General features: G+C 71.1%; 55 protein-coding genes (2 of these 55 cut by a window edge). 29 read left to right on the top strand and 26 right to left on the bottom strand.

The window, feature by feature from the left end:
• Positions 1–3,160, bottom strand: the 5' portion of a protein-coding gene (locus tag BM272_RS07555; protein WP_093428165.1) for an NAD-glutamate dehydrogenase. Its footprint begins 1,595 nt before the window's first position; the window shows 3,160 of its 4,755 coding nt (coding positions 1–3,160); the start codon lies at positions 3,158–3,160; its stop codon lies off the left edge, out of view.
• Between the two features lie 185 nt (positions 3,161–3,345).
• On the opposite strand from BM272_RS07555, the gene BM272_RS07550 reads away from it, so the two are divergent.
• The 3 genes from BM272_RS07550 to BM272_RS07540 are packed head-to-tail and all read left to right on the top strand — an operon-like array spanning position 3,346 to position 6,366.
• A complete protein-coding gene (locus BM272_RS07550; RefSeq protein WP_093428164.1) occupies positions 3,346–3,645 on the top strand; it encodes a helix-turn-helix domain-containing protein in 300 nt (99 codons plus the stop codon).
• A 53-nt stretch (positions 3,646–3,698) separates the two neighbouring features.
• The gene (locus BM272_RS07545; RefSeq protein WP_093428163.1) at positions 3,699–5,399 is read left to right on the top strand and encodes a YcaO-like family protein; all 1,701 of its coding nucleotides are present in this window, start codon (positions 3,699–3,701) and stop codon (positions 5,397–5,399) included.
• Positions 5,400–5,448: 49 nt separating this feature from the next.
• Positions 5,449–6,366, top strand: coding sequence for an amidohydrolase family protein (locus BM272_RS07540; RefSeq protein ID WP_093428162.1), 918 nt, complete (start codon positions 5,449–5,451; stop codon positions 6,364–6,366).
• Positions 6,367–6,369: 3 nt separating this feature from the next.
• Here BM272_RS07540 and BM272_RS07535 read toward each other — a convergent pair whose 3' ends face one another.
• Positions 6,370–8,874 (bottom strand): ABC transporter permease, encoded by a 2,505-nt coding sequence (locus tag BM272_RS07535; protein WP_093428161.1) that lies wholly within the window; start codon positions 8,872–8,874, stop codon positions 6,370–6,372.
• Positions 8,871–9,557 (bottom strand): ABC transporter ATP-binding protein, encoded by a 687-nt coding sequence (locus tag BM272_RS07530; RefSeq protein ID WP_093428160.1) that lies wholly within the window; start codon positions 9,555–9,557, stop codon positions 8,871–8,873. The genes BM272_RS07535 and BM272_RS07530 overlap by 4 nt, the downstream gene beginning before the upstream one ends.
• Between BM272_RS07530 and BM272_RS07525 the strand changes: the two genes are divergently transcribed.
• The 11 genes from BM272_RS07525 to BM272_RS07480 all read left to right on the top strand — a co-directional run bounded on the left by BM272_RS07525 (position 9,556) and on the right by BM272_RS07480 (position 17,586).
• Positions 9,556–10,206 (top strand): arylesterase, encoded by a 651-nt coding sequence (locus BM272_RS07525; protein WP_240308063.1) that lies wholly within the window; start codon positions 9,556–9,558, stop codon positions 10,204–10,206. The genes BM272_RS07530 and BM272_RS07525 overlap by 2 nt on opposite strands.
• 144 nt (positions 10,207–10,350) lie before the next feature.
• Positions 10,351–10,641 (top strand): DUF6763 family protein, encoded by a 291-nt coding sequence (locus tag BM272_RS07520; RefSeq protein WP_093428159.1) that lies wholly within the window; start codon positions 10,351–10,353, stop codon positions 10,639–10,641.
• Between the two features lie 3 nt (positions 10,642–10,644).
• A complete protein-coding gene (locus BM272_RS13775; protein WP_159433041.1) occupies positions 10,645–10,806 on the top strand; it encodes a hypothetical protein in 162 nt (53 codons plus the stop codon).
• Positions 10,803–11,249, top strand: a complete 447-nt coding sequence (locus BM272_RS07515) for a hypothetical protein (RefSeq protein ID WP_093428158.1) — start codon at positions 10,803–10,805, stop codon at positions 11,247–11,249. The genes BM272_RS13775 and BM272_RS07515 overlap by 4 nt, the downstream gene beginning before the upstream one ends.
• A 106-nt stretch (positions 11,250–11,355) precedes the next feature.
• Positions 11,356–11,667 (top strand): DUF2946 family protein, encoded by a 312-nt coding sequence (locus BM272_RS07510; protein ID WP_093428157.1) that lies wholly within the window; start codon positions 11,356–11,358, stop codon positions 11,665–11,667.
• A 97-nt stretch (positions 11,668–11,764) separates the two neighbouring features.
• Complete coding sequence (locus tag BM272_RS07505; RefSeq protein ID WP_093428156.1) at positions 11,765–13,090, top strand: TonB-dependent receptor; 1,326 nt, start codon at positions 11,765–11,767, stop codon at positions 13,088–13,090.
• Between the two features lie 24 nt (positions 13,091–13,114).
• On the top strand, positions 13,115–13,993 hold the full coding sequence (locus BM272_RS07500; RefSeq protein ID WP_093428155.1) for a metal ABC transporter substrate-binding protein: 879 nt from the start codon (positions 13,115–13,117) through the stop codon (positions 13,991–13,993).
• 7 nt (positions 13,994–14,000) lie between these two features.
• Positions 14,001–14,561 carry an ABC transporter ATP-binding protein gene (locus BM272_RS07495; protein WP_093428154.1) on the top strand — a complete coding sequence of 187 codons (561 nt, stop codon included), beginning with the start codon at positions 14,001–14,003 and terminating at the stop codon, positions 14,559–14,561.
• Positions 14,552–15,361, top strand: coding sequence for an ABC transporter permease family protein (locus BM272_RS07490; protein ID WP_093428153.1), 810 nt, complete (start codon positions 14,552–14,554; stop codon positions 15,359–15,361). The genes BM272_RS07495 and BM272_RS07490 overlap by 10 nt, the downstream gene beginning before the upstream one ends.
• 65 nt (positions 15,362–15,426) lie before the next feature.
• On the top strand, positions 15,427–16,149 hold the full coding sequence (locus tag BM272_RS07485; RefSeq protein WP_093428152.1) for a LytR/AlgR family response regulator transcription factor: 723 nt from the start codon (positions 15,427–15,429) through the stop codon (positions 16,147–16,149).
• 111 nt (positions 16,150–16,260) lie between these two features.
• Complete coding sequence (locus BM272_RS07480) at positions 16,261–17,586, top strand: diguanylate cyclase (protein ID WP_159433040.1); 1,326 nt, start codon at positions 16,261–16,263, stop codon at positions 17,584–17,586.
• On the opposite strand, the gene BM272_RS07475 is transcribed toward BM272_RS07480, so the two are convergent.
• The 3 genes from BM272_RS07475 to BM272_RS07465 all read right to left on the bottom strand — a co-directional run bounded on the left by BM272_RS07475 (position 17,583) and on the right by BM272_RS07465 (position 19,385).
• Entirely contained in the window at positions 17,583–18,536 is a 954-nt protein-coding gene (locus tag BM272_RS07475; RefSeq protein WP_093428150.1) for a tetratricopeptide repeat protein, read from the bottom strand. The genes BM272_RS07480 and BM272_RS07475 overlap by 4 nt on opposite strands.
• A 3-nt stretch (positions 18,537–18,539) precedes the next feature.
• Positions 18,540–19,118, bottom strand: coding sequence for a hypothetical protein (locus tag BM272_RS07470; protein WP_143613204.1), 579 nt, complete (start codon positions 19,116–19,118; stop codon positions 18,540–18,542).
• A gap of 63 nt (positions 19,119–19,181) precedes the next feature.
• Positions 19,182–19,385, bottom strand: coding sequence for a hypothetical protein (locus BM272_RS07465; RefSeq protein ID WP_093428148.1), 204 nt, complete (start codon positions 19,383–19,385; stop codon positions 19,182–19,184).
• Between the two features lie 111 nt (positions 19,386–19,496).
• Between BM272_RS07465 and BM272_RS07460 the strand changes: the two genes are divergently transcribed.
• The 4 genes from BM272_RS07460 (at position 19,497) to BM272_RS07445 (ending at position 23,142) form a co-directional block, all read left to right on the top strand.
• Positions 19,497–19,814 (top strand): helix-turn-helix domain-containing protein, encoded by a 318-nt coding sequence (locus tag BM272_RS07460; protein WP_093428147.1) that lies wholly within the window; start codon positions 19,497–19,499, stop codon positions 19,812–19,814.
• Positions 19,815–19,857: 43 nt separating this feature from the next.
• Positions 19,858–20,817 (top strand): YbgA family protein, encoded by a 960-nt coding sequence (locus BM272_RS07455; protein ID WP_240308057.1) that lies wholly within the window; start codon positions 19,858–19,860, stop codon positions 20,815–20,817.
• A gap of 91 nt (positions 20,818–20,908) precedes the next feature.
• Entirely contained in the window at positions 20,909–22,693 is a 1,785-nt protein-coding gene (locus tag BM272_RS07450) for a FapA family protein (RefSeq protein WP_093428145.1), read from the top strand.
• Positions 22,693–23,142: a YaiI/YqxD family protein gene (locus tag BM272_RS07445; RefSeq protein WP_093428144.1), complete on the top strand. Its 450-nt coding sequence runs from the start codon at positions 22,693–22,695 to the stop codon at positions 23,140–23,142. Before BM272_RS07450 ends, BM272_RS07445 begins: the two co-directional genes overlap by 1 nt.
• A gap of 3 nt (positions 23,143–23,145) precedes the next feature.
• Here the strand turns inward: BM272_RS07445 and BM272_RS07440 are convergent, their stop codons facing one another.
• Positions 23,146–23,844, bottom strand: a complete 699-nt coding sequence (locus tag BM272_RS07440) for a DsrE family protein (RefSeq protein ID WP_093428143.1) — start codon at positions 23,842–23,844, stop codon at positions 23,146–23,148.
• The gene (locus BM272_RS07435) at positions 23,841–24,401 is read right to left on the bottom strand and encodes an RNA polymerase sigma factor (RefSeq protein WP_093428142.1); all 561 of its coding nucleotides are present in this window, start codon (positions 24,399–24,401) and stop codon (positions 23,841–23,843) included. Before BM272_RS07435 ends, BM272_RS07440 begins: the two co-directional genes overlap by 4 nt.
• A 200-nt stretch (positions 24,402–24,601) precedes the next feature.
• Between BM272_RS07435 and BM272_RS07430 the strand changes: the two genes are divergently transcribed.
• The gene (locus tag BM272_RS07430) at positions 24,602–25,567 is read left to right on the top strand and encodes a helix-turn-helix domain-containing protein (RefSeq protein WP_159433039.1); all 966 of its coding nucleotides are present in this window, start codon (positions 24,602–24,604) and stop codon (positions 25,565–25,567) included.
• A 9-nt stretch (positions 25,568–25,576) separates the two neighbouring features.
• Here the strand turns inward: BM272_RS07430 and BM272_RS07425 are convergent, their stop codons facing one another.
• Complete coding sequence (locus tag BM272_RS07425) at positions 25,577–26,362, bottom strand: sulfite exporter TauE/SafE family protein (protein ID WP_093428140.1); 786 nt, start codon at positions 26,360–26,362, stop codon at positions 25,577–25,579.
• Between the two features lie 160 nt (positions 26,363–26,522).
• Here BM272_RS07425 and BM272_RS07420 point away from each other — a divergent pair, with 160 nt between their 5' ends.
• The 4 genes from BM272_RS07420 to BM272_RS13770 are packed head-to-tail and all read left to right on the top strand — an operon-like array spanning position 26,523 to position 31,204.
• Positions 26,523–27,803: a DUF5666 domain-containing protein gene (locus BM272_RS07420; protein ID WP_093428139.1), complete on the top strand. Its 1,281-nt coding sequence runs from the start codon at positions 26,523–26,525 to the stop codon at positions 27,801–27,803.
• Positions 27,804–27,860: 57 nt separating this feature from the next.
• Positions 27,861–28,847, top strand: coding sequence for a DUF4382 domain-containing protein (locus tag BM272_RS07415; RefSeq protein ID WP_093428138.1), 987 nt, complete (start codon positions 27,861–27,863; stop codon positions 28,845–28,847).
• A gap of 55 nt (positions 28,848–28,902) precedes the next feature.
• Positions 28,903–29,739, top strand: coding sequence for a DUF6502 family protein (locus BM272_RS07410; RefSeq protein WP_093428137.1), 837 nt, complete (start codon positions 28,903–28,905; stop codon positions 29,737–29,739).
• Positions 29,717–31,204, top strand: a complete 1,488-nt coding sequence (locus BM272_RS13770; RefSeq protein WP_093428136.1) for a DUF5666 domain-containing protein — start codon at positions 29,717–29,719, stop codon at positions 31,202–31,204. Before BM272_RS07410 ends, BM272_RS13770 begins: the two co-directional genes overlap by 23 nt.
• A gap of 3 nt (positions 31,205–31,207) precedes the next feature.
• Here the strand turns inward: BM272_RS13770 and BM272_RS07400 are convergent, their stop codons facing one another.
• Positions 31,208–32,113, bottom strand: a complete 906-nt coding sequence (locus tag BM272_RS07400) for a DMT family transporter (protein ID WP_159433038.1) — start codon at positions 32,111–32,113, stop codon at positions 31,208–31,210.
• Between the two features lie 86 nt (positions 32,114–32,199).
• On the opposite strand from BM272_RS07400, the gene BM272_RS07395 reads away from it, so the two are divergent.
• Entirely contained in the window at positions 32,200–33,090 is an 891-nt protein-coding gene (locus tag BM272_RS07395; protein WP_275886931.1) for a LysR substrate-binding domain-containing protein, read from the top strand.
• Positions 33,091–33,182: 92 nt separating this feature from the next.
• On the opposite strand, the gene BM272_RS07390 is transcribed toward BM272_RS07395, so the two are convergent.
• From BM272_RS07390 to argH, 7 genes are all read right to left on the bottom strand, one after another.
• Entirely contained in the window at positions 33,183–34,748 is a 1,566-nt protein-coding gene (locus BM272_RS07390) for a BCCT family transporter (RefSeq protein WP_093428212.1), read from the bottom strand.
• A gap of 54 nt (positions 34,749–34,802) precedes the next feature.
• A complete protein-coding gene (locus BM272_RS07385) occupies positions 34,803–36,158 on the bottom strand; it encodes an alanine/glycine:cation symporter family protein (protein WP_093428211.1) in 1,356 nt (451 codons plus the stop codon).
• Positions 36,159–36,224: 66 nt separating this feature from the next.
• Positions 36,225–36,644, bottom strand: a complete 420-nt coding sequence (locus BM272_RS07380; protein ID WP_093428134.1) for a hypothetical protein — start codon at positions 36,642–36,644, stop codon at positions 36,225–36,227.
• Between the two features lie 69 nt (positions 36,645–36,713).
• The gene (locus BM272_RS13835; RefSeq protein WP_162841049.1) at positions 36,714–36,890 is read right to left on the bottom strand and encodes a hypothetical protein; all 177 of its coding nucleotides are present in this window, start codon (positions 36,888–36,890) and stop codon (positions 36,714–36,716) included.
• Positions 36,891–36,949: 59 nt separating this feature from the next.
• Positions 36,950–40,015 carry an efflux RND transporter permease subunit gene (locus BM272_RS07375; protein WP_093428133.1) on the bottom strand — a complete coding sequence of 1,022 codons (3,066 nt, stop codon included), beginning with the start codon at positions 40,013–40,015 and terminating at the stop codon, positions 36,950–36,952.
• 3 nt (positions 40,016–40,018) lie between these two features.
• Positions 40,019–41,092 (bottom strand): efflux RND transporter periplasmic adaptor subunit, encoded by a 1,074-nt coding sequence (locus BM272_RS07370; RefSeq protein ID WP_093428132.1) that lies wholly within the window; start codon positions 41,090–41,092, stop codon positions 40,019–40,021.
• A 185-nt stretch (positions 41,093–41,277) separates the two neighbouring features.
• Entirely contained in the window at positions 41,278–42,678 is a 1,401-nt protein-coding gene (argH, locus tag BM272_RS07365; RefSeq protein WP_093428131.1) for an argininosuccinate lyase, read from the bottom strand.
• Positions 42,679–42,851: 173 nt separating this feature from the next.
• Here argH and BM272_RS07360 point away from each other — a divergent pair, with 173 nt between their 5' ends.
• Positions 42,852–44,942, top strand: a complete 2,091-nt coding sequence (locus BM272_RS07360) for a putative bifunctional diguanylate cyclase/phosphodiesterase (protein ID WP_093428130.1) — start codon at positions 42,852–42,854, stop codon at positions 44,940–44,942.
• A gap of 76 nt (positions 44,943–45,018) precedes the next feature.
• Here BM272_RS07360 and BM272_RS07355 read toward each other — a convergent pair whose 3' ends face one another.
• From BM272_RS07355 to BM272_RS07345, 3 genes are read right to left on the bottom strand one after another with little or no spacing between them, the layout of a single operon-like run.
• A complete protein-coding gene (locus BM272_RS07355; RefSeq protein ID WP_093428129.1) occupies positions 45,019–46,278 on the bottom strand; it encodes an ammonium transporter in 1,260 nt (419 codons plus the stop codon).
• Positions 46,279–46,316: 38 nt separating this feature from the next.
• Positions 46,317–46,655 carry a P-II family nitrogen regulator gene (gene glnK, locus BM272_RS07350; protein ID WP_093428128.1) on the bottom strand — a complete coding sequence of 113 codons (339 nt, stop codon included), beginning with the start codon at positions 46,653–46,655 and terminating at the stop codon, positions 46,317–46,319.
• A 31-nt stretch (positions 46,656–46,686) separates the two neighbouring features.
• Positions 46,687–47,463, bottom strand: a complete 777-nt coding sequence (locus tag BM272_RS07345) for a TorF family putative porin (protein WP_159433037.1) — start codon at positions 47,461–47,463, stop codon at positions 46,687–46,689.
• A 237-nt stretch (positions 47,464–47,700) separates the two neighbouring features.
• Here BM272_RS07345 and BM272_RS07340 point away from each other — a divergent pair, with 237 nt between their 5' ends.
• Both BM272_RS07340 and BM272_RS07335 read left to right on the top strand, forming a co-directional pair.
• Positions 47,701–47,967, top strand: a complete 267-nt coding sequence (locus BM272_RS07340; RefSeq protein ID WP_093428126.1) for an accessory factor UbiK family protein — start codon at positions 47,701–47,703, stop codon at positions 47,965–47,967.
• Between the two features lie 70 nt (positions 47,968–48,037).
• Positions 48,038–49,552: a YifB family Mg chelatase-like AAA ATPase gene (locus BM272_RS07335; RefSeq protein ID WP_093428125.1), complete on the top strand. Its 1,515-nt coding sequence runs from the start codon at positions 48,038–48,040 to the stop codon at positions 49,550–49,552.
• Positions 49,553–49,558: 6 nt separating this feature from the next.
• Here BM272_RS07335 and hemF read toward each other — a convergent pair whose 3' ends face one another.
• Positions 49,559–50,482, bottom strand: coding sequence for an oxygen-dependent coproporphyrinogen oxidase (hemF, locus tag BM272_RS07330; protein ID WP_093428124.1), 924 nt, complete (start codon positions 50,480–50,482; stop codon positions 49,559–49,561).
• A gap of 209 nt (positions 50,483–50,691) precedes the next feature.
• Here hemF and parA point away from each other — a divergent pair, with 209 nt between their 5' ends.
• The gene (gene parA, locus BM272_RS07325; protein WP_093428123.1) at positions 50,692–51,330 is read left to right on the top strand and encodes a ParA family partition ATPase; all 639 of its coding nucleotides are present in this window, start codon (positions 50,692–50,694) and stop codon (positions 51,328–51,330) included.
• The gene (locus tag BM272_RS07320; RefSeq protein ID WP_093428122.1) at positions 51,327–51,524 is read left to right on the top strand and encodes a hypothetical protein; all 198 of its coding nucleotides are present in this window, start codon (positions 51,327–51,329) and stop codon (positions 51,522–51,524) included. Before parA ends, BM272_RS07320 begins: the two co-directional genes overlap by 4 nt.
• Positions 51,525–51,537: 13 nt before the next feature.
• Here BM272_RS07320 and BM272_RS07315 read toward each other — a convergent pair whose 3' ends face one another.
• The 5 genes from BM272_RS07315 to dprA all read right to left on the bottom strand — a co-directional run.
• Positions 51,538–51,933, bottom strand: coding sequence for a DUF488 domain-containing protein (locus tag BM272_RS07315; protein WP_205407774.1), 396 nt, complete (start codon positions 51,931–51,933; stop codon positions 51,538–51,540).
• A 35-nt stretch (positions 51,934–51,968) separates the two neighbouring features.
• Positions 51,969–52,547 carry an L-threonylcarbamoyladenylate synthase type 1 TsaC gene (locus tag BM272_RS07310; RefSeq protein WP_093428121.1) on the bottom strand — a complete coding sequence of 193 codons (579 nt, stop codon included), beginning with the start codon at positions 52,545–52,547 and terminating at the stop codon, positions 51,969–51,971.
• Between the two features lie 4 nt (positions 52,548–52,551).
• Positions 52,552–54,861, bottom strand: a complete 2,310-nt coding sequence (gene topA / locus BM272_RS07305; protein ID WP_093428120.1) for a type I DNA topoisomerase — start codon at positions 54,859–54,861, stop codon at positions 52,552–52,554.
• An 85-nt stretch (positions 54,862–54,946) separates the two neighbouring features.
• Positions 54,947–55,423, bottom strand: a complete 477-nt coding sequence (locus tag BM272_RS07300) for a DUF494 family protein (protein ID WP_093428119.1) — start codon at positions 55,421–55,423, stop codon at positions 54,947–54,949.
• A protein-coding gene (gene dprA, locus BM272_RS07295; RefSeq protein ID WP_093428118.1) for a DNA-processing protein DprA crosses the window boundary here: on the bottom strand, positions 55,420–56,024 show its 3' portion. Its footprint extends 520 nt past the window's final position; only the last 605 of its 1,125 coding nucleotides appear in the window; its start codon lies off the right edge, out of view; it ends in the stop codon at positions 55,420–55,422. Before dprA ends, BM272_RS07300 begins: the two co-directional genes overlap by 4 nt.

Below are 56,024 nucleotides of genomic sequence, written 5' to 3'. Positions count from 1 at the left end.
CGGCCTCCGGCGGCAGCTCCTCGGCCTCGACCCCAAGCCGCTCCCGCAACCGGGGCGAGAGGGGGATGGCCTTGGCACTGCGGGGCCAGACGCCGCCGCCCTCGGAGATCACGGCGGGGTCGTACTCGCTCCAGCCGCCGCGGCCGGCGTGGAAGAGGCGCTCCCGCTCGCGGTAGCTGGCCTCGGGATCGGGATCCGGGTCCAGGAAGATCTCGCGGTGGGTGAAGGCGCCGACGAGCTGCACGGTGCGCGAGCGCAGCAGGCCGTTGCCGAAGACGTCCCCGTTCATGGAGCCGATCCCCACCACCGTCACCGGGTCCCGCTCGGGGTCGCGGTCCAGCTCGCGGAAGTGGCGGCGCACCGACTCCCAGGCACCCCGGGCGGTGATCCCCAGCGCCTTGTGGTCGTAGCCGGCGGAGCCGCCGGAGGCGAAGGCGTCCCCCAGCCAGAAGCCGGCCTCGGTGGCGATGGCGTTGGCGGTGTCCGAGAAGGTGGCCGTGCCCTTGTCGGCGGCCACCACGAAGTAGGGGTCATCGCCATCGTGGCGGACTACCTCCGCCGGCGGCACGGCCCGATCCTCGCCATCCAGGTTGTCGGTCACCGAGAGGAGGGCGCGGATCCAGTCGGCGTAGGCGGCCTCGCCGGCCACCGGCTCCTCCTCGCCGGGGCGCGGGCCCTTGACCACGAAGCCGCCCTTGGCGCCCACCGGCACGATGACGGCATTCTTTACCATCTGGGTCTTCATCAGTCCCAGGACCTCGGTGCGGTAGTCGGCCCGCCGGTCGGACCAGCGGATCCCGCCCCGGGCGACGTCACCGCCGCGCAGGTGGACGCCCTCCACGTGGGGGGCGTGGACGAAGATCTCGTGGGCGGGGCGCGGCTCCGGCAGCTCACTCAGCCGGCGGGATTCGATCTTCAGCGCCAGGGCCGGCACGTCGCTGCGGAAGCGGTTGGTGCGCACCGTGGCCTGGACCAGTGCCAGCAGCCGGCGCAGGACGCGGTCGGTATCGGCCCCGGGGACCGCCTCCAGGGAGCGTTCGATCCCGTCGGTGAGCCGCTCGGTCCGCTGGGTCCGGGTCGCCTCGTCCAGCGCCGGGTCGAAGCGGGTATTGAAGAGGTCCACCAGGAGCCGGGCGATCTGACCCTGCTCCGCCAGGGCGCGGGCGGTAAAACCCTGGCCGAAGGGCAGGCCGGTCTGGTGGAGCCAGCGGTGGGCGGCGCGCAGCAGATCCGCCTCGCGCCAGTCCAGGCCGGCGTGGAGGACCAGGCGGTTGAAGTCGTCGTCCTCGGCCTCGCCGTTCCAGACCCGCTGGAAGGCCTCCCGGAAGGCATCCGCCCGCTCGCCGCTGGCATCCTCCGCCGGACCGCCTTCCAGCCCCAGGTCCTGCAGCCAGATCACACCGCCCTCGGCCGGGCGCAGGGCGTGGGACTGCTGGTCCGCCACCCGCACACCCAGGTGCTCCAGCACCGGCAGCAGATCGGAGAGGCCGAAGGGCCGCTCCGTCCGCAGCAGGCGCAGCCGCAGACCGCCGGGGCCGCCCAGCTCCAGCGCGGTGGCCATGCCGCCCGAGGCGGCCAGCCGCTCCATGCGATCGATGTCGGCGGCGGCGGTCTCCACCCGGTGCTGGTCGCGATAGGAGGCGGGGAAGGCGTCGCGATAGCGCTCCTCCAGCGCCAGCCCCCGGGCCTCGCCGTGGAGCTGGATGAGCTCGGCCCCCAGCCGCTTGCCCCAGCCCCGGGCCAGCGCCGCCAGCCGCTCCTCCAGCTCGCGGACATCCGGCTCGGGGAAGGCGGCCGGGTCGGTATGGAGCAGGAGATAGACCCGGGCCAGCTCCGAGTCGTCCAGCCAGACGCTGACGTCCACGCCGTGGGCACCCAGTTCGGCGGTAAGCAGGGACTGGATGGCCAGGCGCAGGCGGGTGTCGAAGTCCTCCCGGGGGACGTGGACCAGCGCCGCCATGAAGCGGCCGAAGGGGTCCGGGCGCAGCACCAGACGCACCCGCTGGCGCTCCTGCAGCTGGACGATGGCTCGCGCCGCCGCCAGGAGCTGTTCGCTATCGGCCTGGAAGAGTTCGTCCCGGGGCAGGGTCTCCAGGGTGTTGTAGAGCGCCTTGCCGGCGTGGCTGCGCGGCTCCAGGCCGGAGCGCTCCATCACCGCCGCGACCTTCTCCCGCAGCAGCGGGATCCGGTGGGGGCGCTCGTGGTGGGCGTTGGAGGTGAACAGGCCCAGGAAGCGCCATTCCCCGACCACCCGGCCCTGCTCGTCGAAGCGACGGACGCCGACCATGTCCAGGTAGCCCTGGCGGTGGATGGTGGAGCGGCGCCGGCTCTTGGTGATGAGCAGCGGCTCCGGCCGCGTGGCCTCCTCCCGGTAGGCGCGGGGCAGGGCATCGAAGGTGGTGGAGCGCCGATGGGCCTCGGGCCCGCGCAGCATGCCCAGCCCCGAGTGCGCCTCCACGCACAGGTGCGGGCCGTCGGCATCCATCTCCAGGGTGTGGGCGCGATAGCCCAGGAGGGTAAAGTGGTCGCCGGCCAGCCAGCGCAGGAACTCGGCGGCCTCCCCGGCACCGGCCACCGGCGCTCCTCCCATGGCGGCCGCAGCCTCCTCCAGCCGGGCCACCATGGGTTGCCAGTCGTCCACCACGGCGTCCAGCGTCGCCAGGACCGCCTCCAGCTCCCCGGCCAGGGCGGCGTTATCCGTGTCGGCGCGGCGATCCACCTCCAGGCGCAGCACCGCCTCCGGCTCGCCCCGGCCGGTGGCGAGGACGGCGCCCTCGGCATCCCGCTCCACGGCGACCACGGGATGCACCGTCCAGTGAATGGCGAGGCCGTGGCGATTCAGGGCCAGGCGCAGGGAGTCCACCAGGAAGGGGCGATCGGCCTGGACCAGCTCCACCACGGTGTGGGGGCTCCACCAGCCATCGACCTCCCGATCCGGGTTGTGGACGCGCAGGTGGCGCTCCCCGGGGCGGCGCGGCTGGTGGAGCAGGGCCCAGTGGGCGCGGGCGGCGCCGACCAGATCCTCGGGGCTGCGCTCGGCCAGGTCCTCCGCCGCCATGCCGGCGTAGCACGCCTCCACGAAGGCGACGAAGCCGGCGCTGGCCTCCTCCTCGGCCCGGCGCCGTATCGTTATCCACTGCTGTTCGGGTTCGCGTTCCATGGACCCTCCTCACCCGTCTCTGGATCCGACCCTAACCCCGCCACAGGGGGGCGGCAAGCAATGGTACCGATCGAGCGAACATCGGCCGTTACCGGGCACGAGAGGCGAAATAACGGTCATCTAACGGTCGGCTGCTAGTTTCTCTCACGTCCCTAGCGGCAATGTCCTTCCAGGAGGAATCAGTGATGTATACCCAGACTCACCATGGACTGAATACCGAGCAGCCGACCCCCACCACCGAGATGGGGACCCACCGCCCCCCGCGCCTGGACGTCTGTCTGGAGAAGGCGCTGTCGCGTTACTTCGCCGAACTCGACGGCCACGCCCCCAACGAACTCTACCGCCGGGTACTGGATCAGGTGGAGCCGCCCCTGCTGGAGACGGTGATGATCTACACCCGCGGTAACCAGAGCCGCGCCTCGGAGATCCTCGGCATCAGCCGCGGTACCCTGCGCACCAAGCTCAAGCGCTACAACATGGCCTGAGACCGCCCCGGGGAGTAGCATGACGGTCTGTTACCCCAACGGCAGACCGTAACTTGCACACAACACGGATCCCCGGCAAGGACGCCGCCCCGGAACAAACCGTCGCCCGCGTGGGCCACAGCCTGCGCGGGCTTCGTATTGGCGTACGCACCACCGGCTGGCAACGACCGGTGCCCGGCGTCTGGTCCCTGCACCTGCGTGCCCGTGACTGCGGGCGCCTGTTCAGTAACGGCAAGGGGACCGGCCGGCGCGCCTGCCTGGCCAGCGCCCTGGGGGAGTTCGTGGAGCGGCTGGCCACCGGCTACTTCTTCACGGACTACTACCTGGCCCCGGCGGCCGGCGACTTCCTCTTCCACCCCGACGAGCGCTCGGTGGACCCGGCGCGCTGGCGCGAGCAGTGCCTGGATCCGGAACTGCTGGCCTGGTACGACCCCGACGGCGAGCTGGATGCGGCCGCGCTGCACGAGCGCAACAGCGACGGCGACCGGATTACCGCGCTGCCCTTTACCCGGCATCGGGACGGGGCCACGCGCTACTTCCCGGCCAATATCCTCGCCTCCCTCTATGCCAGTAACGGCATGGCCGCCGGCAACACCCCGGCGGAGGCGCGGGTCCAGGCGCTCTCCGAGGTGCTGGAACGGGCGGCCCGGGCCACTCTGCTGGCGGAGGCGGCGCCCATGCCGCCGCTGCCGGAGGCCATCGTCGAGCGTTATCCAGCTGTTACCCGGGCGCTGGCGGCATTGCGCCAGCGCGGCTTCCGGCCGAGGGCGGTGGATGCCTCCGCCGGCGGCCGTTTCCCGGTGGCCGGCGTGGTGGTGCGCCACCCGCGGGACGGCGGCGTCATCGCCTCCTTTGGCGCCCACCCGGACTTCGGCGTCGCCCTGGAACGGGCGACCACCGAACTCCTCCAGGGCCGGGGCACGCACCTGGCCGGTTTCGAGGCCCCCACCTTCGACGATGCCGAACTGGCCGAGCCCCACAACCTGGAGCTCCACTTCACCGACGGCAGCGGCCGCCTGGGCTGGAGCAACCTGGCCGGGGAGCAGGACCCCGACTTCACCCCCTGGGCCTCGCCGGGGGACAACGAGGCCGCCTTTCAGGCCATGTGCGCCGACCTGGAACGCCAGGGGCTCGATGTCTGGGTCGCCGACTACCCGGAACTGGGCCTGCCGGTCTGCCGGCTGCTGGTCCCGGGGCTGTCCGAGGTCTACCCGCGGGAGGACCTGCTGTTCGAGAACCATAACGAGGGCCGCGCCTTCCGCGATGCCATCGCCGCCGGCCCCGAACTGTCGGCGGCCGAGGCGGGGGCGCTACTGGCCCGGCTGGAGAACGGCGGCTACAGCGAACTGCAGCCGGTGACCGGTTTCATCGGCATCGCCGCTGACAAGGGCAGCGGCTGGTCCGGCCTGACCCTGGGCGAGCTCAAGCTGCGCCTGGCGGCCACCGCCGGCGACCTCGACGCCCTGGAAGAGAGCCTGGAGGCCGCCCGGGAGACGCCACGGGATGCCCGCCGGGATCGCGCCTACCGCGCCCTGGCGGATCTGCTGGAGTGGCACCGCCAGGGCGCCTCGACCCGGCTGCGGCCGGCCCTGGAATGGGCCCACGGCGGCCCCGCCCTGACCTGGGCGGAGGCAGCGCTGGCGGGCTCCCCCTGGGAGATGGGAACGCTGGCCGTGGACAGCCCCGATGCCGGCGACCACCGCGCCGTCCTCGAAGTCTACCGCCGGGTCCAGGCGGCGCGCCGCAAGGGCTGAAAAGGGAGCTATCCTCAGACAAGGAACCCACCGCACCGGAAGGACCACCATGAACCCGTTCCGTACCAGCCTGTTCCTCTCCGCCGCCCTGCTGCTCGCCGGCTGCGCCGGGTCGGGCGGTGGCGGAGAGCACCCGCCCCCCTTCGCCGATATCCACACCCACTACAACTGGAACCAGGCGGAGATCACCGAACCCGAGGAGGTCACCGCCGCCTTCACGCGCCACAACGTCTCCCTGGCGGTGGTGGTCGCCGAGCCCAGCGAGAATGCCCTGAAGATCCCGAGCACCGAGACCACCACCGTGGTCCCGCTGTTCAGCCCCTACATCCGCCCCGGTATCCGCCCCCGCTGGCACCTGGACGAGCGGGTGCTGGAGGAGGCCCGCGCGGGTCTGGCCGCCGGGGAATACCAGGGGATCGGCGAGGTCCACATCGGCGGGAGCGGCTTCGGCCCGGACAACGGGAACTTTGCCGGCCTGCTGGCGCTGGCGGCGGAGTTCGATGTCCCGGTACTGCTCCACGTGGAGGCGGGCAGCGCCGACTACGCCATGGAGATCTGCGGCGATCATCCCGACGTGGAGTTCCTCTGGGCCCATGCCGGCGGCATCCTCGGCCCCGACGAGGTCCGCCGGGCCGTGGCCGCCTGTGACAACCTCTGGGTGGAATTCTCCGCCCGCGACCCGTGGCACTACGGCCGCCTGGCCGACGCCGGTCCGGAGGGGAAGACCCTGCGCGACGGCTGGGAGGAACTCATCGCCGACTACCCGGATCGCTTCATGACCGGCACCGACCCGGTGGCCAACGCCCACGAGACCTACCGCTGGCACGAGGCCAACGACGGCTGGTCGATGTACGACGACATCATGGCCTTCCACCGCGGCTGGCTGGACCAGCTCCCCGACGACCTGGCCCGCCGGGTCCGGCTGACCAACGCCCACCGCTTCTTCGACGTGCCGCTTCCGGAGTAGGCCCTACTCCCCGGTCCGCCGGAGGACCGCCAGGGGGGGCTCGCGGACCACGCCGCGGGCACCCAGCCAGCCGGTGAGGGCGGCGCCTCCCGCCCCGGCGACCACGCCGATGAGGATGATTTCCGGTGCCGGCTGCCAGGGGAGGTCGAAGGCGAAGACCGCCAGCGCCATGCCCAGGCCGCTGGCGGTGAGCCCGGCCACCAGCCCGGCGGTGGCGCCCAGGGTGGCGAACTCCGCCAGGGTGGCCCGGGTGAGCAGGCCGCGACCGGCCCCCAGGGCGCGCAGGATCGCCCCCTCCCGCCGCCGCTCGTCCAGGGTCGACTCCAGGGCGGCGTAGAGCAGCAGCACCCCCGCGATAAGGGTGAAGCCGAAGACGTACTCCACGGCAAGGGCCACCCGCTCGGTGATGGAGCGCACCTGCTCCAGGATCCGGCCGGTATCCAGGATGGTGATCGCCGGGAACTGCCGGTTGAGCTGGGTCAGCAGGCGCTCGTCCCCGTCCGGCAGGCGGAAGGAGGTGATCCAGGTCGCCGGGTAGTCGGCCAGCGCCCCCGGCGGGGTCACCGCGAAGAAGTTGGCGCGGAAGGAGTCCCAGTTCACCTCGCGCAGGTTGGTGACCAGAAGCTCCAGCTCGCGCCCGCCGATGCGGTAGGAGAGGCGATCCCCCACCTTGATCCCCAGGGTCTCGGCGATCCCCGACTCCAGGGAGACCCACGGACCCGACGCCACCCGGGGCGCCGACCACCACTCCCCCTCGACCACGCGGTTGCCGGCGCCCGGCTCCGCCGCCCGGGAGAGGTTCCACTCCCGCTCCGCCAGCCGCCGGGCGCGGGGCTCCTCGTACTCCGCCGGCTCCAGCTCCGCGCCGTTGATGGCGGTGAGCCGCCCCCGGACCATGGGGTGGAGATCCGGCTCGGCCACGCCCCCCTCCCGCAAGAAGGCGCGGAGCGCCGGCACCTCCGCCGGCGGGATGTTGATGAGGAAGTGGTCCGGGGCATCCTCGGGGAGGCTGGCCTGCCAGGACTCCAGGAGATCGGTACGCACCAGGGTGAGGATGAGCAGGGCGGCGATCCCCGTTCCCAGCCCCACCACCTGGGTCACGCTGGTCCCGGGCCGGCGGCCGAGGTTGGCCAGGCCGTAGCGCCAGGCGCTACCGCGCCCCCGCCCCACTCGCGCCAGGAGGGCGAGCAGCCCGTAACCGGCGGCCGCCAGCAGGGCCACCGCCGCCAGCAGCCCGCCCAGCAGGGCCAGGGCCAGTCCCGGCTCGCCGGCCGCCTGGCCCACCACCGCCACCAGGGCGACGGCCGGCAGCCCCCACAGGATCCAGCTCGCTACCGGCGGCGGCTCCAGGTCGCGCTGGAGGACCCGGGCCGGAGGGACCTTCGCCAGCCGGCTCAACGGCGGCAGGCCGAAGGCCACCAGCAGCCCGGCCGCCGCCAGGGCCGCGGCGGCCGCCGGCCACGGGGAGGGCGCGGGCAGCTCCACCGCCAGCAGATCCGCAGCCAGGACTGCCAGCCCCGCCTGGGCCGCCCAGGCCAGCCCCATCCCGGCCAGGGCGGCCACAACGCCCAGCAGGCCCAGCTGCCAGGCGAAGGCCCGGCCCACCAGTCGGCTGCTGGCGCCGATGGCGCGCAGGATGGCGGCGGTGTCCCGGTGGCGCTCGGCGTAGCGCCGTGCCACCAGGGCCACGGCCACGCCGCCCAGGGCGGCCGCCAGCAGGGCGGCCAGGGCGAGGTAGCGCTGCGCCTGCTCCAGGGCATCGTCCAGGGCCGGCTGGGCCTCCCGGGGCGTGGTCACCTCCTGGCCGCTGGCCAGGCGCGGCTCCAGCCAGGCGCGGAAGTCGTCCACGGCTGCCCGATCCCCCGCGACCAGGAGCCGCCGCTCGGCCCGGCTGCCCTCGGTGATCAGCCCGGTAGCCGCCAGATCGGCGCGATTCATGAGCAGTCGGGGCGCGAAACCGCTGGGGCCCACCGGCGCATCCGGCTCCCGCACCAGGATGGCCCCCAGCGTAAGTGCCGCCTCACCCACTCGCAGGGTGTCGCCCACGGAATGGCCCAGCCGGTTGGTCAGCCCCGACTCCAGCCAGACCGCCCCAGCGGGCGGGCCGCCGGCAACGACCTCCTCCCGGGCCCAGGGCTCCTCGGCGATGGCGATCTCGCCGCGCAGGGGGTAGGTGGGGTCCACCGCCTTGAGCCGCGCGAGCTTCGGCGGGCCTTCGGCGGCGGGGAGCATGGTGACCGTGGTCAGGGTCCGGGCGACGGCCAGCCCGCGCTCCCGGGCCCGCTGCTCCCAGGCATCGGAGAGGGGTTCGCTGGACTCCACCACCAGATCGGCGGCCAGGGCCTCGCCGGCCTGGCGCTCCAGGGCGCGTTCCACCCGGTCGGTAAAGAGCCCCACCGCCCCCATGCCGGCGGCGGCCAGGATCAGGGCCAGGGCCATGATCCGGAGTTCCCCGGCGCGCCACTCCCGCCCCAGGGCGCGCAGCCCGATGCGCAGGGAGGCGGTCACGCCGCCTCCGAGACACGGCCCGCGTCCAGCGTGACCCGGCGATCGCAGCGCGCCGCCAGGGCCTCGTCGTGGGTCACCAGGATGAGGGTGGTGCCGGCCTCGGCGTTGATCCCGAAGAGGAGGTCGATGACCCGCTCGCCGGTGAGCTGATCCAGGTTGCCGGTGGGTTCGTCGGCGAAGAGCACCGCCGGGCCCGGGGCGAAGGCGCGGGCAATGGCCACCCGTTGCTGCTCGCCGCCGGAGAGCTGATGCGGCCGGTGCTCGGCGCGCTGGGCGAGCCCCACCCGCTCCAGGGTGGAATCCGCCCGCGCGCCGGCCTCGGCGATCCCGGCCACCTCCATGGGCAGGAGGACGTTCTCCCGCGCGGTGAGCGCCGGCAGCAGATGGAAGGCCTGGAAGACGAAGCCCACCCGGCCGGCGCGCACCGCCGCCCGGCCATCCTCGTCCAGGTCGGTAATGTCGGTCCCGGCCAGCTCCACCCGGCCCGCAGTGGGCCGATCCAGCCCTGCCAGCAGCCCCAGCAGGGTCGACTTCCCGGAGCCGGAGGCGCCCACGATGGCCACCGTCTCCCCGGCGGCGATAGCCAGATCCACGCCATCGAGAATGGTCAGGCGACCCTCGGGGCTGCTAACCTCCCGCCGCAGTCCCGTCGCGGCCACCGTGGAACTCCCCGTCGTGTTCATCCTGCGTCTCCTGTTGGTCCTGTCGCTCTTCCCGGTGCTCGCCGCGCCCGTCGCCGCCGCGCCGGTGGTCGCCGTCCTGGGCGACAGCCTCAGCGCCGCCCACGGCATGGACCGTGACGATAGCTGGGTCGCCCTGCTGGAAGACCGCATGGCCGCGGAGGGGTTCCCCCACGAGGTGGTCAACGCCAGCATCTCCGGTGAGACCAGCCGCGGCGGCCGGGACCGGGTGGACGGGGTCCTCGCCGATCACGAACCGGCCGTGCTCATTGTAGAACTCGGCGGCAACGACGGCCTGCGCGGCCAGCCGCTATCGGCGTTGCGGGAGAATCTCGCCGCCATCGTCGAGCGCGGCCAGGAGGCCGGGGCGGAGGTCCTGCTGCTGGGCGTGCGGCTGCCACCCAACTACGGACCCGGCTATGTCGAGGGCTTCGCCGAGGTTTACCGGGCCGTAGCCGACACGACCGGTGCCGCACTGGTGCCACAACTACTGGAAGGGGTCGGCGAACGCCGGGAACTCATGCAGGGCGACGGGATCCATCCCACGGCAGCAGCACAACCGACTATGCTCGACAATATGTGGCCGGCGCTGGAGCCGCTACTGGAGGCGACCCGGGATCTTACGGGGGATCTCCCGGAGCAGGCCCCGTGATGGGTTCGCCACCAGGGGCTACGCTTTCGGGATTCCCACCTTCGCGGGAATGACGAAGGCCTTTCACGGAACCTCGAGAACAGGCCCGGGATGGTAATCCGGCCCGGGTGCAGCACCATCGAAAACCGCAATCAGGAGAGGACCATGGCCGACAACCCCCTGCCCGATGTGGGCGAGTGGTACATCACCGAAGAGGGCGACCGCTTCGAGATCGTCGCCGTGGACGGGGATGAACAGACCATCGAGATCCAGTACTTCGGCGGCGAGGTCGAGGAGGTGGACTTCGAGACCTGGGATGAGATGGGCATGGAGCAGATCGCCGCGCCCGAGGACTGGTCCGGCCCCTTCGACGATCTGGAGGCCGACGACATGGGCGACACCGAGGAGCCACCCCACTCCGCGGACCACAACGACCCCCTGGACCAGGTGGAATAGGCCATGGGCCGCTGGCTCCTGGCACTGGCCGGGCTGGCCGCCACGGCCACGGCCCTGGCGGTGACCACCGACCCGCTCACCTTCACCGGCCGCGGCGCGGAGTCGGTCACGGTGACCACCGAGCCCCTGCGCTTCACCGGCCGGGCCGCCGGGAGCGGCTCGTGAGGCGGCTGCTCCTCGCCGCCGGGCTGGCCCTGACCGCCCCGATGGCGGGCGCGGCCGACTTCACCTTCACCGTCCCGGTGGAGGCCGACCGCCTGATGAAGGCCGTCGACCGGCTGCAGATCACCTGCGCCGTGGAGGATGCCGACGAGGTCGTGCTCGGCCGCGAACGCCGGGAAGTCAGGGTCGAGGGGGGCACCTTCCAGGAGGAGGTCACCGTGGAGGTGGACACCGACCCCGGCCAGGATCCCACCGCTGCCGCCACCTACGCCTGCACCCTTCGGCTGCGGGACGCCAGCGGCTTTCGCTACTACCAACCCGCGGTGGATAACGAGGAGCTGCCGGTCTGGGCCCGTCCCCGCCCGGGAAGCGAGCCAGTGGTCACGGTCGAGGGTGAACTGGGCGGCGATGGCGGCGCCGATGCCCAGGGCGGCGAGGACGAATGAATCCGCCGGGCCGGGATCGGGGTCGCTTGTCCGATAGCATCACTTGCGCTAGCCTTTTGAACTCTTCGCGAAAGCGAACCGTTCTCATCCGGGAGGGGACCCCGACTTGACCGCCTGGCGCCACCGCCTTCACCGACTGCCGACCTCGCTGGGCCTCGCCCTGGCGCTGGCGCTGCTCGTCGGCCAGACGGCGCTGGCCCTGCACCACGCCGGCCACGCCCACGACGATGGTGCCCACGACGGCGGGGTCTGCGAACTCTGCCTCCACGCCCAGCATCAACCGGCGCCCACCGGCACCCCGGTGGCGCTGCCGACCACCACGGCCACGGTCGAGGCACCGGCCGTCGCGGCCGTAACCACCCCGGCGGCTCCGGCCCCGCGTTACGCCCACCCCCCGCGGGCTCCCCCGCGCGCCTGATCCCCGGCCCCCGATCGGGGCAGCCGGGTCCGTACAGCCATAACGGTGGCCCCCGCGCGGCGGGGGCCGGATCCAGCGCGCACAAGGGAGAGACACCATGCGACGCACGCTCATCGCGGCCGCCGCCGCGCTCATCGCCTCGCCGGTCCAGGCCGGGGAGACGGTGACCGCCGGCACGGCCTTCAACCCCGAGATCTCGGTGATCTTCGACGGGGTCTACTATCGCGACTCCGCCGACGGCAACGGCGCCGAACGGGCCGGCCAGGTGGACGGCATCCACGCCGCCCACGGCCACGACCATGCCCACGAGGGCCACGACCACGGCGGTCCGCCCCAGGGCTTCAGCCTGCGGGAGACCGAGATCGCCCTCTCCGGCAGCATCGGCCCCTACTTCGACGGCTTCACCTACCTCACCGTCTCCGAGGGCGGCGGCGTTGAGCTGGAGGAGGCCTACCTCTCCACCCGCCGCCTGCCGGCGGGGCTGACGGTAAAGGCCGGCCGCTTCCTCTCCGACTTCGGCTATCACAACGTCAAGCACCCCCACCAGTGGGACTTCGTGGACCAGAACCTGGCCTACGGCAACCTCCTGGGCGGCCACGGGATCATGGATACCGGCGTCCAGCTCGCCTGGCTCACCCCGCTGCCCACCTACCTGCGGGTGGGCGTGGAGGCCCTGCAGGCGGAGAACGCCGGCAAGATCGGCCAGACCGTGGAGGAGGAGACCGTCCACGAAACGGCGGACAACACCAAACTCACCGATGGCGAGGCCCTGGAAGGCGCCTGGAAGGAGACCTTCGGCCCCCGGCTCTACACCGCCTTCGCCGAGTGGAGCCCGGATCTCGGCTTCGACCACGCCCTGCAGCTGGGCACCTCCCTGGCGTACGCCCCGGACCACCAGGAGCTCCACGGCGATCCGGACTTCCAGAGCTCCGGCGAACCGCCGGTCCACCTCCTGGACGGGGATGCCTGGACCGCCGGCCTGGAGGCCGTCTACAAGTACGACCACCCCGCCGACTACGGCGCCGGGGACCTCACCCTCCAGGCGGAGTACCTCTACCAGGTGAAGGACCTGGACATCGCCTACCACCAGGCCGACAGCGCCCTGGTGGGTGACAAGCGGGAGTTCACCCAGGACGGCGCCTACCTCCAGGGGGTCTACGGCCTCGCCCCGCGCTGGGAGGCCGGACTCCGGTATGACGTCACTGGCCTCACCAACGAGAAGGCCGTCCCCGGCAGCACCTCGGAGTGGGATGCCTCCGACCGGATGACGGCGGCGGTGACCTTCCGCCCCTCGGAGTTCTCGCAGCTCCGCCTGCAGGCGGCGCGCGCCGACCTCGCCTACGGCGGCGAGAACCAGTCCTTCAACCAGCTCTACCTCCAGTACGAGGCGAGCCTGGGCAGCCACGGCGCCCACAGCTTCTAGGCCCGGGCTCAAGGAGAGAAAACCATGATGCGCATACTACTGACCCTGATCCTCCTCCTCGCCTCCAGCGGCGCCGCCGCCCTGGAGGTCGTGGCCACCACCGCCAGCATGGGGGCCGTCACCCGCGCCGTGGGGGGCGAGACGGTGAACGTCGACGTCCTCACCCCGCCGGACCGGGACGCCCACGCCCTGGAGGCGCGGCCCACCATGGTCCGCGCCCTGCGCGACGCCCACCTCCTGGTGGCCGAGGGCGCCGACCTGGAGGTGGGCTGGCTCCCCGCCGCCCTCCGACGGGCCGGCAACCCCGATATCCAGGTGGGTGCCACCGGCTACTTCGAGGCCGCCGCCCAGGTGGAACTCATCGGCCAGGAGGCGGCCGACCGCAGCCAGGGCCACGTCCACCCCGCCGGGAATCCCCACGTCCACATGGACCCGGTACGCATGCAGCGGGTGGCCGGGGCGCTGGCCGACCGCCTGGCCCGCCTGGATCCGGCCAACGCCGATGGCTACTGGAAGGCGGCCAGCGACTTCCGCGACGCCGTGGAGGAGCGCCTGCCCGACTGGCGCCGGCGCCTGGCCGACCACCCGGGGGCCATCCTCTACCACAAGGACGGCAACTACCTCCTGGAGCGGTTCGAGGTTCCGGTCCTCGGCTACGCCGAACCCAAGCCGGGGATCCCGCCCACGGCCCGCCACATCCGCGACCTGGTCCGCCAGCTCGAAGGCGGTGACGGCGTGGTGATCCACACGAACTTCCAGGACGGTGCGGCCCCCGGCCGGCTGGCCGACCATCTCGGCTGGCCGGTGGTGGAGGTCCCCCTGGAGCCCGCCATCGACGCCGGCACCCGGGAATACCTCGATCTCATCGAGGACTGGGTGGCGGCCCTGGAACAGGCCCGGTAGCGAGCCCGTGGCGGCCCTGCTGGAGGCCACCGGCCTGGTGGCCGGCTACGCCCGACCGGTAGCCGGCCCCCTGGACCTGGCCCTGGAGCCCGGCGAGGTGGTGGGGCTGGCCGGCCCCAACGGCGCCGGCAAGTCCACCCTGCTCCGGTCCCTGGCCGGGGAACCGCTGGTCCACGGCGGGAGCATCCGGCGGGCCGGCGGCGAGCTGGCGCTCCTGCCCCAGAAGCCGCCCCGGCCGGCGGAGGTTCCCCTCACGGCCCGGGAATATCTCGGCCTCACCGGGGCCAGCCCCCTGGCGAGCATGGCGACGTGGCTGGACCGCCGGGTGGATGCCCTCTCCGGCGGCCAGTTCCAGCTCCTGGCCGCCCAGGCGCGGCTGGGGGCGGGGGCGGCCGTGGTGCTGCTGGACGAGCCCACCAACAACCTCGACCCCGCGGCGGCGGAGGGGGTGGCCGAGGCCATCGACCTCGCCGCCGCCGCCGGCCGGGGCGTGGTGGTGGTCAGCCACGAGGCCGCCTTCCTGGCGCGGACCTGCCACCGGACCCGGGAGGTGGCGCCATGGAGCTGACCCCCCTGGACCTGAGCCCCCTCTGGGACCCGATGTTCCGCATCCCGCTTGTCACCGGCCTGGTGGCGGCGGCCCTGCTGCCGCTGCTGGGCCTGTGGCTGCGGCTGCGGGAGGAGTGGCTGGCGGCCCTGGGTATCGGCCACGTGGGGGCCGCCACGGTGATGGCGGGCGGCGCCCTGGGATTGGGGGTCCTGCCCGCCGGCCTCATCGGGGCGGGGATCGCCGTCGCCCTGAAGGCCGTGCTGGGGCGGGCCGGCAACAGCGGCTGGGGGGTGCTCATCCTCGGCGGCTGGGCCGCGGGCCTGCTGGTGGGCGCCAATACCGGCCTGGGCGAGGCGGCCAGCCACGCCCTGGTGGAGGGCCAGCTCTACTTCGCCGGCCCCGTCCACCTCCTGGCGCTCGCCGGGATCGCGGCCGTCGCCGCGGTGGCGCTACCGTGGCTGGGGCCGCGACTGCTGCGCTCCCGCCTCTTCCCGGAGGGGGATCGCGCCAACGGCCGGCCGGCGTGGCAGTGGCACCGGGGGTTCGACGCCCTGGTGGCGGCGGGTCTGACCCTGGCCGCCACCAGCCTGGGGCTCATGGCCGCCTTCGCCCTGGCCTTCCTCCCGGCCTGGGTCGCCTTCCGCCGGGCCCCCTCCTGGCGGTGGGCGCTGATCCTGGGCCCGGCGGTGGGCGTGGCGGTCTATCTGCTGGCCTTCGTCGCCGCCGTGGCGCTGGACCAGCCCTTTGCCCCGGTCCTGGTGGTTGCCCTGCTGCTGGCTACCGCCACCGGTCTGCGCCGCGGGATCCCCGCCGACTGATCGACGGTTGACCAGCCACCCGGTTCGGAACACCATCCCGGCGGTCCTCACTGGAGAACCGCCGCATGTCGACGGACACCGCCGAACCCATCCGCCGTCCCCCGAGCCTGGGCCCCCTGGAGGAGGCTCCGGTCCTCATCGCCGTCCTCGACGAGCAGGACCGCCTCATCCACCGGAACGCCGCCCTCTGTCGGCGGCCGGGTAGTGACTCGGCCCGGTACTTCACGGAGCTCTTCCGCCCCTGGGCGCGCCAGCGCCTTACCGAGGAGGGTCTGCCCAGTGCCCGGCAAGAGGGCCTGTGGGAGGGCGAGGTCAGCCTCGACGGCGGGGCCGAGGCGGTCCCGGTCCATATCACCCTCATCGCCGAGGGCGGCAACCGGGAGTCCTCCCAGGGGATCGTGGCCCTCATGATCCCCCGCCACGGGCCGGTGACCATGGTGGCGGACGACGAGGCCCCCCTGGAACGGCTGGCCGTGCCGGTCTACCAGGAGACCCGCTTCCTGGATCCGGCCGCCATCGACTACCTGGCCGCCGACGGCCACTACACCCGGATCCACGCCGGGGATCAGGTGGTGCTGGCCAGCCTGCCGCTGGGGGCGCTCCAGCGCCAGCTCCCGGCCGCCTTCCTGCGCGTCCACCGCAGCTACCTGGTCAATGCCGGCCGGATCACCGCCCTGACCCCCATCGAGGGGGGCCACGCCGTACGCCTCGGCGACGACGAGGGCCCCCTGATCCCGGTCAGCCGCCGGCGCATGAACGCCGTTCGCGAGATGTTCGGGACCGCCTGAAGGGTTCTTCCTACCGCTTGTTAAACCAGGGCGGCCGCCCGCGTGCCGAGACGGTCATCGCGGGATAAGCATCCTATAATGAGCGGTTCCGCAGTAACGCGATGGGTCTTCATGGCCGAACCCTCCCGTACATCGCCGTGCCACCCTACCACCACCGAAGCGGCCGACCCGGCAGCGCTGCGCCTGCTCCTGGTGGAGGACAACCCCGCCGATGCCGAGCTGGTGGCGGAGTATCTCGACCTGGCCGAGGCACTGGAGGTGGAGATCGAACGCGCGGCGCGGCTGGAGGCGGCCATCGAGGCCACCCGCCACGGCCTCGTGGACGCCGTCCTCCTGGACCTCGGGCTCCCCGACAGCACCGGCCTGGCCACGGTGGAGCGCTTCCTGGCCGAGGTCGAGGAGGTCCCGGTCATCGTCCTCACCGGGGAGGAGGACGTCGACACGGGGGTGGCCGCCATCCAGCTCGGCGCCCAGGACTACCTGCTCAAGAACCAGCTGGAACCGGCGCTACTGGGCCGGGTGGTTCGCTACGCCCGGGAGCGCTCCCGCGCCCAGGAGGAGAAGCGCCTGCTGGCTGCCGCCTTCGAGTCCGCCCACGCCATCATCATCACCGACGCCGAGGGCCTCATCCAGCGGGTGAATCCGGCCTTCGAGGCCGTCACCGGCTATCCGGCCGGAGAGGTCATCGGTTGCACGCCGGCGGTGCTCCAGTCCGGCTGCCACGACACCGCCTTCTACGCCGGGATGTGGTCGGCCCTGCACGAGCAGGGCTGGTGGAGCGGCGAGGTCTGGAACCGGCGACGGGACGGGAGCCTCTACCCCCAGTGGGAGTCCATCACCGCCCTGCACGATCGCCGGGGAAAGGTCACCCACTACGTCGCCGTCTTCCACGACATCTCCGAGCAGAAACGGCTGGAAGAGGCGCTATCGGAGCAGGCGACCCACGACCGACTCACCGGCCTGTTCAATCGCGCCCGGCTGGAGGAGCTGCTGGAATACGAACACGAACGGATCCGGCGCTCCGGCGGGAGCTGCGCCCTGGTGCTGCTGGATATCGACCACTTCAAGGTCGTCAACGACACCCACGGCCATCCGGCCGGGGATGCGGTGCTGCGCGCTCTGGCCGAGTGCCTGGAGCAGCAGCTGCGCCGGGTGGACCAGGCCGGGCGCTGGGGTGGCGAGGAGTTCCTGCTGCTGCTGCCGGATACCGACCCGGCGGGTGCGGCGACCCTTGCCGATCGCCTCCGAAACGCGGTGCGCGGCCTGGAACTCCCGCCGGTGGGGCAGATCACCATCAGCGCTGGCGTTGCCCACCTCGCACCGGAGGAGTCGGTGGCGGCGACCCTGCAGCGGCTGGACGATGCCCTCTACGCGGCCAAGGCGGCGGGCCGCGACCGGGTCAGCGATACCTCCCCGGCGTCGGAAGGGAGCCGCTAATTCCCGGTCCCGGCCGCTCCCTCGCCATCCTCGCCACCATCACCGCCACTACCTTCGCCCTCGCCCGGAGGCTCGACATCCGGACCGGGGAGGTCGATGGGATCGCTGGTCATCTCCACCCCCGGCGGCCCCGGCTGCTCCTCGCGCGCCTTTTCCTCCTCGTGCGCCCGGCGCAGGGCGGGGTCGGCGTAGAGCTGGATGTATTCCCGGCTGACCAGCTTCGCCCCCAGCTTCTCGGCCTCGCTGAATTCGGCCTCCAGGGCGTCGCGCTCGGTGGCGGCGGTCTCCGCCAGCTCGCCCTCGGCCATGGCTGCCAGATTCAGCCAGAGGTAGGCCTGGAAATCGCTCTCCCGAGTGCCCTGACCCTCGCGGTGCATGCGACCCACCCGGAGCTGGGCCAGGGGATCGCCGGCCTCCGCCGACTGGCGGAACCAGGTATAGGCGGCGTCGAAGTTCTGCTCCGTCCCCACCCCCTGGTAGTACATCTCCCCCAGCGCCTTGGCCGCGTCCGGATGGCCCCGCTCGGCGGCCCGCTTGAACCAGGTGAAGGCGTGGGTGGGCGAGCGGCGGACCCCGGTGCCGGTGAGGTACATGGCCGCCACCTGGGCCTGGGACTCCAGGTCCCCGTTCCTGGCCGCCGCCCGGTACCAGCGGTAGGCGGCCTCGATATCCCGGGGGAAACCGCGCTCCCCGGTCTCGTAGTAGCGCGCCAGACGGACCTGGCTGATCCGCTCCCCCTCCTCACCACGGATGATGAGCTTCTCGCGCTCGAGCTGGGTCAGCTCGTCCCGGGTCGGTCCCCGCTCTTCTTCCAGGCCCAGAGCATCCATGTCGAGGTCGAGACCGCTCGCCGAGCCCGAGGCCGTCTCGCCGGCCTGGGCAAGCACGGCGGGCGGGAACAGGGTCAGGAGGAACGCCAGGAGGACCGGGATTACACGGTGTGCCGTCATCGCCTAGTACCGCCACCGCAGCTGGGCGCCGCGCGCCGTGGTGTAATCGTCGGTCTGCCACTGCACGCCGAGGGTGATGCGCCGGTTGAGGTTGAAGAGCAGGCCGGCGTGATAGCCGGTGTTGTCCTCCCCGATGACCTGATGGTGGATGCCGGCATCCAGCTCCACGGTCCGGTCGGTGGCAAAGCGCAGCCCCGCGGAATACTCGAAGCCGCTACCGGAGCCGCCCCAGGCATTCCAGCCCGCGGGCAGACCGGCGGGGGCATCGACATCCAGGCGCAGGTAGCGCGCCTCGAAGCGCAGCTCGGCGTTGCGGTCGTAGCGGCTGATCCAGCCGAGGCCGAATCCCAGGCGGCTGGACTCGATATCGTTGTCCCAGCTGCGCTCGCCGTACTCCAGGACCACCCGCCGGTTGCCGGTATCCTTGGACTGCTCGATCCGCCAGGCGGTGCCGGAGACGCCGCTCTCGTGCTCGACCTGCGCACCCCGGCCCTCGGTATAGTGGTAGTTGAAGCCGGCCGCCGGCGCGGTCACCGGCATCAGCAACAACAGAGAGAGGGCAGGGCGAAGCGCTTGCGACATGGACGGCCTCCGGAGTCTGACCCCATCATAGCCGACCGTAGCCGCCCGGGGACACCGCCCCCGTCAGTCGAGACCGCCCAGGCCGTGGCGGGCACGCAGCAGGGCATCCAGGCGCCGCTCGCTCTCGCCGATCCGTTCACCCAGCTCCCGTGCGCGAGTGAGATCCCCTTCCCGCCGGGCAGCCTCCGCGGCCTCGCGCAGGTCGGTAAGGACCTTGAGCAATTGCTGGAGCTGACCACCGCTCTCGCCGGACCCATTGCCCTGCATCACGTCCTACGACCCACTAAGGATTGCTTTATTTAGGATTACTTCATTGTAGCCGAAGCAGAATTCTCGAACAGTCTTGGCAAGAATGGAACAACAAGGACCGTCGGACGCATGTCCCATGACTCCCCGCTTCCGCTGCGGCTGAGGCAGGCCCGCGAGCGCAAGGGCCTCTCCCAGCGCCGCCTGGGGCTGAATGCCGGCCTGGACGAGCTCTCGGCCAGCCCGCGCATCAACCACTACGAGCGGGGTCGCCACGCCCCGGACTATTCGACGTTGAGCCGCCTGGCCTGGGTCCTGGAGGTCCCGGTCGCCTTCTTCTACGCCGGCGAGGACGAGCTGGCCGACTGGCTGCTGCTGTGGCAGGAAGTTCCGCAACCGGTGCGCCAGCAGACCCTGGCGGAGCTGCGAGCGCACCGCGACGAGGAGTAGCCGGGCAGCGCATGTCGCGATTCCGTGTCCTAGGATTAACCCCATGGAAATGAATCGCTCCGACCACCCTCGCTCCCTCACCCTTGGCATCAGCAGCTGCCTGCTGGGGGAGGAGGTCCGCTTCGACGGCAACCACAAGCGCGACGCCTGGATCGTCGGCACCCTGGGCCGCTGGTTCGAGTTCCACCCCGTCTGTCCGGAGATGGCCATCGGCCTGGGCGTCCCGCGGCCGCCCATCCGGCTCCAGGGCGATCCGGCTTCACCCCAGGTGGTCGGCGTCCGGGACGAGACCCTGGATGTGACCGAGGAGCTGGAGGCCTACAGCCGGGAGACCGCCGCCGGCCTGGAGGGCCTCTCCGGTTACATCCTCAAGGCCAAATCCCCCTCCTGCGGCATGGAGCGGGTCAAGGTCTACCGCCCGGGCGGCGGGCAACCGCGCATGGGCCAGGGGGTCTTCGCCCGGGCGCTCATGGAGGCCCATCCGGATCTGCCGGTGGAGGAGGAGGGCCGGCTGGGGGACCCCGACCTGCGCGACAACTTCCTGGAGCGGATCTTCGCCCACCACCGCTGGCAGACGCTGCAGGCCGAGGGGCTGACGCCGGCGCGGCTGCAGGACTTCCACCGCCGCCACAAGCTGACCCTGATGGCCCACGGCCAGGAGCACTACCGGCGCCTGGGACAGCGGGTGGCGGCGGCCACCGGCCGCGACATCGAAACGGCCGGTGCCGAGTACTTCCACGACTTCATGGGCGCCCTGCGCCACAAGGCGACCCGGCGGCGCCACGTCAACGTCCTCCAGCACATCATGGGCTACCTCAAACGCGAGCTGGAGCCGGGGGACAAGGCCGAACTACTGGAGGTCTTCGAACAGTTCCGCCAGGAGCTGGTGCCGCTCTCCGTGCCACTGACCCTGCTCAAGCACCACTTCCGCCACCACCCCAGCGACTACATGGCCGACCAGGTCTACCTGGACCCCTATCCCGCCGAGCTCATGCTCCGCTGATCGCCACCACTTCCCCGGCCGGCCAGTGGCTTACGAGCGGGCCGGGGCTGTGCTACGGTTGCCGCCGAGAAAGAGGTCGGAGGGAGTCAAGGTGGCGGACGAAGAAAACCCAGAAACCGCCCCGGCGGGGACGGAAGCCGCCCCCGAAGACGAGGCGCCCCGGGATGGCAGCGCCGAGGCAGACGGGGAGGGGGAGCAGGCGGGCCCACCCGGAGCGGAGGCAGGACTCGCCTTTCGTCAGGACGAAGAGGGCACCCTCCACGCCGATTTCACCCCCAGCGTGAGCAATGTCGCCGTGGATGGCGATGCCCTCCGGCGCATGCTCGACGAGGCCGGATTCGGCGAGGTCTGCCTGTTCCGTGAGAAGGTGGCGGAGCTCATCCGCCGCCAGCGCGACAGCAAGGAGCCCTTCAGCCTGGCCATCGGCGGCCACCGGGACGGCGCCGTGGAGGTGACCATCGACGAGCGCGGCGCCGCGGCCGAGGCCCAGCTCCGCCACCCGTGCGGGGACGGGCGCGCCATCGATGACGAGATGATCCGGGAGGCGCTCACCAACGCCGGCGTCACCGAGGGCTGGCTGGAGGAGGAGTTCCACCGGCTCATCCAGGATCAGGGCCGGACCCTCACCGACCCGGTGGTCGTCGCCCGCGGGATCCCACCCTCGGATGGCGAGGATACCCGCTTCGAGAGCCTCGTCCCCGACGCCCCCGAGCGCAAGCCGCGAGACCTGGGCGACGATGTCGTCGACTACCGTGAATTCGGCGGCGTGGTGACCGTGGCCGAGGGCGACCCCCTGGTGCGCCGCCAGCCCCCCACCGAGGGCGAGCCCGGGCGCACCGTCACCGGCGACCCCATCAAGCCCCGGCCGGGACGGAACATCGACTTCAAGACGGACAGCTCCGTCCGCATCGCCGAGGACGACCCTGACACCCTGGTGGCCACCATGGGCGGCATGCCGGTGGTTACCGATACCGGCGCCAAGGTGGAGCAGCTCGTGGAGCTGGACACCGTGGATCTCTCCACCGGCCACATCGACTTCGACGGCACGGTGGTGGTCAAGGGAGACGTGGCCGCTGCCATGCGCATCACCGCCACCGGCGACATCAACGTCGGCGGGACGGTGGAGGCCGCTCGCCTCCTGGCCGACGGCGACATCGTCGTCAACGGCGGCGTCCTCGGCCGCGGCAATGTCCGCGACGAGCACGGCGAGGCGCGCACCGAGGCCGGCTACATCAAGGCCGGGGGCTCGCTCCACGCCCGCTTCGTCCAGAACACCATGGTGGAGGCCGGGGACTCGGTCATCGCCAAGGACATGCTCAACAACAGCGAGGTAACCTGCGAGAACCAGGTCGTGGTGGGCGGCAAGGGCGGCTCCGAGAAGGCGCAGATCGTCGGCGGCCTCACCCGGGCGACGACCAAGGTCGAGACCAGCATCCTCGGCTCACCGCGCTCCGCCCACACCCGGGTAGAGGCCGGCTACGACCACGAGTTCCACCAGCGCATGCGCACCTGCCAGGAGGCCCTGGCTGACAAGGACAAGCTCCTCGCCGACGTGGAGCGCATGCTCAACTACTACCGGTCCTACCCGGAGAAGGCCAAGCAGGCGGAAAAGGCCAAACCCGGCCTGATGAAGCGGCTGGTGGCGACCCAGAGCCAGGCCGAGGAGGAGCGCCAGGAACTGGAGGCCAACCGGGAAGAGCTCGAGGCCGACCTGGATCACATGCGCCGCGCCCGGGTGGTGGTTCGCAAGCAGGTCTACTCCAACGTTACCCTCGTCTTCGGCCCCAAGAGCCGGACCACCGACGAGGACATTGAGGAGGGCGGCGTCTTCACCCTTCAGGACCAGTGGATCACCTTCCGGCGCGGGAAGGGCTGATGGCGATCTGGGTCGACGCCGACGCCTGTCCGGGCGATATCAAGTCGGTACTCTTCAAGGCCGCCGACCGGACCGGTACGTCGCTGACGCTGGTGGCCAACCACCGGTTGTCAGTCCCACCGTCGCGCCATATCCGGTTCGTGCAGGTGCCTTCCGGCTTCGATGTGGCGGATCACGCCATCGTCACCCGCATGACCGCGGGCGATCTCGTCATCACCGGGGATATCCCGCTGGCAGCCGAAGTACTGGAAAAGGGTGGCCACGCCATCAGCCCCCGGGGCGAGGCCTTCGACGCCGAGACCATCCGTCAGCGACTGGGCATGCGGGACATGATGGACGAACTCCGCAGCAGCGGCGTCCAGACCGGCGGGCCGGCAGCCCCCGGCCCCAAGGAGCGCCAGGCCTTCGCCAACGCCCTGGACCGCTGGCTGACCCGGCACGGCGGCTGACTTCTACGCCTGGATGTAGCTCCAGCCCTCCTGGAGGCGGTCGACGATGTGGTCCTCGGCGGAGGAGGCGCGACGGGTTCCGTCCAGTAGTTCGATCTCCTCGCCGCGCTCCTGGAGGCGGGTGAGGGTGTTGCCGCAGGCGTAGACCCGCAGGCCGGCATGATCCCTCAGGAGGCGATGGACCCGCTTGGCCGCGGCAGAGCGATCGGTACGGAGGAGATCGAGGCCGCGGGACTGGGCCACCAGCTCCACCCGCTCCTTGCCGGCCGCCAGCAGTGCGTCCACCCGGTCCAGGGCCCGGCGCTGGTTCCGGGGATCGGACTCGGTTATGTGCACGACGACCTTGTCGTCCGCGGCCTGGGTCATTTCCACCGGGCCGGCACCCCCCATATCCGGCACCAGGGCGACCATCCGGCCGGCCAGAAAGCCCACGGCCAGCAGGACCACGGCCGCGGCGGCGAGCAGGGGGGCGCGCTGTCCGGCCCTCGGGCTCTTCTTCCGGCTCTCGCTCCCTTCCGGCGGCTCGATGCCGTCCCAGGCATGGGCCACCAGGTCCCGGCTCACCGCCAGCTGCCAGTAGGCCTCGCGCAGGGTCGGATCCGCTGACATCCGCCGCAGGAGTTCAGCGCGCTCCTCCTCATCCAGCTCATCATCCAGCAGGGCATTGAGCCGGATCTCTTCGGATTCGCTCGGGTGGTTCATTTCACGCTCCGTAAATGGGCGGGTCCCGCCGCCTCCGCCGGATGCAGGTCCAGCAGCCGCTCCTTGAGGGCACGCCGCGCCCGGTAGAGGCGGCTCATCACCGTCCCCACCGGGACATCCAGGGCGCTTGCCACATCGGCGTAACTCATCCCTTCCAGGTCCACCAGGCTGACCACCTGTCGCTGTCCCGCGGGTAGCTGAGCCACCGCTGCACGGACCCGGGCGCCGATCTCGTCGCTGCTCCCCAGCTCCTCGGGCCCCGGATCCTCGGTGGCCATCTCCTCCTCGGCCCCCTCTTCCAGGGGCTCCGGCCGGCGACGACGCAGGTGGTCCCGCCAGCAATTATTGAGGACGGCGAAGAGCCAGCTATCGAACCGCTCCGGGTCCCGGATCTGGTGGGCCTTCTGCAGGGCCCGCGCCAGGGCTTCCTGGGTCAGGTCATCCGCCTGGGCGGGATCGCCACTCCAGGCGAGCGCCATGCGATAGAGCCGTCGTCGGCTCTCCACCAGTTGCCGGCGGGCCGAGCGGGTCCCCCTCAGCCAGTCCAGTACACTCATCACTCCCCCCACGGGCGCCTGGGGCGCCTCTGTTCAGGTCCCTCATATCCCGAGGCTCATGGGTAGGACGCGGCAGCGCGCCATTGCATTCCATGACCGGGGGTGGACCAGCCCAAGAGGGGCGCAGGATGGACCATTCGCCTCCCGGCCCCAAGGGGTCAGGTCTTGCAATCCCTCAGTCGGCGGCCACAATGATCGCCATGAGCCGACCACTACGCATCGAATACGACGGCGCCTGGTACCACGTGACGAACCGTGGCCGGGCCAGACAGACCATCTTCCCCGGACGGGCCAGCTACGAGGCCTTCCTGGAGACCCTGGCCGAGGCGGTTCACCGCTTCCGGGTCGGGATCCACGCCTACTGCCTCATGCCCGACCACTACCACCTGCTGGTGCAGACCCCGCTGGGCAACCTCAGCCGGGCCATGCGCCACATCGACGGCCTCTACACCCAGCGCTACAACCGCCTGGAGGAGACCGACGGCCCCCTCTTCCGGGGCCGGTACAAGGCCATCCTGGTGGATGCCGACGCCTGGCTCCTCTCCGTCTCTCGCTACATCCACCGCGCTCCGGTGGAGGCCGACCCACCCCTGGTGGCCAACCTTGCCGACTGGCCCTGGTCCAGCTACCCCGCCTATCTGGGTCGAGCCACCGCGCCCGCCTGGCTGGAGACCGGGACCGTCCTCAACGCCCTGGGTCCTTCGGACCCCACCGGCTATCGGGGCTTCGTGGAGTCCGGCGTGGAGGAGGAACTCGAGCGCTTCTACGCCAATCAGCGCGCCACGCCGATCCTGGGCGACGAGGCCTTCCGGGAACGGGCCCTGGCCGGCACCACCCCCTCCCCGGAGAACCCGAAGCCGGCACGCCCGGCCCTCCACACCGCCGAGGCGGTCATCGCGGCGGTGGCAGCGGAGTGGGGCGTGGAGCCGGTGGCCCTGGGCGGTCGCGGCTACGGTGCCAGCCCGGCCATCCGCGAGGCGCGCCGGGTGGCCATGTGGCTCTGCCGGGAGGAGACCGACCGGACCCTGGCCGCCATCGGCGAGCACTTCGGCGGGATCCACTACTCCGCCGTGAGCCAGCACGTCCGCCGCCTTGGCGAGGCACTGCAGAAGGAGGGCCGCCTCCAGCGCGCCGTCGAGGCCGCCCGCACCCGACTCACGGGCTGAGGGGAATACTCAGCCGATCATCATCCGCAGGCCCACGACCACCAGGAACCCGGCGAAGATCCGGCGGAGGAGGGTAACCGGCAGGGCGTGGGCCAGACGGGCCCCCAGCGGCGCGGTGAGGATGGCGGCCGGGGCCAGGGCGGCCACGGCCGGGAGGTGGACCCAGCCCGTCGCCCCCTCCGGCCGTCCCGGCACCCCGCTGCCAGTGATCAGGAAACCGGCCACCCCGGCCAGGGCGATGGGTAGCCCCAGGGCGGCGGAGGTGGCGACGGCCCGGGGGAGCGGGATGTTGTGCCACGCCAGCCAGGGGACGGTGAGCGTCCCGCCGGCCACCCCCATGGGGGCGGCGACAAGGCCGATCACGCCACCCGCCATCGCCTGCCCGACCCGTCCCGGTGGCTGCCGACCCGGGGACGGCTTGCGCCCCAGCGCCATCCATAGCGCCACCAGGATGAGGAAGGTGCCGAAGAGTACCGCCAGCCGTGCCCCGTCCAGACCACCCACCAGCAGGGCCCCCGCCAGACCGCCGAGCACGGCGCCCGGCACCAGCCCCTTCAACAATGGCCAGGCCACCGCCCCGCGCCGGGCGTGGGCGACCACCGCCGAGGCCAGCGTGAAGGGGATCACCGCCAGGGAGCTCCCCACGGCCAGATGCATCGCCGCCTCCCCGTAACCGGCTGCGGCGAACCAGGCCGCCAGCGCCGGCACGGTCACCAGTCCCCCACCCAGCCCCAGCAGACCGCCCAGCAGGCCGGACCCGGCGCCGACGGCGATATAGAGAATCACGGCCTCCACGTACCCCCCCTGGATGAATGGCCCCTCGTAACCAACCGACCATGATACCGGTCAGTGCCTTGCCCTTCGCCCGATGGCGCTTGACAGGAAGCCTGGTTGGGAAAATAATCCCAATGCATCCGTTGGGAAACATTTCCCATACCCAGACAGGAGATCCCCCATGTCCGTACGCACCCTCACGCTGAGCGCCACCGCCCTCGCCGTGGCCGCCGCCCTGGCCGGCTGCAACGATAGCGGCAGCAGCAGCAACAGCGACCTGGAGCCCATCACCAGCTCCGGCGAGATCACCCGCTTCGGCAGCGTCTACGTCAACGGGACCCGGTTCGAGACCCGGGGGGCCGAGATCCGCGTGGATGATATCGCCGCCGACGAGCAGGCCCTGGATGTCGGCATGGTGGTCACCGTGGAGGGCGAGGTGGACCCGGCCACCGGCGAGGGTCGCGCCACCGCCATCCGTTTCGATGCCGACCTGGAGGGGCCGGTTACCGATGTCAGCCTCACCAGCACCGACGGGGTGACGGAAGGGACCATCGCCGTCCTCGGCCACACGGTGGAGGTCACGGCCGACACCCGCTTCGAGGGAGAGGGCAGCATCACCAGCCTCAACCAGCTCACCACCAACACCCGCGTGGAGGTCAGCGGGTGGGGCGACGGGGAGGGGACCCTCACCGCCACCCGTATCGAGGTGGACGACGATGACGACGATATCGAGGTCCGCGGCACCATCAGCGACCTCAATACCGTGGATGAGGAGTTCACCCTCAACGGCCGTATCACCGTCGACTACAGCAACGCCGAACTCGATGACGACCTCGAACTGGCCAACGGCCTCTTCGTCGAGGTGGAGGCCAGCGAGTTCGATACCGGCAGCAACACGCTCATCGCTACCGAGGTAGAGGAAGAGGAGCGCGGTGACGGCCGGGACGACGATCGCGAGCGCACCTTCGCCGGCCTGGTCAGGGACGTCAGCGGCCTCGAGGAGGACCCCGCCTGGTTCCGGCTCAACCACCGCCGGATCTACCTTGATCTCGAGGAAGACGACGACGATGACTACGTCGATCCGTCGACCCTGACTGCCGGCACGACCGGCAACACCGCCTCCCGGGTCAAGGTGGAGGGCCGCTACCGCACCGTGGACGGCGAGCGCCGCTTCTACGCCGAGGAGATCGAGCGCCTGGGGCGGGATGACGACGACGAGGAACTTGAAATCGAGGGTTACCCCATCACCGCCATCGACCTTGAGGCGCAGCCGCCCACCATCGAGGTCAACGGCCTGACCCTGATGATCACGCCCAACACGGAGCTGGATGGCGACGGGATCCGCCGTCTCTCGGACCTGGCAGTCGGCATGAACGTAGAGGTGGAATACTACGAGAACGCCGACGGGCAGAATATCGCCACCGAGATCGAGGTCGAGGACGAGGACGGCGACGACGACTAACCCCCAGCGCCCCGGTGGTGCCCCGAAACGGGGCACCCACCGAATCGGGAGGAAACCATGAAACGTTCCGCAATGCTTGCAACCGCCCTGGTCCCGGCCATGGCGCTGGTCGTAACCGGCTGCACCGACAGCGGTGATGGCGGCGGCGGAGGCACTCAGGGCACCCTGAGCCTCCAGGTCACCGATGCCCCGGTGGACCAGGCCGAACACGTCTGGGTGGAGTTCGGCGAGATCGAACTCAAACCGGCGGACGGGCCCTCTATCACCTTCCAGCCCGAGGAGACCGACCGTATCGACCTGCTGACGCTCAGCGGCGGCGGGGCGGAGGCCCTGCTGGAGGAGGTCGATCTGCCGGCCGGCCAGTACAACTGGATCCGGCTCCACGACCTGGCCGTGACCCTGGAGAAGGCGAGCGAGACCATCGACCAGCCCAACGTCTGGGTCCCCAGCGGGGCGCAGACCGGGCTCAAGCTCGTCTCCCCCTTCACCGTGCCGGTCAACGACTCGCTGTCGCTCACCGTGGACTTCGACCTGCGCAAGGCGGTGCACACCATCGCCGCGCAGCCCCCCGCCGGACCACTGCAAGGTTACGACTACCGCCTACGCCCGGCCCTGCGGCTGGTGGATACCAGCGAGACCGGCGCCATCGCCGGTTCCGTGGACAACGCCATCAGTAGCGAGGGCTGTGGCTTCAGCGATGGTGATGACCCGGCCGGCGCCGCCGTCTACGTCTACTCCGGCCACGATCTCACGACCCTGGGCGACGTCTACGTGGAGGACACCTCCGAGGGCGACGATGCCGACAGCAGCGACCAGCTCGCGGAGGGGAACGACAGCCCCGTGACCGTAGCGCCGGTCCGCTACAACGATACGAGGGCCGAGTACCGCTACCGCGCCGCCTTCCTGAATGCCGGCGATTACACCGTCGCCTTCACTTGCGACGCCAGCGGCGACCAGCCGGATGCGACGGACGATGCCCCGCCGTTCGGGAACCCGGCCGAGGTCACGGTCAACGCCGGGGAGGTCACCGAGGCGGACCTGTAACGAGGGCCCGGCGGCCCTCGCCGCCGACCCTCGTCACGGGCTACCCTTGGCTGCCATGACCGAGACCGCCAACCGGGCCCTGACCGCCGCCCTCATCCGCCTCCTGCGCCCCCTGGTGCGGCTGCTGCTGCGCTACGGGGTCTCCTACCAGGCCTTCGCCGACCTGGCGCGCTGGGCCTACGTCGATGTGGCCTCCCGGGAATTCGCGATCCCCGGCCGCAAGCAGACGGTCTCGCGGGTCTCGGTGCTCACCGGCCTCAACCGCAAGGAGGTCAGCCGCCTCCAGGCGACGGAACAGCCGGATGACACCGTGGCCGAGCAGCGCCACAACCGCGCCACCCGGGTCATCAACGGCTGGCTGCGGGATCCGCGCTTCCGCGATGACGGCGGCCACCCGCTCCCGCTCCCCTTCGAGGCGGAGGCGGGCGGGCCCAGCATCACCGAGCTGGTCCGTGCCCACAGCGGCGACATGCCACCCCGGGCGGTGCTCGACGAACTCGAGCGCACCGGCGCCGTCCACGCCGGCGACGAGGGGCTCCACTACCTGGCCGCGGAGGGCTACGTGCCCGGCGGCGAGGTTGAAAAGCTGCACATCCTGGGCAGCGACGTCGCCGAACTGGTGGCGACCATCGACTACAATCTCCATGCAGAGGGCGGCGAGCCCCGCTTCCAGCGCAAGGTGGCCTACAACAACCTCCCCGCCGAGGCCCTGCCCGCCCTGCGCAGGCTCACCGCCGACCGCAGTGGCGAGCTGCTGCTGGAACTCAACGAGTGGTTCGCCGCCCGGGACCGCGATACCGCGCAGGACGGTGCCGAGGAAGGCGACCGCCACCGTGCCGGCCTGGCCATCTACTACTTCGAGGACCCCGATGATGCCCCGCCTGCCTCGTAGTGCCGTCCACAAGGCGGCCATCCCGCTGTTCATGACCCTGCTGGCGATCTTCCTGGCCGCCTGCGTGCCCCAGGAGGACACCACCATCGCCGGTAATCAGCAGAACGACGGCGGGATCAGCGGCACCGGCTACTCCTCCGGCCCGGTGGATGGCTTCGGCAGCATCTACGTCAACGGCATCCGCTACGCCACCGGCGATGCCACGCTCTACATCGACGGGGCGAAATCCAACCGGGACGAGCGGGAAGCGCTGGGCGTCGGCATGGTGGTCACCGTCACCGGCAACCGGGACGCCCAGGGCGATTCCGGCACCGCCGAGACCGTGCGCTACCGGCCCCTGCTGCGCGGGCCGGTAGCGGACATCAGCCTGGACGTCGACGGTCTGGGGAGCCTCACCGTCCTGGGCCGCACCGTCATCATCGACCGGGGCACCGTCTTCGCCGACCGCACCGGCAAGGGTCTGATCGGCCCCGAGGCGATCACCACCGAACAAGCCGTGGAGGTCAGCGGCTACCCGGAGGGGAACGATTTCCGGGCAACACGGCTGGCAGTCCTGAACGACGACGGGGCCATCGCGGTAAGCGGGTCGGTAGAGACCGCAACGGCAGATACCGTGACCCTGCAATCCGAGACGGAGGTGCGCTACGGCACCGGAACCGACCTGACCGACCTCCCCGCGGCCCCGGAGGACTGGTCGGGACGGGTCGTCCACATCCGCGGCAACCACTCTAACGGCGGGCTCCAGGCGGACGCCATCACCGGCCTCACCGGCCTGGGGCTGGAACTCCCCGCGGATGAAGACGGCGAGGTGGAGGCCACCGGGCGCGTAACCTCGAACTGGGACGAATCGACCGCCTCCTTCGGCTTCAACGGCGCGAGGGTTACTCTCACAGACCGAACCGAATTCGAGGACAGTCGTAAACCTGCCGATCTCAAAACGAGCGAGCGGATAGAACTGGAGGCCGAATACCGGGACGGGACCCTCACCGCCGAGGAGATCGAATTCCTCGAAGAGCCCACCGAGACCGCCTTCGAGGGCGCGCTGGAAGCGGTTGGGTCCGTGGACCCCAACGGCCGCGTCACCCACCTGACCCTCTTCGGCGTGGAGATGGCCGTCACCCCGCGCACCCGGCTCGACCTGGACGACGAGGGCGGCGCGCTGACCGCCGGCGACTGCGTGGAGGTCCTCCTGCGGCCGGCCAGCAATCAGCCGGACGGCGAGGGCGCCCTGGCCCTCCAGCTCGAGCGCGAAGACGACGAGGGCTGCGAAGCCGAGATCGAGGGCACCGTCACCGTCGTCCAGAACGGGGGCGATACCGTGGTCATCGCCGGCGTTACCGTCGACCTGTCCGGAACCGGGACCTCGGCCAGCGTTGGCGACCGCCTGGAGGTGGAAGGTTCCTGGGAGGGCAACACCTTCCAGGCCTCGGAGGTCGAGCGCGAGGACGAGGAAGACGACGACTGACCCTCACCCCGCTGACCCCGGCCGCAGGGACCGCCGCGGCCACCGGGCCGGCAACCGCCCACTGGCCACCAGCGCCCCGCCGACCACACCGATGGCGGCCAGCGCCAGCCGGGGGTCCGGGGCGCTCCAGCCCACGGCCACCAGGGCGGTAGTGGCGATGACGGGAGTGGCGTAGGTCAGCGTCCCCAGCAGGCCGGCGGGGCCGTGGCGCAGGGCGTAGCCCCAGGCCATGAAGGCCACCCCGTAGGGGCCGACCCCGATGAGGGCCGCGGCCAGCCAGTCCCCCACCGCCGCGGTAACAGTGGTCTCGGTAACCAGGTGCAGGACCAGGGCGACAACGCCGGCCTGGCCAAAGAGCCGCGCATAGCCGCTCAAGGGCAGCGCCCCCGCACCGCGCAGGTAGAGGGAGAAGGCGATCCAGGAGGCGCCGCTGGCCAGCCCCGCCAGCCATGCCACCGGCGGCGTGGGCTCCCCGCCTCCGCCGCCGGCCACCAGGGGCGCGATCCCGGCAAAGGCGATCCCCGCCCCCAGCAGGGCGGCCACCGCGGGGCGGCGACCGGCCAGCACATCGGCGGCGACGACGAAGCCCAGGGGCCAGGTATAGGTCACCAGGGTCACCACCGCCGGATCGCCCCGCCCCAGGGCGAGGAAGTAGAACCAGAGCGCGCCCACCAGACCGCCCACGCCGGCCAGCCAGTGGGCCTTCCGGGTCATGGGTGCCGGTCGGGCATCCCCCTCCCGGGCGAACAGCGCAGCCACTCCCGCCAGCAGGGCCGCTGCGGCCAGGGCGATGGCGGCAACCTGCAGGGGCGGCAGTCCCGCCAACCGCCGCAGCAGGGGCAGGCTCCCCCAGAGGACCACGGTAAAAACCCCGGCCAGTAACCCCCGTACGCTCCCGCTGGCGTTCATGCCTGAATCGCCCTCCTCGCTGGTCAGTGGAACTCTCCAGCCGTAAGGTAGGGTCGGACCGAGCATGATGGAAACGAATTCTCGTAATGGATGAATCACGCAACGTGATGAGCCAGGGCCACCCCCTGGACCTGGAACTCCTCCAGTCCCTGGTGGCGGTGGTGGACAGCGGCGGCTTCACGGCGGCGGGCCGGCGGCTGCATCGCGCCCAGTCGACGGTGAGCGCCCACCTGGCGCGGCTGGAGGAGCGCACGGGGCATCGCCTGCTGGAGCGGAGCACCCTCGCGCCGACCCCGGAGGGGGAGCGGCTGCTGGCCCACGCCCGGGAGATCCTCCGCCACCACGCCCTGGCCTGGCAGGAGCTACGCGCCCAGCGGCTCGGGGGGCGGCTGCGACTGGGGATCCCGGATGACTACCTCGCCTTCCTGCCGGCGGTCCTGGCGGAGTTCGAGGAACGCTTCCCCGGCGTGGAACTCACCGTGGAGTGCGGTCTGAGCGTGGACCTGGTGGGAGCGGTCCGCACCGGCGGGCTGGACCTGGCCGTGGTCACCCGCCAGCCCGGCAGCCCCGGGGGCGAGACCCTGCGCCGGGAGCCCCTGCGCTGGGCCGGCGCCGCTGACCACGCCGCCCATGAGCGCGATCCCCTGCCCCTGGCGCTCTCCCGTCGCGGGGTCTGCATCTTCCGGGAGCAGTCGCTGGAGGCCCTGGAGTCCGCCGGCCGCCCCTGGCGGGTGGCCTATACCAGCACCGGCCTGGCCGGGCTGCTGGCGGCGGTCCGGGCCGGCCTGGCGGTCACGGTCCTCACCCCCTCCATGTTCGAGCCGGGCCTGCGGGCCCTGGGAGAGGCGGAGGGGCTGCCCCCGCTGCCTGCAGTGGATATCGCCCTCCATCGCGCCCCCGGCCGACCCTCGGAGCCGGCCACCCGACTGGCGGAACTCCTCCAGGAACGGCTCGCCTGGCCGGAAGGCCCCGCCTGATCCGGGCGCCGGGTACCCCCAACAAAAAGACCCCCGCACCGGAGTGCGGGGGTCCTCTCGCTAGCCGGGCTCCGTAGAGCCCGAGGGGCGTCTTACAGCCCCAGCAGCTTGCGCTCGTGGTGCAGGCCCTTGTAGAGGCCGATGCACATGAGCAGCAGGACGACGGTGAAGGGCAGACCCGTGGTCACCGCGCCCGCCTGCAGAGCCTCGAGCGCCTTGTCACCGCCCACGTAGAGCAGCACGCCGGCGATGAGGCCCTCCATGACCACCCAGAAGATCCGCTGGGCCTGGGGGGCGTCGATCTTGCCGCCGGCGGTGATGCTGTCGATGACCAGGGAGCCGGAATCGGAGCTGGTGATGAAGAAGACCAGCACCAGGATTACCGCCACCAGGGAGGTCAGGAAGGACAGCGGCATCTCGGCGAACATCTGGAACATGGCCATGGACTCGTCGGCACCCAGGCCGTCGGCCAGTGCGCCGATGCCCTGGCTCGCCTGCTCCAGGCCGTTACCGCCGAAGGCGGCCATCCAGACCACGGTCACCAGGGTCGGCACGATGAGCACCGCGGTGATGAACTCGCGCACGGTGCGGCCGCGGGAGACGCGGGCGATGAACATGCCGACGAAGGGGGACCAGGAGATCCACCAGGCCCAGTAGAAGACCGTCCAGCCGTGGAACCAGGCCTCGTCCTCGCGCCCGAAGGGGTTGGACAGCGCCGCGAAGCTGGTGACGTAGTCCACCGCGGTGGTGAACAGGGTGGTGAAGAAGGTCGCCGTGGCCCCCACCAGGATGACGAAGAGCAGGAGGATCCCCGCCAGCGCCATGTTGAGGTTGGAGAGGACCTTCACGCCCCCGTCCAGGCCGCGGACCACCGAGACCAGGGCGGCGGCGGTGACGCCGACGATGATGGCGATCTCGGTATTCAGACCGGCCTCGCCACCGGAGATCACGCCGATACCGGAGGCCGCCTGCTGCGCCCCCAGACCCAGGGAGGTGGCCAGGCCGAAGATGGTGGCCAGCACCGCCAGGGTGTCGATGACGTCACCGGGCCAGCCCCAGACCTTCTCCCCGAACAGGGGATAGAAGGCGGAGCGGATGGTCAGCGGCATGCCCTTGTTGAAGGCGAAGAAGGCCAGGGAGAGGGCGACCACGCCGTAGATGGCCCAGGGGTGCAGGCCCCAGTGGTACATGGTCGCGCCCATGGCCATGCGCATGGCCTCCGGCGAGTTGGCCTCCACACCCAGCGGCGTCTTGTACCAGCCGGTGTAGTAGGCCACCGGCTCGGCCACGCCCCAGAACATCAGGCCGATGCCCATGCCGGCGGCGAAGAGCATGGCGAACCAGGAGAGGGTGGAGAACTCCGGCTTGGCATCCTGGCCGCCCAGGCGGATCTTGCCCACCGGCAGGAAGAGCAGGGCGACGATGAAGATCAGGAAGATGTTGGCGCCGATGAGGAAGAGCCAGTCGAACTGGCCGATGCTCCACCACTTGGCCCCGTCCAGGATCTCCTTGGCCTGGCCCGGCGCTGCCAGGGTCAGGATGACGAACAGGACGACCAGAAAGCCGCTGGCGATGAAGACGGGGTTGTGCAGGTCGAGCCCGAAGGGATTGATATTGCGATCCCCCGGCTCGTGGTCAGTATCGTAAGGATCTTCCATGTTGTTATCGCTCACGAGATGTCCCCTCTCTGGTTGCGAATGGATCGACGGGTATCAGCCCACGCGTTCGAAGTACTGGCGGGTGATCCGGAAGACCACCGGCGCCAGTAGCAGCAGGGCGATGAGGTTGGGCATGGCCATGAGCGCCAGGGTCACGTCGGCCAGAGCCCAGATGAGCTCCAGGCCGGCCACCGCCCCGATGAACAGGGCCACGCCCCAGATGAGCCGGAAGACCGTCAGGCCGCGCACCCCGCCCAGGTACTCCACACAACGCTCGGCGTAGTAGGCCCAGGCCAGGGAGGTGGAGAAGGCAAAGATCGCCATGCCGAAGGCGACGATGAGCTGGCCGGCGCCCTCCATGCCCAGGCCGGCGCCGAAGGCGAGGGTCGTCAGCTCGGCCCCGGTCTCGCCGCTGTCCCAGACCCCCGTGGTGACGATGACCAGGGCGGTCATGGTGCAGACGATGAGGGTATCGATGAAGGTCCCCAGCATACCCACCACGCCCTGGCGCACCGGGTCGTCGGTCTGCGCGGCGGCGTGGGCGATAGGGGCCGAGCCCAGCCCCGCCTCGTTGGAGAAGAGGCCGCGGGCCACGCCGAACTGCACGGCGAGCATGATGCCGGCGCCGGCCGCACCCCCGGTGGCGGCAGGGCCGGTGAAGGCGCCGGTGATGATCTGCGCCAGCCCCGCCGGGACCCCTTCCAGATTCAGCGCCAGGATCACCAGCGCGGCGCCGATGTAGAGCAGCCCCATCACCGGGACCAGCTTCTCCGCCACCCGGGCGATGCGCTGGATGCCCCCGAGGATCACCAGCAGCACCAGGCCGGCCATGACCAGGCCGGTCACCCAGGTGGGGATGGCCAGCGCCGTCTCCAGGGAGTCGGCCACGGAATTGGACTGGACGGTGTTCCCGATGCCGAAGGCGGCGATGGTGGCAAAGACCGCGAAGGCGCCGCCCAGCCAGGCCCAGCGCTGCCCCAGGCCATTGCGGATGTAGTACATGGGCCCGCCCACGTAACGGCCGCGCTCATCCACTTCGCGGTACTTCACCGCCAGCACCGCCTCGGCATACTTGGTGGCCATCCCCACCAGCGCCGTCATCCACATCCAGAAGACGGCGCCGGGGCCGCCCAGGTGGATGGCCGTGGCCACGCCGGCGATGTTGCCGGTGCCGATGGTGGCGGACTGCGCCGTCATCAGGGCGGCGAAGGGGGTGATGTCGCCGCTGCCGCGCTGCTGGTCGTGCCGGGTCCCGGCGATGACCATGCGCACGCCGTAACCGATGCGCCGCAGGGGCATGAACCGCAGACCGATGGTGAGGAAGAGGCCGGTCCCCAGCAGGAGGAGCAGGAGGACCGGGGTCCAGAGGACACTACTGACCTGATGGAGGAATTCGACGATGCCTTCCATGTACACGGGTCCCGGGAAGTGAAGTGACCCTCAGGCTACCAGTTCAAAACGGCAGGCTCACCCCGTTCACGCCGCCTCGCCGGAGATCAGGCCGCGCTGGAGGTCGATGAGGATGCGCTGCCCCTCGATCACGGTGGCGCAGGCCAGCAGGAAGATCTCCACGAACTCGTTGCGCTCGTCCTCGGGCATCTCCGAACGGGCGTTGAAGGTGCCGAACATGGTGTCGTGGGCGCCGGCGACGTAGAGGATCATCCGCTGCATGGCGCCCTGGTCATCCGGCGGCGGCGCCTCGGTATCCAGCACCGGCTCGTCCATCTTCTGCTTGATGGTGGAGTAGAGGTGGAAGAGGTACTCCGCCGCACTCTGACGCCCCCGCCGATCCTCCAGGGTGTAATCGGCGGAGACCTCCTGGCCACTGCGCGCCCGCAGGGTGATGTGCTTGGACTCCGGCCCCTCGTCGGCATAGGGATTGATGATCTCGGCCACGGCGCCTCCCGGCTTCCGAATGGGTGAGTATGGCGCTCAGGATAACCGGCCGGGGGTGAGCATGTCAGCTCAGCCATCCAGGCGCTCCCTCGCCTGCGTGCTGTCCAGGCTGCCCTCCGTCGCGGCACGCTCCTCGCCGCGCCGGATCTTCTCGAGGACGTAGAGGTGATACTGGATGTCCTCGTAGCTGCTGTCTTCCGGCAGGCGTGCCAGGAGCGCCGCCGTCTCCTCCTTGTCACTCGCCATCTTCACCTCCGGCTATCTCGCTGGATTCAGGCTAGCACCGCCGGCGGTGGCGGTCATCGTCAGGCACCGGCCGGCGGATGGACGCGGAACCAGAGGGCATAGAGGGCCGGGAGGAAGAGGAGCGTGAGCGCCGTGCCCACGGTGACGCCGCCGATGAGGACCACCGCCAGCGGGCCCCAGAAGGTGGAGGTGGTCAGGGGCAGGAAGGCCAGCACCGCGGCCAGGGCAGTAAGGACCACCGGTCGCGCGCGGCGCAGGGTCGCCTCGATGACGGCGGTGTAGTCGTCCATGCCGGCGCCCTGGTTGGCCTGTATCTGGCCGGCGAGGATCAGGGTATTGCGCATGAGGATCCCGGCCAGGCCGATGAGGCCGAGCATGGCGACGAAGCCGAAGGGTCGGTCCGCCAGCAACAGCCCGGCCACGGCACCGATGAGGCCCAGGGGCGCGGTGAGCAGGGTCATGATGGTGCCGGGGAAGCTGCGCATGGAGAGCATGATGATGGTGACCATGACCCCGACCATCACCGGCAGCATACCGGCGATGGAGGCGCGCGCCTTGCCGCTCTCTTCCACGGCGCCGCCCACCTCCACGCGGTAGCCCCGGGGCAGCTCGGCCCGGATGGGATCCAGGGTGGGGTCGATCTCGGCGGTGACATCGGGCGGCTGCACGTCTCCCCGGATCTCGGCGTTCACCTCCATGACCGGGGTGCGGTTGCGCCGCTTGAGCACCGGCTCCTCCTGGATCACCTCCAGCTCGGCCACCTGCTCCAGGGGCAGCCGCTGGCCGGTGCCGGTCTCGATGACCAGGCTGCCGAGGCTGTCGAGGTCCGGGCGGCTCGCCGGGTCGGCGCGGGTGACCAGGTCCACGGTACGGATGTCCTCGCGGATCTCGGCGGCGCGCACGCCGTCGGTGGCGGCCTGGACCTGCTGGGCCACCGCCTGCGGGGTGAGCCCCAGCAGGCGCAGCCGCTGGCGGTCCCAGGTCAGCCGCAGGGCGGAGACCCGCTCCCCCCACTCGGCGTGGGCCTGGGCGGTATTCGGGTGATCGGCGATGCGCTGGCGTACCTGCTCGGCGATCCCGCGCAGCTCGTCCACGTCGGGGCCCATGACCCGGAAGGTCACCGGCCACGGCACCGGCGGACCGTAGAGCAGGGGGTGGGCGCGCACCCGGGCCTCGCTGAAGTCGCCGGCGGCGATGCGCGCCTGGACCTTCTCGCGCAGACGCTGGCGCGCCTCCTTGCCGTGGGTCCGGACGATGAGCTTGGCGAAGGCCGGGTCGGGCAGCTCCGGGTCCAGGGCGAGGAAGAAGCGCGGCGAGCCGCGGCCGATGTAGGTGGCCACGTGCTCGCTCTCCTCCGCCTGGCGCAGGTACTCCTCCACCCGATTGGCCACCTCGCGGGTGGCGCCGATGGAACTCCCCTGAGGCAGCTGGACGTCCACCTGCAGCTCCGGCCGGTCGGAGGTGGGGAAGAACTGCTGTTCCACGCCGAAGCGCATCCCCAGGATGGCGGCTACCATCAGCAGGGTGGTGAGGCCGCCGACCACCAGGCGGTGGTCCACGCACCAGGTGACCAGCCGGCGCAGGCGCTGGTAGGTGGGGGTGTCGTAGAGCTCATCCGCGCCGCCGGGGTGGGGCTCGATCTTCGGCAACAGCTTCACGCCCAGGTAGGGGGTGAAGACCACCGCCACCACCCAGGAGGTGAGGAGGGTGAAGGCGAGGATCCAGAAGATGTTCCCGGCGTACTCACCCACCCGGGACTCGGCGAAGCCGATGGGGATGAAGCCGGCGGCGGTGACCAGCGTGCCCGCCAGCATGGGGCCGGCGGTAATGTTCCAGGCCTGGGCGGCGGCGGCGACGCGGTCGAAGCCCTCCTCCAGCTTCACCAGCATCATCTCGATGGCGATGATGGCATCGTCCACCAGCAGGCCCAGGGAGAGGATGAGCGCGCCCAGGGTGATCCGGTCCAGGTTGCGGCCGGTGAGCTGCATGATGAGGAAGGTGATCCCCAGGGTCAGCGGCACCGCCAGCGCCACCACCAGCCCGGCGCGCAGCCCCAGGGCGACGAAGCCCACCAGGGTGATCACCACCACCGCCACCAGGAACTTCAGCTCGAACTCGTTCACCGCCAGGCGGATGGCGTTGGCCTGGTTGGAGACCTGCTCCATGGCCACGCCGGCGGCCAGGTGGTTGCGCTGCTCCGCCTCGAAGGCATCCAGCTCCTCGGCCAGGTCCAGGCCATTGAAACCGGCCTCCATGACCACGCCCAGCAGGACCGCCTCCTCGCCGTCGCTGCGGGCGATGAAGGCGGGCGGCTCGGCGTGGCCCCGGCGGACGTCGGCGACATCGCCCACCCGGACCAGGCGGCCGGCCTCGGTGGCAACGGCGGTATCGCGGATGGCGTCCAGGCTGGCCAGGTCGGCCCGGGGGCGGAGATGGATCCGGGGGCCCGCGGTCTCGATGAGGCCGCCGGGGACCACGGCGTTATCCGCCGCCAGGGCATCGCGGAACTGCGCCGCGGAGAGGCCCAGGGTGGCCAGGCGGTCGTGGTCGAACTCCACGAAGATCTGCTGCTCGCGCTCGCCGATGAGGTCGACCTTCTTCACCCCCTCGACGCGGCGCAGGTGGCCGCGGATCTCCTCCGCCTCCCGGGTGAGCTGGCGCAGCGGCAGGTCCGGGGACTTGATGGCGTAGAGGGAGAAGTAGACGTCGGAGAAGTCGTCGTCGAAGAAGGGGCCGCGAACCCCCTCCGGGAGATTCACCGCCTCGTCGCCGGCCCGTTTGCGCACCTGGTAGAAGAGGTCGTCGACCGCCTCCGAGGGGGTATCCTCGGCGAAGGCGACCTTGAGGATGGCCTGGCCCGGCCGGGTGGTGGTCTCCACCCGGTCCAGCCAGGCGACCTCCATGATCCGCCGCTCCAGCTTGTCGGCCACCTGGTCCTGCATCTCCTCGGCGGTGGCCCCGGGCCAGCTCGCCTGGACCACCATGACCTTCACCGTGAAGGCGGGGTCCTCCGCCCGACCCAGATCGACGAAGGCCCAGACGCCGGTGACGGCGGCCACCAGGAGGAAGTAGAGGGTAACGGCGCGCTGGCGGACGGCGAGCGCCGAGAGGTTGAAACCGCCCATGGCCTAGCGCCCCGTGCGGACGCGGACCGCCTGGCCCGGCTGCAGGGTATGCGTGCCGGCCGCGACCACCTCGACCCCGGGCTCCAGACCACGGACCTCGGCGCTCTCCTGCCCCAGGGCGACCACCTCCACCGACCGGCGCTCCACGGCGCCGTCCACCACGGCCCAGACGGCGGTACCCTGGCCGTCGTCGGCCACCGCCCCGGCGGGGACGCGGACCACCGGCTCGGCGGGCTGGAAGGTCAGGCGCAGGGTACTGCCCAGGGGGTGGTCGGCGGCGCCCTCGGGGAGGGTGTAGCGGGCGCGCCAGGTGCGGGTGGCGGGGTCGGCGCCGGCGGCGAGGTCGCGCAGTTCGGCCCGTCCGCCGCCGGGGAGCCGGGCCTGTTCCAGCGCGGCCTCCCGGCGGCCGGCGGGGATGGCCACCTCCACCTCGCGCGGGCCGCGGGCGAACCGGACCACCGGCTCACCGGTGCCCAGCACCTCGCCCGGCTCGGCCAGGACCTCCATGACGGTGCCGTCGGCCGGGGCGCGCAGGGTGGCGTAGTCCAGGCGGTTCTCCGCCAGCGCCCGCTCGGCCCGGGCGGCCTCGACGGCCCGATGGGCGGCCTCGGCCTCGGACTCGGCGCGGTCGTACTCCCGCTGGGAGACATTCTCGTCGGCGACGAGATCCGCCAGCCGCGCCACCTCCGAGCGGGCGAAGAGTGCTCGCGCCTCGGCCTCGGCGACCCGTGCGGCGGCCGCGTCGTACTCGCGCTGCAGGTCACGGTCGTCCAGCCGGGCCAGGACCTCGCCCGCCGCCACGCGGTCACCGGCGTCGGCCGGCCGCTCGGCGAGTTCGCCGCCGACGCGGAAGCCGCGCTCGGCCTCGTGGCGCGCATGGACGGTGCCCACCAGCGACCAGACCGCCCGTTCGCCGGCCTCCACAGTGACGGTCCGAACCACCCGCGGGGACTCATCCGCCGCCGCTTCGGTCTTCTCTTCGCTTCCCCCGTCGGCGGGCGTCTCCTGGCCCTCGCCGCCGCAGGCGACGGGGAGCAGGGCGAAGAGGGCGAGCAGGGGCAGGAGGCGTGACGGCATGGGGTTCCTCCTCGGATGGTCCCGGAGCGCGGGTCGGCGCCATTTATTTAAGGATATACCGATACATGAATATGATTCAAACCGTAGCAGGTCAGCCGGTCCGCGGTCCCTGCCCCGGGCTCGTAGCGCAAGCGACTCCTCCAACAACCCGGGCGCCGGCCGGGTTCACCGGCGGGGGGAAGTCCTCAGCCGTCAGTGAGCCGCTCCAGCCGCTGCCGCGCCTCGCCAGCGGCGGTGCGCACCCGCGCCGGGGCCGTCCCGCCGATGTGGTCCCGGGCCGCCACCGAGCCCTCCAGGGTGAGGACCTCGAAGACGTCGGCGCCGATGGCATCGGAGAACTGCTGCAGCTCGGTGAGCTCCATCTCGCCGAGGTCCCGGCCGGTACTGATCCCGTGGCGGACGGCGCGGCCCACCACCTCGTGGGCGTCGCGGAAGGCGACCCCCTTGCGGACCAGGTAGTCGGCCAGGTCGGTGGCGGTGGCGTAGCCGCGCCGGGCCGCCTCGCGCATGTTCTCCGCCTTCACGGTCATGCGCGGAACCAGGTCGGCGAAGGCGCGCAGGCTGCCGGCCAGGGTGTCCACGGCGTCGAACAGCGGCTCCTTGTCCTCCTGGTTGTCCTTGTTGTAGGCCAGCGGCTGGGACTTCATCAGGGTGAGCAGGGCGAAGAGGTGGCCGTTGACCCGGCCGGTCTTGCCGCGCACCAGCTCGGGGACATCGGGGTTCTTCTTCTGCGGCATGATGGAGGAGCCGGTGCAGAAGGCGTCGCCGAGGTCGACGAAGTCGAACTGGGCGGAGCTCCACAGGACCATCTCCTCGGCCATGCGGGAGAGATGGGTCATGCAGATGGCGGCCACGGAGCAGAACTCCAGGGCGAAGTCGCGATCCGAGACGGCGTCCAGGGAGTTGGCCGCCACGCCGTCGAAGCCCAGGGCGCGGGCCGTCGCCTCGCGGTCCACCGGGTAGGTGGTCCCCGCCAGCGCCGCAACGCCCAGGGGCGAGACGTTGAGCCGCTCCCGGGCGTCCAGCAGCCGCTGGTGGTCGCGGTGGAGCATCTCGAACCAGGCCAGCATGTGGTGGCCGAAGGTCACCGGCTGGGCCGACTGCAGGTGGGTGAAGCCGGGGAGGATGGTCTCCGCCTCGCGCTCGGCCACCTCGATGAGGCCGCGCTGGAGCCGGGCCAGCTCGCCGGCGATGGCGTCCACCTGGCCGCGCAGCCACAGCCGCAGATCGGTGGCCACCTGGTCGTTGCGCGAACGGCCGGTATGGAGCTTCTTGCCGACGTCCCCCACCTCCTGGGTGAGCGCCGCCTCGATGTTCATGTGGACATCTTCCAGGTCCACCCGCCACTCGAACTCGCCGGCCTCGATGCGCTCGCGGATGGCCTCCAGGCCGCCGACGATGGTCTCCGCCTCGTCGGCGGCGATGACGCCCTGGTCAGCGAGCATGCGCGCATGGGCGATGGAGCCGGCGATGTCCTCGCGGTAGAGGCGCCGGTCGAAGCCCACGGAGGCGGTAAAGGCCTCCACGAAGGCATCGGTGGGCTCGTCGAAGCGCCCTCCCCAGGGCTTGGCGGTCTCGTCGGTCATGGTCGGCCCCCTTGGCGTGAGCGCGGAGTATAGCAAAGGGCCGGCCCCAGCCGGGAAGCGTTCCCCGGCCGGCACTCACCGGCGCGGCCCTCTCCCGAGTTGCCGAAGCCGGGGGGCTTTGCCACACTCAACACCGGCATTTTCAGGACCGGCACTGCCGGGACGGAGGCAGGATGGAGAGGGCTGGCGGCGACGAGGCGGCAGGTATCGCCATCCACTACCGCGACCTGGTGGAGAACCACCCCTACCTGGTGGTCTGCTACCTGCCGGACAGCACCATCCTGTTCGCCAACACCACGGCCCGGGAGTTCTTCGGGAGCGAGCTGGAGGGTCAGCGGTGGCTGGACTACCTCCCCGAGGAGGATCGGGCGACCAACCGCCGGGAGCTGGCCACCTACAGGCCGGAGGCGCCGGTCCGCACCATCGAGAACCCGGCGGTGGATGCCAACGGCGACCCGCGCTGGATCGAGTGGACCACCCGCGCGCTGTTCGACGCCGACGACCGGCTCACCCACCTGCAGAGCGTCGGCGCCGACGTCACCGAGCGCCGCGCCGCCCGGGAGGCGCTGGAGAAGAGCGAGGCGGAGCTGGCCGAGGCGCAGCGCATCGCCCACCTGGGGAGCTGGACCTCCGACTTCGTGGCCGACGAGATCCGCTGGTCCGACGAGGTCTACCGGATCTTCGGCCTGCAGCGGGACGAGTGGGGGGCCACCCACGAGGCCTTCATGCAGGCCGTGCACCCCGAGGATCGGGAACGGGTCCAGCGGGCGGTGGAGACCGCGCTCGACCCCGGCGGGCCGCGCTACGACATCGAGCACCGCATCGTCCGCCCCGACGGCGAGGTGCGCCACGTCTACCAGCGCGGGACCGTGGATTTCGATGCCGAGGGCCGTCCCCTGCGCATGGTCGGCACGGTCCTGGACATCACCGAGCGCCGCCGCGCCGAGCAGGCCCTGGACCATCTCGCCCACCACGATGCCCTCACCGAGCTGCCCAACCGCAACGCCCTGCGCGAACGACTGATCACCACCATCGAAGAGGGCGCGGACAAGGTCTGGGCGGTCATCCACCTGGGGCTGGACCGCTTCCGCAGCGTCAACGAGGGCCTGGGCCACGCCACCGGCGATGCCCTGCTCCAGCAGGCGGCCCGGCGACTGGAGAACAGCCTGCAGGGCGGGGAGTACCTGGCCCGGGTGGGGGGCGACGAGTTCGCCGTCCTGGCCACTGCCGAAGAGGGTGAGGCCGGGATCACGGCCACCACCGAACGACTGCTGGCCCCCTTCCGGGAACTCTTCCAGCAGGAAGGCGGGGAGTTCTTCCTGCCCGCCTCCGCCGGAGTCGCCCTCTATCCACGGGACGCCGACGAGGCCGACGGCCTGCTCCAGCGCGCCGCGGCGGCCATGGCGCAATGCAAGGCCGAGGGCGGCAACGGCGTGCGCTACCACGCCGAGGAGATGAACGAGCGCGCCCGCAGCCGGGTCGCCCTGGAGGGCAAGCTGCGCCGAGCGGTAATGAACCGGGAGGGCTTCTTCCTCCACTACCAGCCCAAGGTGGAGGCCGGCACCGGCCGCATCCTGGGCGCCGAGGCGCTGCTGCGCTGGCAGGACGGCGACGGCGAGATCCACTCCCCGGCGACCTTCATCCCCGCCCTGGAGCAGACCGGCCTCATCGCCGAGCTGGGCCGCTGGATCCTCGCCACCGCCTGCGCCCAGTGCCGGTCCTGGCAGGAGGCGGGGCTGCCGCCGGTCCGCATGGCGGTGAACCTGGCCGCCCCCCAGTTCCACGACCCGGCCATGGCCGCCACCCTGGAATCGGTCCTCGCCGAGACCGGCCTGGCCGCCGGCGACCTGGAGCTGGAAGTCACCGAGCGCATGCTCATGACCGACATCCCCGGCGTTATCCGCACCCTGGGCCAGTTCCGGGAGATGGGCATCAAGCTGGCCCTGGACGACTTCGGCACCGGCTACTCCTCCCTGGCCTATCTGCGCCAGTTCCCCATGGACTGCCTGAAGATCGACCGCGCCTTCATCAACGACCTGGGCAACGGCGGCGGTGCCCTCATCCGGGCCATCCTCGGTCTGGGGGAGAGCCTGGGCGTGGAGACGGTGGCCGAGGGGGTCGAGGAGGCGGACCAGGCGGACTTCCTGGAGCACCACGGCTGCCGCGCCCTGCAGGGCTTCCTCTTCGCCCGCCCCCTGACGGCCGAGGCCTTCGGCGAGCTGCTGGCCGACGGGGGCCGGATCCGGACCCAGGCCAGGCACTGACACCCAAGAAAACGGGGCCGGCCCCGAAGGACCGGCCCCGCCGGTGGGAGGGCCCCGTGCGGGGCCCGGTCAGTGGCTACTTCTTGGAGCCGGTGAACTCCGGATAGGCCTCCATGCCGCAGTCGACGTAGTCCAGGCCCTCGTACTCGGCCTCCTCGTCCACGCGGATCCCCATCACCACCTTGAGGATGCCCCAGACCGCCAGGCTGGCCAGGAAGACCCAGGCGAAGATGGCGACCAGGCCGGCGAGCTGCCCCACCAGGGTGGCATCCGGGTTGGAGAGCAGGACCGCCAGCACACCCCAGATGCCGCCGACACCGTGGGCCGAGATGGCGCCCACCGGGTCGTCGATCTTCAGCTTGTCCAGGCCGACGATGGAGAAGACCACGATGACCCCGCCGATACCGCCGACCAGGACCGCCAGACCGGCGCTGGGGGAGAGCGGATCCGCCGTGACAGAGACCAGGCCCGCGATGGCGCCGTTGAGGGCCATGGAGAGGTCGGCCTTGCCGAAGAGCACCTTGGAGGTGATGAGCGCGGCGATGACCCCGCCGGCCGCCCCCATGTTGGTGTTCACGAACACCGCGGCGACGTTGTTGGCGGAGGCGATATCGGCGACCTTCAGCTCCGAACCGCCGTTGAAGCCGAACCAGCCCATCCAGAGGATGAAGGTACCCAGGGCGGCCAGGGGCATGTTGGCACCGGGGAGGGCGTTCACCTCACCGTTCTTGCCGTACTTGCCCTTGCGGGGGCCCAGCAGGAGGACGCCGGCCAGGGCGGCGACGGCACCGGTCATGTGGACGATGCCGGAACCGGCGTAGTCGGAGTAGCCGATCTCCGCCAGGAAACCGCCCCCCCAGCTCCAGTAGCCCTGCACCGGGTAGATGACGGCCGTCATCACCACCGCGAAGGCGAGGAAGGCCCACAGCTTCATCCGCTCGGCCACGGCACCGGAGACGATGGACATCGCCGCGCCGGCAAAGACCAGCTGGAAGAAGAAGTCGGAGATCCCGGAGTAGTAGGGTGCGCCCTCACCGCCGGCGAGGACCGACTCCACGCTGTTGTCCGGCCCCAGCAGGAAGGCCAGGCCCGGGATCACCGAGCTGGAGGAGCCCTCGTACATGATGTTGTAACCCACCAGGAGATACATCACCGAGGCGACGGCGAAGAGCGCGACGTTCTTGGTGAGGATCTCCACGGTGTTCTTGGAGCGGACCAGCCCCGCCTCGAGCATGGCGAAGCCGGCCGCCATCCACATGACCAGCACGCCGGCCATGAGGAAGTAGAACGTATCCAGGGCGTAGGCGACCTGGGTGACCTGATCGATGGCTTCCATCGTTGTGTCCTCGCTTATTGCACCGAGTGGGTTCCGGCCTACAGGGCACCCGCACCGGACTCGCCGGTACGGATGCGGATGGCCTGTTCCAGAGCGGCGACGAAGATCTTGCCGTCGCCGATCTTGCCGGTGTGCGCCGCCTTCGAGACGGCCTCGATGACCTGGTCGGCGAGGCCGTCGTCCACGGCGACCTCCACCTTCACCTTGGGCAGGAAATCGACCACGTACTCCGCGCCCCGATAGAGCTCGGTGTGGCCCTTCTGCCGTCCGAATCCCTTGACCTCGGTGACGGTCACCCCGGCCACGCCGATATCCGACAGGGCCTCGCGCACGTCATCGAGCTTGAAGGGCTTGATGATGGCCGTAATGAGTTTCATGGGAGCTCTCCCTTGTTGATGCGCCGGGTGACTAGAAGGACCAGGTGGCGCCGTACCAGAGGGCGTCGTCGATATCGCTACCGTCGCGGTCCTCGCCGCCGATCATGTAGTTCACCGACATCTCGGCCGGGCCCAGCGGGTGGGTCAGGGAGATGGTGGTGTCGCGCACCGCGCCGCTCTCGTCCTCGACGATGAACTCGCCTTCCTCCTCGTAGCTGTAGTAGCCGACACTCACGCCCAGACCGAAGTCGTTGGGCAGATCCGCGCTGTAGCTGGCATTGAGGTAGATATCGCCCTCGTTGGCCCACAGGGAGTCGTCCATGGCGTAGTTGGCGGAGAGGCCGAAGGGGCCGTAGCTGCCGGAGACATAGAGTTCCGGCGTGTTGCTGTCGCCGTCCTCGGTCGCAACGGTCTCGCCGTCGATGTCGCGAGTCCCCTCACCGTCGCCGGTGTAGTAGAAGTAGAGGAGGCCGACGTCGTAGCCGAAGTCCCCGGCCGAGCCGGCGTAGCCCGCGTAGACGTCCACCTCGTTGTTGTTGGAGGCACCCCCGTCACCGTTTGCGTCGGTCTCGGTGTAGTTGAGCGTCGACCACCAGGTCCCGGCGTAGAAGCCGGAGTCGTGGGCGTAGTCCAGACCGCCCTGAAGCGAGGTGCGATCGTCCTCGGCGTAGCCGCGGAAGATGTACTGGGAGACCACCCCGATGTTGCCGGTGACCTCGGCCGCCGCGGGGGCGGCGACGGTCAGCCCGCCGAGGGCGGTCATGCCGAGGGTGGAGCCCAGGAGGAACTTGCTGCGAAGGGTCGTCATGGTGCGTTCTCCGTTACGTGGGTCGTTGTCAGCAACTGCCTGCACCCCCGTTACAGCAGAAGCCGTGCCACTTTCTTCAAACATCGAAAAAACAATAAGTTGCGACCCATCCATCGAGCCGGCACGGCTCCATCCACCGAATGCGTGCACCAACCCGGTGCAGGCCGCCCCCTGCCCCCATCCGGGTCGGTGCACTACAATGGCGCCCGACACCGTTCCGGCGCCGGGAGGCCCCTCATGGAAAACCGCGACTTCATCCAGGATCTCAGCCGCCGGCTGGCCGCCGCCCTGCCGGACTCCGCCCGCACCCTGCGCGACGATGCCGAGCGCAACCTGCGCGGCGTCCTCGACACCGCCTTCGAGCGCATGGAGCTGGTGACCCGGGAGGAGTTCGACGCCCAGGCGGAGGTCCTCGCCCGCACCCGCGCCAAGCTGGAAGAGCTGGAGCGGCGCGTGGCGGAGCTGGAGGGCACGGGCTCCGACGAGGCCGACCCGGCCCGGTAGGCCGGGGCCGGAGAGACAGGAATCGGCGCGCAGGGAGCGCGCCGCGGAACCACAGGCCCAGGGAGGGGCAATGTCACTGGCGACCGTTCACAGCCGCGCCCAGGAGGGCGTTACCGCCCCACCCGTGGAGGTGGAGGTCCATCTGGGCAACGGCCTGCCCTCGCTCTCGGTGGTGGGCCTGCCCGAGGCCGGGGTCCGCGAGAGCAAGGACCGCGTCCGCGGGGCCATCGCCACCACCGGGCTGGAGTTCCCCGCCCGGCGGATCACCATCAACCTCGCCCCGGCGGACCTGCCCAAGGAGGGCGGCCGCTTCGATCTGCCCATCGCCGTGGGACTGCTGGCCGCCTCGGAACAGCTCCCGGCCGACGAACTCCCGCACTACGAATTCCTGGGCGAGCTGGCCCTGGGCGGCGGCCTCCGCCCGGTACGCGGGGCGCTACCGGCAGCGGTGAAGGCGGCGGCCGCCGGGCGCACCCTGATCCTGCCCCGGGCCAACGCCGCCGAGGCCGCCCGAGTGCGCGACGCCCGGATCCTCGCCGCCGACGACCTTGCCGGGGTCTGCGCCGCCCTGGCCGGCAACGCCCCGCTGGACCGGATCGCCCCGCCGGAGGACCCCGGCCCACCAGCCATTACCGCCGATCTCGCCGAGGTGCGCGGCCAGCACCAGGCCAAGCGCGCCCTGGAGCTGGCCGCCGCCGGCGGCCACAGCCTCCTGCTGCTGGGCCCGCCGGGGACCGGCAAGTCCATGCTCGCCCGCCGGCTCCCCGACCTGCTCCCGCCCCTGGACGAGGACGAGGCGCTGGAGGCCGCCGCCATCCGCTCGGTGGCCGGCGGGGCGGAGGAGTCCACCGAGGCGTGGTACCGTCGCGCCTTCCGCTCGCCCCACCACACCGCCTCCGCCGCCGCGCTGGTGGGCGGCGGCAGCCACCCCCGGCCCGGGGAGATCTCCCTGGCCCACCGCGGGGTCCTCTTCCTCGATGAACTGCCCGAGTTCGATCGCCGGGTACTGGAGGTCCTGCGCGAGCCGCTGGAGACGGGGAAGGTCGCCATCGCCCGGGCGACCCGGCGCACCGAGTTCCCGGCGACCTTCCAGCTAATCGCCGCCATGAACCCCTGCCCCTGCGGCTACCTGGGCGACCCCTCCGGCCGCTGCCACTGCACGCCGGACCAGATCCGGCGCTACCGCGCCAAGCTCTCCGGGCCGCTGCTGGACCGCATCGACCTCCACCTGGAGGTGCCGCCGGTGCCGGTGGATACCCTCACCGCCGAGCAGCCCGCGCCGGAGCCGGAAACCCCGGCCGCCCGGGAGCGGGTGGAGGCGGCGCGGGAGCGTCAGCGCCGGCGCGCCGGCCGGGTGAACGCCGAGCTGGAGCCGGGGGAGGTTGAGGCCGCCTGCCGGCTGGACACCGCGGGCCGGCAGCTACTGGAGCAGGCCATCCGCCGGCTGGACCTCTCCACCCGCGGCTACCACCGGATCCTGCGCATGGCGCGCACCGCCGCCGACCTGGCCGGAGCGGAGGCGGTCACCGCCGCCCACCTCACCGAGGCGCTGGGCTACCGCCAGCTCGACCGGCCGGTGGACTGAGGACCGTTACTCGCCGGCCTCGCCCAGCCAGTCCCGCGGGTGGAGGTAGCCCTCGTAGAGCGCGGCCTCCGGCGTGCCCGGGTCCGGGCGCCAGTCGTACTGCCAGCGCACCAGGGGCGGCAGGGACATGAGGATGGACTCGGTGCGCCCGCCGCTCTGCAGGCCGAAGAGGGTGCCGCGGTCGTAGACCAGGTTGAACTCCACGTAGCGGCCGCGGCGGTAGAGCTGGAAGTCCCGCTCCCGCTCGCCGTAGGGCGTGGCCTTGCGGGCGGCGACGATGGGCCGGTAGGCCGGGATGTAGGAATCCCCCACGCTCTTCAGGAAGGCGAAGGTGGTATCGAAGTCCCAGGCGTTGAGGTCGTCGAAGAAGAGGCCGCCCACGCCCCGGGTCTCCTCCCGGTGCTTGAGGTAGAAGTAGTCGTCGCACCACTGCTTGTAGGCGGGGTAGACGTCCTCGCCCCAGGGGGCGCAGGCCGAGCGGGCCGTGCGGTGCCAGTGGAGGACATCCTCGTGGAAGGGGTAGAAGGGGGTGAGGTCGAAGCCGCCACCGAACCACCAGACCGGGTCCTCCCCGGGCTTTTCCGCCACGAAGAAGCGCACGTTGGCGTGGGAGGTGGGCACGTAGGGATTCCAGGGGTGGATGACCAGGGAGACCCCCAGCGCCTGGAAGGAGCGCCCCGCCAGCTCCGGCCGCCGCTCGCTGGCCGCCGCCGGCAGGCTGTCGCCGTGGACGTGGGAGAAGTTCACCCCGCCCTGCTCCAGGACGTCGCCGCCGGCGAGCACCCGGGTCCGGCCGCCCCCGCCGCCCTCGCGGTCCCAGGCATCCTCGTGGAAGGAGCCGGCCCCGTCCTCGGCGGCCAGCTCGTCGCAGATCCGGTCCTGGAGACCGAGCAGGTAGTTCTTGACGGCGTCGATGTCGATGGTGGACACGGGGCAGACTCCTCGATGCGTTCGGCGGACAGTCTAACAGGCCGGCGGGCCGGGGCCGGTAACCAGAAGGAACCCAGGGTTGCAGGCGGCCCCGGAAGATTCCCCCTTGGCGGCCCGGTCGCGCTACCATGACCTAAGGTGCCGGTCGGGAACCGGCAGCGACCTTCCGATAGGCTCCCGGTACGGGGAGCGGGGTGAGGAAAAGGACCATGACAGCGACCGTATTCGCCATTGCCAACCAGAAGGGCGGCAGCGGCAAGACCACGCTCACCATGAACCTGGCCGCCGGCCTGGGCCAGCGCGGGCGGACCCTGGTCATCGACGCCGACCCCCAGGGCTCGGCGGTGCAGTGGAGCGGCCTGGCCCCGGAGAGCCGGCCCTTCCCGGTGCCGGTCATCGCGGTGGGCGGCCACCCCGGCCGGGAGGTCGAGCACTTCCGCGCGGACTACGACTACATCCTCATCGACTGTCCGCCCTCACTGGAGACCGATCACACCCACAAGGCCATGCTCGCCTCGGACACGGTACTGATCCCGGTGCTGCCCTCGCCCGTGGACCTCTGGGCCAGCATGAACCTGGCCGACACCGTGGCCTCCATCCAGCAGCAGCGGCCAGGGCTCGAGGCGTACTTCGTCGTGAATCAGCTCGAACCGCGCAGCGCCCTCTCCCGGGCCATGCAGTCGGCCCTGGCGGAGTTCGACATCCCGGCGCTGGAGAGCAACATCCGCCGCCGTGCCGTCTACCGGAATGCGGCCATGGAGGGCCGAAGCGTCTTCTGCCTGGGCAGGCAGGGTGAAACCGCCCGCGCGGAAATCACGAACCTCATCGGGGAGGTGTTCCCATCATGAGTCGAACCGCATCGAAACTGACCAACAGCGTGCGCCAGGCCAAGGGAAGCCAGGGCACCGAACAGGCCGAGGAACCGGCGGAGGTCACGACCACCGAGGATTCCACGGAAGCGACGAAGAAAGAGGTCCCGAAGAAGAGCCGGGAAGAGGAACCGCTGCCGCGCATGCCCTCCCGCCGCGTCTGGCCCGACTGAGGGCAGCCGCCGGCTAGCCCCCCTGGCCGAGCCGCTCCTGGAGCCGCTCCCGCAGCAGCTCCCGCAGGACCACGGCCTGGTTGTGCTCGGTGTCCTTCGCCCCGAAGAGGAGGGTGAGGGGTCCTTGCCGGGCGATGGCGGCCAGTTCGTCGAGCCGGGCCTGCGACTCCGGGGCCTGTAGCTCCGCCCGATAGCGCTCGCGGAAGGCGTCCCACCGCTCGGGGTCGTGGCCGAACCACTTGCGCAGCTCGGTGGAGGGGGCAAGCTCCTTGTACCAGTGATCCAGCCGGGCGTCCGCCTTGCGGATGCCGCGCGGCCAGACGCGGTCGACGAGGACGCGCGTCCCCGGGTCGTCGGCAGAGTCATCGTCATAGACGCGGTGCAGTCGGATCCGTTCGCTCGTACCCACTCCCCGCCACCTCCCTGGCTCATCCCGCGGGTCCCTCACGGTCGTAGCTGCCGCCCGCTGGCCAGATCCCGGATGGGGGTAGGCCGTTCGCGGCCGCCGGTTTCGCCGGGGAGGACGTGGACGGCGGGGCCGAAGGCGCGGCGCACGGCGCGGGCATCCGGCAGGGGCGGGCGGCCGCTGCGGTTGGCGGAGGTGGAGACCACCGGCCCGCCGAAGGCGCGGGCCAGGGCGGCGGCCGGGGGGTGGGCGCTCACCCGCACCGCCAGGGTGGGGTGGGCACCGCGCAGCCAGCGCGGCGTACCGAGCCGGGCGGGGACGACCCAGGTCTCCGGCCCCGGCCAGCGCTGGCCCAGGTAGGCGCGCTGCTCGGCGGTGAGGCGGACGAAGGGGGTGAGCTGATCGAGGTCGGCGGCCAGGAGGATGACCCCCTTGGCCGGATCGCGCCGCTTGAGCGCCAGCAGCCGCTCCATGGCCGCCCGGTTACGCGGATCGCAGCCCAGGCCCCAGACCCCCTCGGTGGGGTAGGCGACCACGCCGCCGGCTCTCAGGGCGCGGGCGGCGGCCACCGGGGCAGCGAAGGGAGTGGAACGGGGTCGGGGAATGGTCCGGGTCATGGCCCTACTCCCCGGTCTCCTCCTCGCCCTCCTCCTCGGGGTAGGGCTCGCTGTAGCGACACTCCTTGCGCGGACAGGCCTTCTCGCGGCCCCGCTTCTTAGTGGTCTTCACCGTGAGGATGGGCCATTCACAGCGCGGGCAGGGTTCCTGGATGGGCGGGTCGAAGACCGCGTACTTGCAGTCGGGGTAGCGCGAGCAGGAGTAGAAGGTCTTGCCGGCGCGCGACTTGCGCTTGTTCAGCTCCCCCTCGCCGCACTCGGGGCAGGTCACGCCGGTGGGCTCCGGCTTCTCCAGCGGCTCCACGTGGCGGCACTCGGGGTAGTTGTTACAGCCGATGAACTTGCCGTAGCGGCCCTGGCGGATGATGAGGTCGCCGCCGCACTCGGGGCAGGAGCGGCCCTCCACCTTCTCCGGCTCCCGGGGGGCGTTGGGATCCTCGTCGACGTTGCGGGTATACCGGCACTCGGGGTAGCCGGTGCAGCCGATGAAGGCGCCGCGCCGACCCAGCCGCTTGACCAGGGGCTTGCCGCACTCGGGGCAGGCCTCGCCGATGTCCTCCTGGGTCACCTCGGATCGGGAGACGCTCTGCTCCTTCTCCTCCACCTGCTGGTGGAAGGGCTCCCAGAACTCCCGCATCACCGGCACCCAGTCGCGCTCGCCCCGGGCGATCTCGTCGAGCTCGTCCTCCAGGCGCGCGGTGAAGTCGTAGTCCACGTACTGGGGGAAGTGGTTGGTGAGGAAGCGATTCACCACCCGGCCGACGTCGGTGGGGATGAAACGCTTGCGGTCCATCTCCACGTACTCGCGCTGCTGCAGGGTGGCGATGATGCTGGCGTAGGTGGAGGGGCGGCCGATGCCGTGCTCCTCCAGGGTCCGCACCAGGGTCGCCTCGGTGTAGCGCGGCGGCGGCTCGGTGAAGTGCTGCTCGGGGCGCACCGCGTCCAGGGTCACCGTCTCCCCCTCCGCCAGCGGCGGGAGGATGCGTTCGGCATCCTTGTCCTCGCCATCGTCCTGGCCCTCGCGGTAGACCGCCATGAAACCGGGGTCCTCGATGGTGGAGCCGGTGGCGCGGAAGGTGTGGCCCGGCTCCCCGTCAGGGATGAGGTCCACCGCCACGGTGTTAATGGTGGCGTGGGTCATCTGGGAGGCCACGGCCCGCTTCCAGATGAGGTCGTAAAGGCGCTGCTGGTCCTTGGTCAGCCCCTGCAGGGTATCCGGCGCCCGCTCGGCGCCGGTGGGGCGGATGGCCTCGTGGGCCTCCTGGGCGTTCTTGGACTTGGTCTTGAAGCTACGCGGCTTGCCCGGGACCTTGTCCTTGCCGTAGCGCTGCTCGATGGTCGAGCGCAGCTCCCCCACCGCCTCGTCGGCGAGGTTCACCGAGTCGGTCCGCATGTAGGTGATCAGGCCCACCGTCTCGCCGCCGATGTCCACGCCCTCGTAGAGCTGCTGGGCGACGGTCATGGTCTTGGAGGCGGAGAAGCCGAGCTTGCGCGAGGCCTCCTGCTGCAGGGTGGAGGTGGTAAAGGGCGCCGAGGGGTTGCGCCGGCGCTGCTTCTTCTCCACCTGGTGGACGGTAAGCTGGCCGCTGGCGGCCTTCTCCAGCGTCTCGCGGACCTCGGTGGCGCGCGCCTCGTCGGTGATGGAGAACTGCTCCAGCTTCTCCCCGGCGAAGTGGGTCAGCCGCGCGGCGATGCCCTGCTCCTGGGCGGTGAGATCGGCCTCGACGCTCCAGTACTCCCGGGGCTGGAAGGCCTCGATGGCCTCCTCGCGCTCGACGATGAGCCGCAGCGCCGGCGACTGGACCCGACCGGCGGAGAGGCCGCGGCGGATCTTCTTCCACAGCAGCGGGGAGAGGTTGAAGCCCACCAGGTAGTCCAGGGCGCGGCGCGCCTGCTGGGCATGGACCAGGTCGTCGGAGAGGGTCCGCGGCTCGGCGATGGCCTCCTGGATGGCGCCCTTGGTGATCTCGTGGAAGACCACCCGGCCCACGTGCTTGCCCTCCAGGGCGCCGCGCTCCTGCAGCAGCTCGTAGAGGTGCCAGGAGATGGCCTCCCCCTCGCGGTCGGGGTCAGTGGCGAGGTAGAGGTTGTCCGCCTTCTTCAGCGCCTTGGCGATGGCGTCCACATGCCGGTGGTTCCGCTCGATGGCCTCGTAGTGCATCGAGAAGTCGGCATCGGGGTCCACCGCGCCCTCCTTGGGCCGGAGGTCACGCACGTGGCCGTAGGAGGCGAGGACCTTGTAGTCCCCCCCCAGGTATTTCTCGATGGTCTTCGCCTTGGCCGGCGACTCCACCACCACGACGTTGTTCGGCATGGGCAACCCCGGAAAAAACGAAGCCCGCGCGAGCGCGGGCGGGTCTGGATAACTCGACGGGTTCCTGCGAGGCCGGCCGGCACTCCTAGTGGAGGCTGCCCGCCATCTCGTTGAAGACCAGGTCCTCCATCCAGGCGAAGGCGGCCTCCTGGCCGGGGAGGTTGAACAGGACCATGAGGACCACCCACTTGAGCTGGTCCAGATCGATCTCCCCCGCGTCCAGCGCCATCACCCGGTCGATGACCATCTCCCGGGAGGCCTGGTCCAGGACGCCGGCCTGCTCCAGGTAGAGGAGGAAGCCGCGCGCCTCGGTATCCAGCTTCTCGCACTCCGCCTCGGTGAACAGCCGGATGCTCTGGTGGCGCGGCTGGTCCCCCAGGTTGTCCTGGAGATCCACCAGCCCCTCCAGCCAGGAGAGCGCCTTGTCGATCTCGGCGCGCCGGAAACCGGCGGCACTGAGCTCGGTGCGCAGGGAGTCCTCGTCCGGCTCCACCTCCATCTCTTCGTCGTAGAGGTAGTTCTCGAACAGATACATGAGGACGTCAAGCACGTTCTCTTTCATGGCCTCGCACCGGTGGCGACGCGGCTGAAGCGCCCGCCAGGGGCCGACTCCACCACGCCCTGGAGTTCAAGTCGAATTAGCATGGCGGAAACCGTATCGGCCGTCAAACCGGACCGTTCCACGAGGTTATCCACCGATTCCGGCTCGAAACCGAGGCAGCCCAGCAACTTCCGGGCCTCCGGCTCCAGCCCCTCCGGTTCGGCCTCGGCGGCGCTCGTCGGCTCGGCAGCCCCGCTGGTCGGCCGCGCGGCCGCCACCCCCGGGGCGACCTCCTCCAGGATGTCCTCCACCCCCTCCACCAGCCGGGCCCCCTCGCGGATGAGGCGGTGGCAGCCGCGGCTGGTGGGGCTGCGCACCGGCCCGGGGACCGCCAGCACCTCGCGGCCGGCCTCCGCCGCCAGGCGGGCGGTGATGAGCGAGCCGCTGCGAGTCGCCGCCTCCACCACCGTGGTGCCCAGGGTCATGCCGGCGATGATGCGATTGCGCCGGGGAAAGTGGCCCCGCGCCACCCCGGTCCCGGGCGGGAATTCGGTGATCACCGCCCCGGCGCCGGCCACCGCCTCCGCCAGCTCGACATTGCGGCGGGGGTAGATCCGATCGG

The organism is Thiohalospira halophila DSM 15071 (assembly GCF_900112605.1).
Lineage (GTDB): Bacteria > Pseudomonadota > Gammaproteobacteria > Thiohalospirales > Thiohalospiraceae > Thiohalospira > Thiohalospira halophila.
This window is presented reverse-complemented; position numbering and strand designations above follow the sequence as displayed.

Excerpts from the sequence above, each read along its gene's own strand:
- BM272_RS07550 (WP_093428164.1), top strand. The coding sequence starts at position 3,346 with ATGTATACCCAGACTCACCATGGACTGAATACCGAGCAGCCGACCCCC.
- BM272_RS07540 (WP_093428162.1), top strand. The coding sequence starts at position 5,449 with ATGAACCCGTTCCGTACCAGCCTGTTCCTCTCCGCCGCCCTGCTGCTC.
- BM272_RS07530 (WP_093428160.1), bottom strand. The coding sequence starts at position 9,557 with ATGAACACGACGGGGAGTTCCACGGTGGCCGCGACGGGACTGCGGCGG.
- BM272_RS07520 (WP_093428159.1), top strand. The coding sequence starts at position 10,351 with ATGGCCGACAACCCCCTGCCCGATGTGGGCGAGTGGTACATCACCGAA.
- BM272_RS13775 (WP_159433041.1), top strand. The coding sequence starts at position 10,645 with ATGGGCCGCTGGCTCCTGGCACTGGCCGGGCTGGCCGCCACGGCCACG.
- BM272_RS07505 (WP_093428156.1), top strand. The coding sequence starts at position 11,765 with ATGCGACGCACGCTCATCGCGGCCGCCGCCGCGCTCATCGCCTCGCCG.
- BM272_RS07500 (WP_093428155.1), top strand. The coding sequence starts at position 13,115 with ATGATGCGCATACTACTGACCCTGATCCTCCTCCTCGCCTCCAGCGGC.
- BM272_RS07490 (WP_093428153.1), top strand. The coding sequence starts at position 14,552 with ATGGAGCTGACCCCCCTGGACCTGAGCCCCCTCTGGGACCCGATGTTC.
- BM272_RS07485 (WP_093428152.1), top strand. The coding sequence starts at position 15,427 with ATGTCGACGGACACCGCCGAACCCATCCGCCGTCCCCCGAGCCTGGGC.
- BM272_RS07480 (WP_159433040.1), top strand. The coding sequence starts at position 16,261 with ATGGCCGAACCCTCCCGTACATCGCCGTGCCACCCTACCACCACCGAA.
- BM272_RS07475 (WP_093428150.1), bottom strand. The coding sequence starts at position 18,536 with ATGACGGCACACCGTGTAATCCCGGTCCTCCTGGCGTTCCTCCTGACC.
- BM272_RS07470 (WP_143613204.1), bottom strand. The coding sequence starts at position 19,118 with ATGTCGCAAGCGCTTCGCCCTGCCCTCTCTCTGTTGTTGCTGATGCCG.
- BM272_RS07465 (WP_093428148.1), bottom strand. The coding sequence starts at position 19,385 with ATGCAGGGCAATGGGTCCGGCGAGAGCGGTGGTCAGCTCCAGCAATTG.
- BM272_RS07460 (WP_093428147.1), top strand. The coding sequence starts at position 19,497 with ATGTCCCATGACTCCCCGCTTCCGCTGCGGCTGAGGCAGGCCCGCGAG.
- BM272_RS07455 (WP_240308057.1), top strand. The coding sequence starts at position 19,858 with ATGGAAATGAATCGCTCCGACCACCCTCGCTCCCTCACCCTTGGCATC.
- BM272_RS07445 (WP_093428144.1), top strand. The coding sequence starts at position 22,693 with ATGGCGATCTGGGTCGACGCCGACGCCTGTCCGGGCGATATCAAGTCG.
- BM272_RS07440 (WP_093428143.1), bottom strand. The coding sequence starts at position 23,844 with ATGAACCACCCGAGCGAATCCGAAGAGATCCGGCTCAATGCCCTGCTG.
- BM272_RS07435 (WP_093428142.1), bottom strand. The coding sequence starts at position 24,401 with ATGAGTGTACTGGACTGGCTGAGGGGGACCCGCTCGGCCCGCCGGCAA.
- BM272_RS07430 (WP_159433039.1), top strand. The coding sequence starts at position 24,602 with ATGAGCCGACCACTACGCATCGAATACGACGGCGCCTGGTACCACGTG.
- BM272_RS07420 (WP_093428139.1), top strand. The coding sequence starts at position 26,523 with ATGTCCGTACGCACCCTCACGCTGAGCGCCACCGCCCTCGCCGTGGCC.
- BM272_RS07415 (WP_093428138.1), top strand. The coding sequence starts at position 27,861 with ATGAAACGTTCCGCAATGCTTGCAACCGCCCTGGTCCCGGCCATGGCG.
- BM272_RS07410 (WP_093428137.1), top strand. The coding sequence starts at position 28,903 with ATGACCGAGACCGCCAACCGGGCCCTGACCGCCGCCCTCATCCGCCTC.
- BM272_RS13770 (WP_093428136.1), top strand. The coding sequence starts at position 29,717 with ATGATGCCCCGCCTGCCTCGTAGTGCCGTCCACAAGGCGGCCATCCCG.
- BM272_RS07400 (WP_159433038.1), bottom strand. The coding sequence starts at position 32,113 with ATGAACGCCAGCGGGAGCGTACGGGGGTTACTGGCCGGGGTTTTTACC.
- BM272_RS07395 (WP_275886931.1), top strand. The coding sequence starts at position 32,200 with ATGGATGAATCACGCAACGTGATGAGCCAGGGCCACCCCCTGGACCTG.
- BM272_RS07390 (WP_093428212.1), bottom strand. The coding sequence starts at position 34,748 with ATGGAAGATCCTTACGATACTGACCACGAGCCGGGGGATCGCAATATC.
- BM272_RS07385 (WP_093428211.1), bottom strand. The coding sequence starts at position 36,158 with ATGGAAGGCATCGTCGAATTCCTCCATCAGGTCAGTAGTGTCCTCTGG.
- BM272_RS13835 (WP_162841049.1), bottom strand. The coding sequence starts at position 36,890 with ATGGCGAGTGACAAGGAGGAGACGGCGGCGCTCCTGGCACGCCTGCCG.
- BM272_RS07375 (WP_093428133.1), bottom strand. The coding sequence starts at position 40,015 with ATGGGCGGTTTCAACCTCTCGGCGCTCGCCGTCCGCCAGCGCGCCGTT.
- BM272_RS07370 (WP_093428132.1), bottom strand. The coding sequence starts at position 41,092 with ATGCCGTCACGCCTCCTGCCCCTGCTCGCCCTCTTCGCCCTGCTCCCC.
- argH (WP_093428131.1), bottom strand. The coding sequence starts at position 42,678 with ATGACCGACGAGACCGCCAAGCCCTGGGGAGGGCGCTTCGACGAGCCC.
- BM272_RS07360 (WP_093428130.1), top strand. The coding sequence starts at position 42,852 with ATGGAGAGGGCTGGCGGCGACGAGGCGGCAGGTATCGCCATCCACTAC.
- BM272_RS07355 (WP_093428129.1), bottom strand. The coding sequence starts at position 46,278 with ATGGAAGCCATCGATCAGGTCACCCAGGTCGCCTACGCCCTGGATACG.
- glnK (WP_093428128.1), bottom strand. The coding sequence starts at position 46,655 with ATGAAACTCATTACGGCCATCATCAAGCCCTTCAAGCTCGATGACGTG.
- BM272_RS07345 (WP_159433037.1), bottom strand. The coding sequence starts at position 47,463 with ATGACGACCCTTCGCAGCAAGTTCCTCCTGGGCTCCACCCTCGGCATG.
- BM272_RS07340 (WP_093428126.1), top strand. The coding sequence starts at position 47,701 with ATGGAAAACCGCGACTTCATCCAGGATCTCAGCCGCCGGCTGGCCGCC.
- BM272_RS07335 (WP_093428125.1), top strand. The coding sequence starts at position 48,038 with ATGTCACTGGCGACCGTTCACAGCCGCGCCCAGGAGGGCGTTACCGCC.
- parA (WP_093428123.1), top strand. The coding sequence starts at position 50,692 with ATGACAGCGACCGTATTCGCCATTGCCAACCAGAAGGGCGGCAGCGGC.
- BM272_RS07320 (WP_093428122.1), top strand. The coding sequence starts at position 51,327 with ATGAGTCGAACCGCATCGAAACTGACCAACAGCGTGCGCCAGGCCAAG.
- BM272_RS07310 (WP_093428121.1), bottom strand. The coding sequence starts at position 52,547 with ATGACCCGGACCATTCCCCGACCCCGTTCCACTCCCTTCGCTGCCCCG.
- topA (WP_093428120.1), bottom strand. The coding sequence starts at position 54,861 with ATGCCGAACAACGTCGTGGTGGTGGAGTCGCCGGCCAAGGCGAAGACC.
- BM272_RS07300 (WP_093428119.1), bottom strand. The coding sequence starts at position 55,423 with ATGAAAGAGAACGTGCTTGACGTCCTCATGTATCTGTTCGAGAACTAC.